We start from the raw sequence: 57,162 nt of genomic DNA, 5'->3' as shown, positions 1-57,162 counted from the left end.
GAGTGATTGATTTGACAATAAGCTTAAGGCCTATAACAAAGGAAAATTGGGAACAATGTATTGAACTACAATTACATAAGGACCAAGAGCCATTCATGGCATCCAATCTTTACTCGATTGCTGAAGTGCAGTTTCTAGAGGATTTTGAGGCTATGGGTATTTATTTTGAAGAAGCCATGGTGGGCTTTACGATGTATGGAGTAGACCCTGATGATGACAACTATTGGATATATCGATTGATGATTGATAAGGACCACCAAGGAAAAGGGTATGCGAAGCAAGCTCTATACCAGCTGATCCAAAGGTTAGGTACTGAAAGAAAAAGTAATCTTATTTATGTTGGGTATCATCCTTCAAACGAAGCTGCTCATCAATTGTATAGTCGAGTAGGTTTTGCACCTAAAGGAGAGGCACCTTGGGGCGAACTTTTAGCCTGCTATACACTATCACAATAATAAAGAAATAAAGCACTACGAAACGGTAGTGCTTTTCCCTTCTTAGCTATGATTTTGCTCATATTGAGGATCGTTTTTCTTAATATATGTTAGATCCTCCGCCATTTGAATGCTATTCTCAAACATTTTTTGTGCGATTATATACCTTGCAACTTTACTAGCTTCAAAATAAAGCTTATCATCCACCAGTCCAGTAACCGTATATTCGTATCCTTTAAAGCCAGAATTTAATGAAGTCATACCATACAATTGAAAAGGTTCAATAATTTGATTATCTTGGTCTTTTTTTAAGTAGTCTTGTAGTTGTTCATTTAGGTCTGTACATGTTAGCTCTAATACTTCAAATACTTGTTTTGGATCTTGCCGAAAGCTAACGGTGACTCTTTCGATAACCCTCATACGTTCAATATTATAGTTGTGAATTTGTTTCACTTCACCATTATTAATCGTTAGTAGTTTGCCACTCCATTCTCTTACCTTTAGAAAACGAAGTCCTAGGTCCTCAACCGTACCATTAAATGTGTTATTAATGGTAATAAAATCACCTTTATGCACCTGTTTTTCATAGGTTAGAAAAATTCCAGCTAATATATCCTTTATTAGACTTTGGGCACCAAAACCGACGATCACCCCGACAATTCCAGCTCCGGCCAGCACTCTTCCAAAGTCATCCACAAATTGGGATATGGCAAAAAAGAGAACACCGATTACGGCTGTTATTGAGTAAAAGAACGAAACATGCTTTCAATGGTTTGTTCCTTTCTTTCCTCTAGTAGACTCGTTCTTTCGAAGAAATTATGTAACAGTTTGTTAACAATAAACACAATTAACCAAGCAATTATGGCTACTATAATAATGCTTGTGATTTTATAATCATTAAGAAATCTAATAATTTCCATCATGTACTCCTAACTTAAACTTAAAAATATTAAGGAATAGACCTTATAAAACACCTTATTCTATTTTACACGAACACATGCCAATCAAGTCATTCTCAAATATGAACATAAACTTTGAAGATATTGCTCAAAATAAAGTGAAAAATTAAATGGAGATGATTGTGATGATTTTCTATGCTTGTGTGAAATATGATGAACATAACCCCGGAACTTATAAAGGAATAGAAGTAACAACATTAGGTAGCAACGATGTGGTGGCTTCATTTGAATCTTATGATCCGTTAGAAGATTACCGAAACTTTGTAAGTTGGTCCGAAGGTGTTGGAGAAGACAATGTTGGGATTTGTGATAGTTTCAAGCACTTTGCAAAGGACTACCAAACGGTTTCTGACGATGCATCTACAATGATGATATCGATGGTGTACGGTGACCACGGAGAATGCGGAACCCAATATTAAAAATGTGTAGTATGTAACAACCACTCTTGCTAATTCGTCTACTTCTATAGAGCGAATGGAAGGAGAGGGAGTACGCTTGAGATGGGTAGCTAACGTTGTTTTTATTTGTTTATATTTGCTTATTACTTTTTTCGGACTAGGCCCCGTTCTTTTAGCAGATGGAGTGTTGTCTGAAAGGATATTGACTGCAGCGGTTGTTCTATTTATGTATGTAGTGATTACGTACTTGTATGTCATGCTATTAAGGAAGCTTAAGATATAATTGAAGTTATTGAAGATAGGTGTTGATTATTAACTATGAATCATTTAGATGGCCATATTCTTTCAGGGGAATACGATGAAAACGGAAGAGAATTTTCTATTCAGCAAGTAAAAAGCTTTTCAACGCTTTCCGTTTTGACAGAAAACCAGTTGAATCAGCTACATAACTACTTACAGTTACACCAAGATGATCTCGAAGGACAAATCGTGACACTTTATGACCAAATGCCGGTTCGCCTATCCAAAGAGGAAGTACAGTTATTAATAAGTGACCTGGAGTTCATTAAGGACTTTTTTGAGTAAGTGAATAAAAAACCGTTTTATTATAACGACTTAGACTGGAGGCAAACTATACAAATTTAGTTTACCTTCAGTCTTTTTGTTAAGTTAATGATCTAAAAACCTTTAATTTATGCTACGGGGCGAACTAGAACATTATTTTGATTAACCGAGGAAAGAAAGAGTGCTATTCCAGCCGCGCCTGGTCCTATAACTGAGTAATCGCGGAAAGAAAGAGTGTTATTCCTACCGCGCCACGGTCAATAATTGAGTAATCGCGGAAAGAAAGAGTGTTATTCCTACCGCGACACAGTCAATAATTGAGTAATCGCGGAAAGAAAGAGAGTTATTCCTACCGCGCCACGGCCTATAATTGATTAAACGCGGGAAGAAAGAGTGTTATTCCTACCGCGCCACGGTCAATAATTGAGTAATCGCGGAAAGAAAGAGTGTTATTCCTACCGCGCCACGGTCAATAATTGAGTAAACGCGGAAAGAAAGAGTGTTATTCCTACCGCGCCACGGTCAATAATTGAGTAATCGCGGAAAGAAAGAGTGTTATTCCAGCCGCGTCACGGCCTATAATTGAGTAATCGCGGAAAGAAAGAGTGTTATTCCTATCGCGCCACGGCCTATAAATGATTAAACGCGGGAAGAAAGAGTGTTATTCCAGCCGCGCCACGGTCAATAATTGAGTAATCGCGGAAAGAAAGAGTGTTATTCCTACCGCGCCACGGTCTATTATTGAGTAAACGCGGGAAGAAAGAGTGTTATTCCAGCCGCGCCACGGTCTATTATTGAGTAAACGCGGAAAGAAAGAGAGTTATTCCTACCGAGCCACGGCCAATAATTGAGTAAACGCGAAAAGAAAGAGTGTTTCTGCGGGTGCGAGCTTTTACCCTTTTGGGCCGAATAGCTCCCTGAGGGGCTCAAGGTTTACACATTGCCCGTTGTAGTCGTCACGCTTCCTTCAATTAACAAGTATTCGTAAATAGTTTATAAAAAATCTAAATGGACCGTAAAATCTAGAAAAAGTTCAATCAAGACCTATTCGCGACCCTTATTTGAACGCATACATAAAAAGCCCATAATAAAGCGGGGCAATAATCAGTAATCCGAAAAACCTAAAGGGAAGAGGAAGTTCTTCCTCTTCTTCATACTCATGTAGAAAGAAGATTGTAAAAAGAATATCCCACAATAATCCGATCACGAAAACAATTTTCCAAAAGAAAGGTGAGAAGAAATTTAGGTCAGTTACGTAACCAAATAACCCAAACCAAGTAATAACGGAAATAATGAAATCCAATTTTGTTTTATACGTCGTATATTTTCGCTTTACCAAAAAACTAATGGCAGAAGTACCGAGAATCCCTAAATAGATCGTCCACAAAATGTCAGCTATCATACATCGTCCCCTCAAAAATCATTCCTTGTCTATAGTACATGAATTAAAGAACATTGAAAACTCTTAGCAGGTGAATTAAAAAATTTATATGGTATTAGCAAATCGTGTCATTTGTTACAGTTAAACATGTTATAATACAATATAATTTTAATACGACAGACTGTATGGCTTGGAATACACTTCTGGGGGAAAAGAGAAAAAATGAATATGTATGAGAAAATATTAACCATCATAGAAAAAAACGGACCGGTATCTTTTTCTTCTATTTGTAATGAAATAAATGATTCTCAAGGTTATGAAAATAACCAGGAGAAACCCATTAAAATAGCCCAGGTAAAATCAGCTGTATCGCGAAAAAAAGATTTGTTTTCAGTTGATGATAATATTGTATCAATTAGACAAGAAAAAGAACTCGTTTCATTAACGGCTAGTATTGGTGGATTTCCGGGGCCAACTCATTTAATAAGAGTTGATTTTATAAATGAAGTATTTTATTTCTTTGAATGGTGCATTGATTGTAAAGTCTCGGAGAAACAGAAAAGACTTGTCACGATGGGTTCGGTTGAACAATTTAAAAAAGAAATATATAAAATGAAAATTTGGGATTGGAAAAGGAATTATCAGTTAGACCATCTTGTTCTAGACGGGACGAGCTGGAACGTTAAATTAAAGACAAAAAGCAAAGTATATGAAAGTGAAGGGCTTGAATCTTTTCCATCTGAATGGACTAAATTTTCTCGCGCCATTAATAAATTGACGGGTATTTATTTCCATTAACAAATAATAATCTTACAGAAAAAACGACACTGCGTAGTGCCGTTTTTATTTTTTTACTATTACTTTATCGTAATTTTATTATGTAAACTAGATTCCTCAATCGTATCTGCATAGTAATTTTTTTGATAGGGGACGATATAAGTAACTTAATAATAGAAGGTGGAGACCATTATGGATAAAAAAGAACAGTTTATGTGTCAGGAAGATATGGATAAATTGCATCACCAATTAGTAGAGCAAATAGCTCGTATTAGTGTGGATGAAGAAGAGGAGAGAATGAGGGCTGAAATTGAATTAAATAATCAAGAGGGGTAGGCCCCTCCTTTTTCAATCATATCCACCCTCGGCTTGTGGGAGTTGCTTGTACTCTTCTTTTTCTTGTAATAGATCATGGATCTTATAAATTAGTGACTTGAATTTTTTACCATCGTCGGTTAATTCGCAGTACTCCTCTGAAAAGTGAAAATTTGTTGTATGATTCTCTACAGTTATCTCAATATAGAATTCATTGTAAGGGGTCTGGTTACAGGAATTACTCTGAGCCAAATATTTTGGGGAAAATGGTTCGGTTTGTCGGACCATTTCATATATGTTCTTCATTTCTTCTTCAGTAAAAACAATGTCCGTTGTTTTGTGTGTTCCTTTAGCAATAAGATCTTTCACTACTGCTCCCTCATAAGTATTAATCTCATTTTTCATCCCAATCCCATATTTTACGTGAAATCCAAATGATTCTGGCATTTCCTCAGGCATCGAATACAACTTTTCCTGCGGAACTGTATTGCAGCTTATTAGTAAGAATGAGCATAGCACGCAAAAAAGAAAAGAGTTCAATAACCTCATACAAGTTCAACTCCTAAGATTTTCTTACATTAAGTATAATGCCACTATAGAAATTGGTAAACTTTTCTTTAAGCACGAAGGGAAAGAAATCGAAAGGAAAGCTTGACAAGCACAGTGAATACACTATAATTAAACAATATCCGAGTAATTTAATATGAATTATATGAATAGGTGGGGAACCGTGTTTATTGAGATAAAGCAAGTAAATAAACAATATATGAATAAAGAGAACGAACCCGTAGACATTTTAAAAGATATTAATCTTTCTATAAATAAAGGCGAATTCATCTCCATTCTTGGACCTTCTGGATGTGGGAAATCAACGTTATTAAATATTGTTGCGGGTCTTACGAAAGCAACGAATGGGAATGTACTAGTAAGTGATAAGTTAATTGAAAAACCAGGTAAAGACCGCGGAATGGTGTTCCAGCAGGCAGCGCTTTTTCCATGGCTAAACGTAACAGAGAATGTGACTTTTCCTTTGAAAAAAGAGATGTCTAAAAAGGATGCACAAGACGTAGCGAAGAAGTACTTGAAAATGGTTCAGTTAGGAAAATACATGGATCATTATCCTCACGAGTTATCAGGTGGGATGCAGCAACGTGTTTCTATTGCAAGAGCGTTAGCCATGAATCCCGATATACTTCTAATGGATGAACCCTTTGGTGCATTAGACGAACAAACTAGATCTCGTCTGCACACACAGCTTGAATCCATCTGGACAGAGACTAAGAAGACGATTCTATTTGTAACACATAGTATCTCTGAATCTATTAAGCTCTCAGATAGAATCATTGTGATGGGAACAAAACCAGGTACAATCTTACAAGATATTAAGGTAGATATACCTCGACCACGAGATCAACATAAGCAGAAAATGCTTGAAATTGAAGACCATATTATGAGCTATCTGAAGAAAGAAATCGATAAAGTCGTAAGTGAGGAATTAGAGCAATGAAACCATGGATGAAACGAATAATCTTCTTTGCCGTCATTATTGGACTATGGGAATTAGGCTCTAGACTTGAACTGTGGCTTCCAACAATTTTACCCTCGCCAACAGGTGTATTTAATGCACTTGTAACCGGGTTTGAGGATAAAACGTTAATCTACGATTTAGTTGCGAGTTTTAAGCGATTATTAATCGGTCTCGGAATTTCATTAGTACTTGGGGGGGCATTAGGCGTTCTTTTAGCAAAATCTAAAACTGCTGATGAAACCATTGGAACGTTAATCTTAGCACTACAAAGTGTACCAAGTATCGTGTGGCTTCCATTAGCGATTATGTGGTTTGGGATGAATGAAGTCTCTGTTATTTTCGTTGTTATACTCGGTGGAACTTTTGTTATGACCTTGAATATGCGAATGGGGATTAAGAACGTTTCACCATTATATATAAGAGCTGCACAAACAATGGGCTCAACTGGTATAGATTTGTTTACACGAGTGATTTTCCCAGCATCCATTCCTTACGTTGTAACTGGAGCTAGACTTGCTTGGGCATTTGCTTGGCGTGCATTAATGGCAGGGGAGCTTTTAAGTACTGGTCCAGGGCTAGGATATACACTTCGTTATGCATCAGACTTTGGCGACATGGCTCTTGTTGTAGGAGTAATGATTATTATTGGAATTATTGGGGCGGTAGTAGACCAATTAATTTTCCAACGCATTGAAAAGTCAGTAATAGAAAGATGGGGACTAGAGTCCTAAAATTGGGGAGGAAGAAAGATGAAGAAAAAAGCTCTATTATTAATGGTATCTTTACTTGCATTTGTAGGAGTTCTTGCAGGTTGCGGTGGAGCAGAAAAATCAGCTTCAAAAGAAAAGGTCGTTATAGGGTATTTCCCAAATATTAACCACGTACCAGCTATGGTTGCTAAAGAAAAAGGTTACTTCCAACAACAACTTGGTGATGGAACAACAATTGAATACAAAACATTTGCAGATGGTAGTGCGTTCATGACTGCTCTTAAAACAGGAGACATTGATGCTGGTATTGTAGGACCTGGTCCTGCAATGAATAACTACTCAACGGGAGCGGATGTTCGAATTATTGCTGGTGCTTCAACTGGTGGTACGGTCGTTTTAGCAGCCAAAGACAGTGGGATTAAAAAGCCTGAAGATTTTGCTGGAAAAGTCTATATAACTCCAGCGGTAGGTTGTACACATGACGTGCAATATGAAACTTATTTAAATGAAATTGGTGTTACTTCTGAACGTATTGGTGGTACAATGAAACATCTAACAGGTAAACCAGCTCAATATTCTGCAATGTTACAATCTGGTAAGGTCGATGTTGTCGTAGCACCTGAACCATGGGCAGCACAAATTGAATTAGAAACTGGAGCAGAAGTTGTTATCCCTTGGAATGAAGTATCATGGGGAGAGACTCTTCCTGCAGCAGTCCTAGTTGCTTCTGGAAAAATGATCGACGAAAGCCCAGAAGTAATTGAAAGCATTGTATCTGCCCACAAAGAAGCCGTTGATTTTATAATCGAAAACCCTGAAGAATCAAAAGAAATTACGATTAAAGATATTAAAGCTGAAACTGGTCAAGAATTATCACGAGAAGTGGTTGACCTAGCTTGGGAACGTATTGGATTTACGTATGAAATTGATGAAAATGCAGTTCAAGAATTTGCTGACAGTTCATACGTTCTAAAGTTCTTAAAAGAACAACCAAACTTTACAGATTTAATTGATAAGCAATTCATCTCAAGTGAAACGGCTCGTCGCTAAGTAAAGTTCATCACTAAAAAAGGGTGTCAAAGAAGAGAATCTTTGATACCCTTTTATTGTGTCATTTATATTTTTACCTCTGTATAAAATTAAGGAGCATTGAACATCATGGCATATTTATCACGTCTAACATCAAGTTTGCCCAATTGGACTAGTGGTGTTGCACTTGCCGCTATTATAGCCATCATATCAAAACAACTGGGAGAACTTTTTCCACTGTTTGGGAGCATCCTATTTGCGATTACCATTGGGATATTTCTTAATAATACGGTGGGGATCCGTAGTAGTTACCATATTGGAATACAAATAGTCCTAAAGAAGATACTAAAGCTTGCCATTATCCTTCTAGGGTTGGGTCTAAATCTACAAATGATCATTAAAGTAGGTCAGCAATCATTATTAATCATCTTAACTTCTGTCATCCTTGGTATTTTATTAACGGTTTGGTTTGGTAGACTATTAAAGCTCGATCGGACGTTAACGCTCATGATTGGGGTTGGCACAAGCATTTGTGGAGCAACTGCCATATCGTGTGTAAAGGGGATATTGGATGCGAAAGATGACGAAACAGCATACGCCATTTCAACAATTGTCGTTTTTAACTTAATTGCGTTTTTTTCATATCCGCTTATTGGACACTTGTTCCAATTTAATGCTACTGCATTTGGTATATGGGCTGGGACTGCAGTTCATGATACCTCAACTGCTGTTGCCGTAGGTTATGCATATGGAAACGAAGCGGGTGAAGTATCAACTACGGTGAAGCTTGCTCGGACATTGTTTATCCTTCCGATTATGTTAGTCTTACCATTACTTATGAGGGGAAAGACTCAACCAACCTCAATGAAAGGCTCTTTAAAACAAGCATTTCCTTGGTTTATCCTTTGGTTTTTGTTAATGAGTGTATTAAATACAGTTGGAATCATTCCTGAATCGATTGCTCAATTATCTAATGATATTGCAAAGTTTCTTATCATTATGGTGATGGCTGCGGTAGGTTTGCAAGTAAATGTTAAGCAGTTTGCAAGCCTAGGGTTAAAGCCATTTATCGTTGGGCTTTTTGCTTCTATATCGGTATCAGTCATAAGTTTATTGATGATATTTTATTTATTATAAAATGAAAAAAAGATGGTTCTCTTCTGACAGAGTTCCATCTTTTTTATGTATGCTCGGTTTAATTTATATACAACTATGAGTAATCCCGATTCTTCACCCTACTTATAAGCAGTCAGGACCACTTCCTTACTAGTCAGTGTTTCTGTAATTTTCTTTGCAAATTTTACTGCATGTTGTCCGTCTCCGTGTAGACAAATGGTATCTGCATGGAGGGGCACTTCAACTTGATCGATAGATGTGACTTTTTTTTCAAAAATCATTTGAAGAACTTGGTTGATCGAAGCTTCATCACTCTCAATCAGTGCCTGAGGATGGCTCCTAGGAGTTAATGTTCCATCTGACTGATAAGTACGATCGGCAAATACCTCGTTAGCCGTTTTAAGGCCAACCTTTTCGCCTTCATAAATTAACGTACTATTATTTAACCCAAATAGAATCAAATCAGGGTTTACATGGTAAACTGCCTTGGCAACGGATTCAGCTAGATCCTGATTGACTGCGCACATATTATACAAAGCTCCGTGTGGTTTCACATGATTCATTTTCCCGCCTTCAGAAGTAACAAAGGCCTGTAGGGCACCGATTTGATACACGACTAAATCATACACTTCATCAGCGGTAACTGAAATCTCTCTTCGACCAAATCCATATAAATCTGGTAGGCCAGGATGAGCTCCTATAGACACTCCATGGTTTAGGGCCAACCTCACTGTTCTCCTCATAATAGAAGGGTCTCCAGCATGGAACCCACAAGCAATATTTGCAGAGGTAATGTACTTCATCATTTCTTCGTCGTTTCCTATTTTATAGGCACCGAAGCTTTCTCCCAAATCACAATTTAAATCAATTTTCATTATCAATCACATCCATCAGCTTTTCTTTTATCATCCGTTTAATTACACGTAATTCTCTCTCTTTCGTTACATATAAGCGTTGAGCTTCCTCTAAAGAAACAAGTTTGAATAGAATAGATTCACCAGGTTTCTTTTGGGCGAGTAGGGGGAGGTCAATTGAAGCTATTTGTGCAATCTTTGGGTATCCACCTGTCGTTTGTTTGTCAGCCATCAGAATGATTGGTTGACCATTAGAAGGGACCTGAACCGATCCAAATGTTACACCTTCTGTTATTAACTCCTTCTTTTCTTTTAGAAACAAAGGTTTTCCATTTAGTCTAAAACCCATTCGATCTGAGTTAGATTGAATGGTGAAAGTCTCTTCCATAAACGTTCGTTTGCTGTCGTCCGTAAACCAATCAAATTGTTTTCCTTCTAAGAAACGAATGACTGAATGATCGTATGTAAACCAGTGCGAAGAAAGGTTCCATTTAATAGGATTATTTAACCGGCTCTCAGCAATCGGAACCTGGTCATTTACTTTCAAGGGGGTCCCGCGGAGTCCTCCTATACCCCCTTTATCATATGTACTTTTACTTCCCAACACATCAGGGACTTTAATTCCACCATGAACAGCTAGGTAACCTCTACAACCGGAGGAGAGCCTACCAAAGGAAAGAGTTTGCCCCTTCCTAACCCAAAGAGGTCTCCCAATGGGCACGCTTTGATTATTAATACGAGGGTTCATGTCTGCTCCACACACACTGATCACTGCATCTTTTTCAAAACAAAGAATAGGACCAATCATCGTCATTTCAATGACAGCTTCATTAGAATTATTTCCAACCAACCAATTCGCAAGCCGGTATGAGTGGAAGTCCATTACACCTGTTGTTACAATTCCAAACTGCTGATACCCAAATCTACCAGAATCCTGAATGGTCGTATAAAGACCAGGTTTAATGACTTTTATTCCCACAGTGTATCCTCCCAACCTTTAAAATCATTTTTAGTAATCTCGAAAAATTGCACTTGATCACCAGCTACAATTCGGGAGGGTGGAGATAGTTTAGCATCGAATAGTGTTACGGGGGTTCTCCCAATTATTTGCCAACCACCAGGCGTTTCAATAGGGTATATCCCGGTTTGCATACCTGCAATTCCAACGGAACCAGCAGGAATCTTTAGGCGAGGCGAATCCTTTCTAGGCGTTGATAGGTTTTTATCCATCCCTCCTAAAAAAGGGAATCCAGGAGAGAATCCGAGGAAATAAACATCGTATATGTTTTTAGTATGTAAATGAATAACTTCTTTTTTAGTTAATCCATTATGTTTGGCTACAATATCAATGTCAGGAGCAAACTCATGCTCATAGCATACAGGAATTTTTACCATTTTACCGTTTCTCTTTAGATTATCTATTTTTCCTTCAAGTCTCTTTTTTATTTCTTGGATAACATACAGATAGGGCATATTAGACTGGACAAGCACAGGGTCATAATGAACCGTTAATGTGTGAAAAGCGGGGACTAGCTCTATATATCCTTGAAAAGGATTTAATTGAATACGTTTTGCAGCATCATGAACAAAGTAATTTGCTTCTTTTGTAATTTCTTCACCAAATTGGATGATGATAGCTCGATCCCCGAGAGGACTAATTCTGTAGTTCAAACTGATCACACCTCTTTAATTATTATACTTCCATATTAACGGAAGAAAGAACGAATGAACAGAATTGTGATCTACCATTCTAGTAGGTAAAGTTGCTACAGTCCTATAAATCTTGGAAAAGTGACCAATTTCCTGGTTTTTTCCCTAAAAACAGACATTTTCCCTTTAATTATATAGTTATAATATGGTTTACTTATATTAATAGAAGATTAGTTTAATACATTATGAAAATGAGGTGCTTGAACAACAGAACAATTTCTTAATCATTTCCTACAAAATTGAAAACAGAAAGGATGTCTACTGATGAGATTTAACACAAGACTCTATGTAGGATTTGGATTAATTATCATGTTGATGACCATTTTATTAGCCATCATCGTCAGTATGCTAAATAATCAAAATCAAGATATCAATCACTTGATTGATGACCGTTATGAGAAAATCAAGCTGATTAACCAAGCTCGTATGGAGATGAGAAAGGTTGATCGATTCTTTAATAGCTTTACCATTGATCTAAATGAAAATAATGATATTTCGTATATACAGTCGATTCGAGAATCAAACAAACTTATAAATGAAAATCTAGCTATCCTTACTTCTATTATTAAAGTGGAAGAAGCAAAGAAGGAACTCACCACTTTAAAAAAGCAGTTCCACCAATATGAAACCACTATGGACATCGTTATCTCTCGTATGATTAGTGGAGAATCGGAAGGTGTTGCCGCATCAATAAGTGGTCTGCAAAACCAACATATATATTTAATGAACACGACTGAGTCGTTGATCAGCATTCAAGAAGACATCATGGATCAAACACTTTTGGAGACTGACGAAACATATAAGAATGCCATAGCTATAAGTATTCTAGCCATTATAATTGTCTTAATCATTGGTGTTGGATTGTCTTATTGGACGATTAATACACTTTCAAAACAAATGAAAAAAGTAAAAAATGTAATGAGTAGTATCCAATATGGTTCTGAAAATTTACCCAGAATTCCAGTTATTAGTCATGATGAGATAGGTGAGATATCTAACGCCTATAACGAAATGGCAGCTGCATTAGAGAAGCACGAGGCAAACGAAAGAAAATATAAGGAAGAGATGGAAGAACAAAACTGGTTAAAAACAAAAGTCGCAGAACTTTCCACTCTATCTCAAGGGTTATTAGACCTTCATAACTTGGGTCAGGAATACATCCAAACAATCGTTCCCATGGTAGAAGGAGGATATGGTGTCCTCTATATAAAAGAAGAGAATAAAGAAAAAGAATACTTAAAGAAACTATCAGCTTTTGCTGAGAATAAGGTAGGAGATTTAGAACCCCTTTCAAATATGGTGGAGATAGGGGAAGGTCTAGTAGGTCAATGTGCAAAGGATAAGAAAATCAAATTTCTAAAGGATGTCCCAGAAGACTATATAAAAATAGCATCTGGTCTCGGACAAACTTCTCCTGCTAGTATCATCATTGTTCCAGTACAACAAGAGGGAGAGGTAATTGGTGTCATTGAAATAGCATCTATAACTGCTTTTTCTCCACTACATATTAAACTATTAGAACAATCCGTTGAACAACTTGGTATAACAATTCATCGAATTCAAAGACAGATGCAAGTAAGACAGTTGCTTGAAGAAGCTCAAACTCTAAATGAGGAACTTCAAAGTCAGTCAGAAGAACTACAGTTACAACAAGAGGAACTTCGCACAATGAATGAGGAGCTAGAAGCTCAATACAAACATTCTGAACAGAAGACAACAGATCTGCAAGAAGCGAAGACGGCTTTAGAAGAAAAAACAAGACAAGTTCTATTAAGCTCCCAATACAAATCAGAATTTTTAGCGAATATGTCACATGAACTAAGAACGCCTTTAAATAGCTTGCTGATTTTAGCTCAAATTCTTGTAGAAAATAAAGAAGGCAATTTAACGGAGAAACAAACGGAGTACGCCCAAACGATTCATTCAGCAGGAAAGGACTTGCTTCAACTTATTAACGATATTCTAGACCTATCCAAAATTGAATCAGGTAAAGCCGAAGTTCACATTGGAGAAACGGACATTCGAGATGTACTTACTTTTACAGAGAAACAATTCTCTCCATTAGCTGAACAAAAGAACTTAACTTTTAAAATTGATATATCTGAGGCAGTTCCAGGTGTTCTTTATACGGATGAGCAAAAGGTTTATCAAATCATTAAGAACCTCCTATCAAATGCTTTAAAATTCACGGAAAAAGGGTCTGTTGAATTAGAGGTAACCACCGAGGTAACATCATTAAATCAAGGCGATGAACCTTACGTACGATTCCGCGTAATAGATAGTGGGATTGGAATTTCAAAAGACAAACAAGAGCTTATTTTTGAAGCGTTCCAACAAGAAGATGGAACGACCAGCCGTAAGTTTGGGGGAACTGGATTAGGATTATCCATTTGTCGAGAGCTAGCAGATTTACTTGGTGGTTACATTACGGTTGAGAGTATGGTTGGCAAAGGTAGTATTTTCACATTCTATCTCCCAGAAAAAAACGAACCAACAGAAGAATTTCTTGAAGCCTATGAAGAGGTAGCAGTTAGCCTATCTAATCATGAAGAATCACAAGCTTCTAAGAAAGAATCGGAATTAGTTAATCCTCCAATCCATGCTTTAGAACATAATCGAGTTAGTGAGGAAATGTTAGAAGGGAAAAGAGTGTTGGTCGTAGATGATGATATGAGAAATATCTTTGCTTTGACTACTTCATTAGAAGCGGAAGGAATGATTGTTTCCTTTGCTGAAAACGGCAGAGAAGCACTCCAATCCCTGAATGATGACCCAAATGTGGATGTAGTGTTAATGGATATTATGATGCCTGAAATGGATGGATATGAGGCTATCCGTAGGCTGCGCTCTATCCCAAAATTTGAGGCATTACCAATTATTGCGTTAACTGCAAAAGCGATGAAAAATGACCGTCAGAAGTGTATCGATGCAGGTGCATCAGATTATATAAGCAAGCCTGTGAATCTAGAACAGCTTTTCTCTTTACTTAAAGTGTGGCTTTATAAGTAGGAGAACATAGGTTAGGTTTAGAGAAAAACCTTAGATAAAGGGTGAATGTATGGTTTTAAAAATTACAGAAGACTCCAATAAGGAGTATGATGCACAGGAGTGTAGCGAACTAGAACGATTAGAAATCAATTTATTATTAAGGGCCATTTACCTTCACTATGGTTTTGACTTTCAAAATTATGCTTTCTCCTCCATTAGAAGACGAATTTGGTACCGAATGAAAGCGGAGAAAATTGAAACAGTTACCGGCCTTCTAGATCGTGTTCTTCACGATTCAAGTATGATGGAAAAATTGTATTTTGATTTTTCCATCAATGTAACTGAAATGTTTAGAGATCCTAGTTTCTTTAAAAAACTAAGGACTAGCGTTATACCTCATCTAAGATCCTTAGAAAAAATTAGAATTTGGCATGCTGGCTGCTCAACGGGGGAAGAAGCTTATTCTATGGCAATTCTTCTACATGAAGAGGGGTTATATCAAAAGTCAAGAATATACGCTACCGACATGAACGAAAAAGTAATTGCACAAGCAAAAACTGGTCGTTTCCCTTTGAAAAAAATGAAGGGGTATACTAGTAACTATGTCCAGTCTGGGGGCGTCAACGACTTTTCAGAATACTATACAGTGTCAAACGATTATGCTGTATTTAGAAAAGAACTATCTGAGAATATCTTTTTTGCCCAGCATAATCTTGTAACCGATGGTTCATTTAATGAATTTCATGTGATTATCTGTCGCAATGTATTAATCTATTTTGATAGAGAACTTCAGGGAAGAGTTCATAAATTATTTTTTAATAGTTTAAGCCCCTTTGGGTATCTTGGTTTAGGAAATAGAGAAAGTCTATTGTTTAATAGCCAAGACCAACCTTTTAGTGTCATTGATGAAAAGGATAAGATATATAGAAAAAATTAAATATGAGAGTGAGGAAATATGGAAAATCAAACAGTAAATATTTTGATGGTAGATGATCGCCAAGAAAATTTATTGGCACTAGAGGCAGTTCTCACTTCTCCCCAATATCGGCTAATTAAGGCACATTCCGGAGAAGAAGCATTAAAGTGGGTATTAAAGGAAGAATTCTCTGTCATCCTTATGGACGTCCAGATGCCCGGCTTAAATGGTTTTGATACCGTAAAACTAATTAGGGAGCGAAAAAAGTCACAAGATGTGCCTATTATTTTTATCACCGCCCTAAGTCAAACTGTTGAAAATGTCCTTCGGGGGTATTCAGTTGGAGCCATTGACTATATCCTTAAGCCTCTAGATCCAATTATACTAAAATGTAAAGTAGAAGGATTTGTTTCCATCTATTTAAACCGTAAAAAAGTGGAACAGCAGAAGGAGATCATTGCTGAACGGACGAAAGAACTTGAACTTGCGTATGGACAATTAAAGAAAAATGAATCTATGTTAAGAGCGATTGGTGAAACCTCCATTGATTCTATTATTACTTTTAGTGAAAAAGGTGATATTGTTTCAGTGAATCCAGCGGTTAAGTCCATGTTTGGTTATACAACCGATCTCTTAATTGGAAAAAAGATCGATTTATTATTACCAGACCTCACGGAACAATATATTCACGATGTTAAAAGACAGACCATCATTGAAATGCAAGCAAGTAGAATTGACGATAGTCAATTCTATGTAGATATACAATTACAGGAAGTACAAACAGAGGATGGAATTTTGTTCGTGTGCTCAATCAGAGATATAACAGAGAAGAAGAATCAATACGTTCTTCTAGAACAACTCGTAAGAGAAAGAACGCATGAATTGATTAGCACAAATGAAAGACTTGAGGAAGAAATTCATGAAAAACAAGCTGCACTTTGGAAATTGGAAGAAAGCAGAGAGCGTTATAAATCGTTATTTGAATACCATCCAGATGCTGTTTTTTCTGCCGATTTACAAGGAAATTATATATCGTTTAATGACCGGATAATTAGTTTGACTGGGAGATCAACAGAAGAACTTACGAATATGTCTTTGACCTCAATTTTGAGGGAGGAAGATAGAGCAAAGGCAATCAATCATTTTAGAGAATGCAAAAAAGGCGTCACACAGGACTTTGAAGTAAATATTTTACATAATGATGGAAGATTAATTGAAACACACGTGAAGAACATACCTATTATTGTAAATAACCAAGTCATTGGGGTTTACGGAATTATAAAAGACGTGTCCATGGAAAAAAGGCTATGGCAGCAACTATATGAAAGTGAAGAAAAATATCGACAGCTTGTAGAGGAGTCTCCAGAAGCAATCATTGTTCGAAAATTGGATGGAGGCAACTGGTCATTTATTAATAAAACGGGTGTTAAGCTTTTGAAAGGAACCACTAGAGAAGATTTTATCGATCAAAATTTCAAAAAGTTTATTCATCCAGATGACCATGAAAAGGTTATGAATAACCTAAAAGTTGTAAAAGAGCGAGGAAAGCTGGAATCGACAGAAGTAAAGTTCTTAACACTCGATGGGGAAGTCATTGACGTAGAAATAAAGATGATTCCTTTTATTTATCAAGGTGAACCTTCTTTACATATTGTTTTAAGAGATATTACAGAACTCAAGAAGAGTCGGGAATTCATTCAGCAGTCTGAAAAGTTAACGGTGGCAGGTGAGCTAGCTGCAGGAATTGCTCACGAGATTCGTAATCCGTTAACGAGTCTAAAAGGATTTACACAATTGCTAGAATTTAATATCGGAAACGATAACGATTATGTGGATATTATGATTTCAGAAATTGACCGAATAAACACCATCGTAAGTGAGCTTTTATTATTGGCCAAGCCTAATAAAGTGGATTTCCAGGAAATTAGACTAGATACATTATTTAATAGCATCATAACGTTAATGAGTGCACAAGCAAATTTGCACAACGTTACGATAAACTTATCTTCAGTGATAGGGGAAGATTTCCCTGCCATTTATGGAATAGAAAATAAAATAAAGCAAGTCTTTATTAATCTTCTGAAAAATGGAATTGAAGCAATGCCTAGTGGTGGCTCCATTTCTATTAGAGTCCAGTCTGATGAGAATCATGTATTTATACAGTTTATAGATGAAGGTACAGGCATACCTGAAGATATTTTACATAAGATTGGAAAACCGTTTTATACGACAAAAGAATCAGGTACAGGTCTAGGGTTAATGGTTTGTTTTAGTATTATTGAAAGTCACCAAGGGGTTATGAAAATCTTGAGCAAAGAAGGGAAAGGCACAACAGTTGAAGTTCAACTCCCTATCTCTATGCCTAGTCTTTATGCTGTTCATTGAGGAGCGACAAAATGTCGTTCCTTTTTTATATGTGAACTTTCTAAAATTAGGCGGTTTAATTTGAATAGCTGTCCAAACGAACTTATCATTTTGGCGTATTTTATTGTATACCACCTGAAAGGAGTGAAGGAAGTGGAAAGAAGAAAAACTAGATTAGTGATAAATGCTGATCGTGTAGTAATTAATGCTGACGAAGTTGTTGTTTTAGACAACAGGGATAGAAGACGCTACCCGTTTGGCGATGTTGCCGGAGTCCAAGATCAAAGAAGACATCGAGATAATGATGGAGTGTTAGGAGCTGAAGACCGTCGCAGAAAACACCGAGATTACGATGACGTGTTTGGGGCTGAAGACCGTCGCAGAAAACATCGCGATTATGATGATGTGTTAGGGGCTGAAGACCGTCGCAGAAAACATCGCGATTATGATGATGTGTTAGGAGCTGAAGACCGTCGCAGAAAACATCGCGATTATGATGATGTGTTAGGAGCTGAAGACCGTCGCAGAAAACATCGCGATTATGATGATGTGTTAGGGGCTGAAGACCGTCGCAGAAAACATCGCGATCACGATGGTGTGTTAGGGGCGGAGGATAACAAGAGAAGATATTTCCCTTGGTAATTCAAGAAACGGAACGGAAAAAACCGTTCTGTTTTTCTGTTTTTTTTGGACAAGCTCTTTACGTTAGTACATTCCTATTACATAATAGAACTTAACAAACAACACCATGTATCAAGGAAAGGAATAAAAATGATTTATCTAATTACGTTAATTTTCTTTTTTCTTATTCACTTAATGGTTAGTAAGTTTCTTAAAATTCCTTATATTAAGAGAAAAGGTTTTGTCCAATCTTTAAAAGAACGAAATAAAATATTTGCCTTTATTATTTTGCTATTATATGGATTAGCTCTTTTTATAGGGATTACAGAAGTCTTGATGAAGCCAGCCGAAAAACAAGTTTTTGTTCTGTTATTCTCCATAGGCGCAATTGTTTTTGTTGTTGAAGGGATTGAAGAAGTAATTTTTAAAAAGTCTGAAAAGCGCTACATGGAATCTTTTATTAGTGCAATCTTCTTCTTAACCATCGCATTTTTAGCGTACTTAGGTTACTAATTTAGAGCTTTTAAAAATAATTTGCTGTCTGATTGACTCGGGCAATCAAGATGAAAGAAGCTATTCCCAAGGGATAGCTTCTTTCATTTACACTTCTTCAATTAAATTTAATACAGGAACATCTCTTTCGTCCTCTGGATTTGTTTTAGAATAAATCCTAGCCATTTTCGTATTTTCGTCAACATTTTGAATAATAACAGGAGTTCCGTCATATGTTACATTATGAATTTCTGCACTCTCTAAGATTTCTTTCGCACGACCAATATTCATCTTCAAGCCTCCCATATATTTAACATAATTACATTTTGTCAACTTTTCATATAAACTATCCCCATAAAAATGAATGAAAATTCGCTAAGATTAAATATAGTTAAAAGTTAAGGTAGAAAAATTCAAGAAATTTACATATTAACTTTCAGAATATTTAGTATATAATTAAATAGGAGGAAGCTTAGAGGAAACCGGTATCGGTTTTCTTAAGTAAACATTGGAGGGAATAGGAATGCAAGAGCATAGTCGCTGTCATCACCGTTTAAATAGTGAAGAAAATGTAGCTTTTACAACAGAAGATGGAATTGAAGTATATGTTGCAGGAGCAGCCTTCGAGAAATGCGTTACTTGTGGCCATGTAGATTTCCCATTAGAAAGTAAGGAAATGATTGATTCCTCATTAAAAGAAAAAAGAAGCTATCCGAATTCTCCTAGACAACTATATATAAATTTAATGAATTTATTGTAAAATTGTATACTATAAGTAAAAAGCCAGTTATTTTATCTGGCTTTTTTATTTTGATTCCTAATATAAATGTTCTTATGACAAGACTCTTTTGATCTTTCACTTTCACACTTTACAGTACTTATTAGAAATGATTGATACTCTTTTAACATTTTACTTTTGTAATATAGGTTTTAATTTACCAAATTAAGATAGGTTTTCACTATATATATAGTCAAAACCTTTGTAGAACTCTGTTTAACATGTTAAAATGCTATTGAAAACGTTTTATTCTCTTCAAAATGTATTTTTCAACTATTTCTTGTTATTTCGTTGAAACATAGGGTATAAGATAGAGGATGAAAAGATTTTACAATAATGTTTTTATATACGTTGGGGGTATTTTCCATGAAAAATCGATCCGATGGTCGACGACCTAATTGGGCAGATTTCTACGGTCCGAATCTCGGCTATGTTATTGAACTTTACGAAAAATTTAAAGAAGACCCTCTGTCAGTAGAAGAAGATATGAGGGATTACTTCGAAAGATATGGTAATCCTGCTGAACAAGAGGACACATATACAGCTCCAGTATCTTACGTTGAAACTTCGCTGCTTCCAATGGAAAAGATTATTGCGGCTGCGAACCTAGCCGATAAGATTAGAGGGTATGGTCACTTAGCAGCAGATATTTATCCTTTAAAGGACAGAGAACCTAACAAGGAATTAATTGAATTAGATTTTTATGATTTGACGAAAAAGGATCTAGAAAGTATTCCTGCAAACCTAATTTCTAAAGATATTCCAGGCCACATCCAAAATGGTTATGAGGCTATTGAATATTTGAAAAAGGTTTACACAGGAAGTATTGCATTCGAAATTCGTCATGTTAACAATATAAATGAAAAGAATTGGCTTCGTCACAAAATAGAAAGTGGTACTCTTCAACTGAACCTAACGAAGGACAGAAAAATTAGTTTATTGACTCGTCTAACAGAAGTGGAAGAATTTGAAAAGTTTCTCCATAAAACATTTGTTGGGCAAAAGCGTTTTTCCATTGAAGGACTAGATTCAATGGTACCAATGATAGATGAAATTATTGCAGAATCTGTACAAGACGGGGCAAAAACGATCAATATTGGAATGGCCCATCGCGGCCGTTTGAATGTGTTAGCGCATAATCTTGGTAAGCCTTATGAGATGATCTTCGCAGAATTCCAGCACGCGCCAAATAAAGAGCTAGTGCCTTCAGAAGGTTCGATTGGAATAAACTTTGGTTGGACCGGAGATGTAAAATACCACCTGGGTATTGATCGCCAAATTAAAGACGAAAACACTACGAAGGCCCGTCTAACACTCGCAAATAATCCAAGTCATCTTGAATTTGTTGGAGCAGTGGTGGAAGGTTTTACTCGTGCTGCACAAGATGAACGTACATCAAAAGGGTTTCCGAAAGAAGACTTAAAATCAGCGTTAGCTATTTTAATCCATGGAGATGCCGCCTTCCCTGGTCAAGGAATTGTTGCAGAGACTTTAAACTTAAGTCAATTAGAAGGCTATAAAACAGGTGGAACCGTCCATATTATCGCAAACAACACGATTGGTTTCACAACTGAATCTACTGACTCACGTTCTACGAGATATGCTAGTGACTTGGCTAAGGGATACGAAATGCCTATTATCCATGTCAATGCTGATGATCCAGAAGCTGTTATTGCAGCTGCAAGACTAGCATGTGAGTATAGAGAAACGTTCCAAAAAGATTTTTTAATCGATTTAATTGGGTATCGTCGATTCGGTCATAATGAGATGGATGAGCCGATGACTACAAACCCATTAATGTATAACATTATTCATAAGCACCCAACTGTTAAGGAACTTTATGGGAAAACCCTTCTAGAAACTGGTGTTCTTTCTGAAGAAGCTAGAAAAAACCTAAATGATCAAGTCTTACAAAAGCTCATAGAAGCACATAACAAGGTACCTGATAAGAAAAAAGAAGTTACAGATGCAAGTCCACCCGAAGTCGTTGAAAAAGGGTTACCTGTCATAGACACATCTGTTCCTTTAGAACAACTTAAGCAAATCAATGGTGAATTATTAAATAGACCAAAATCATTTAAAGTATTCGGTAAGCTAGATAGAATATTACAACGTAGAACAGAAGCACTAGAGACAAATGGAAAAGTGGACTGGGGATTAGCGGAGACGCTTGCTTTTGCTTCCATAATCTCAGATGGAACTCCAGTGCGAATTACGGGTCAGGATTCCGAACGTGGTACGTTTGCTCAAAGAAATATCATGTTACACGATCATGAAACAGGGGAGAAATTCTCTCCGTTACACACACTTTCAACAGCAAAAGCATCATTTGCTGTACACAATAGTCCATTATCTGAGGGTTCTGTTTTAGGATTTGAATATGGTTACAATGTGTTTGCCCCAGAAACGTTAGTATTATGGGAAGCACAGTACGGTGATTTCTCCAATGCTGCACAGGTTATTTTTGATCAATTCATTTCTGCAGGAAGAGCAAAATGGGGTCAAAAGTCTGGTCTTGTTATGCTTCTACCACACGGATATGAAGGTCAAGGACCGGAGCACTCAAGTGGTCGTATGGAAAGATTTTTAACTTTGGCTGCAGAGAATAACTGGACTGTAGCTAACTTAACGTCAGCGGCACAATACTTCCATATTTTGAGAAGACAGGCTGCGATTTTAAAACGAGAAGAAGTTAGACCATTAGTTCTGTTAAGTCCAAAGAGTTTGTTAAGACATCCACTTGTTTCATCCGAAGGAATGGAGTTTAGTGAAGGTGAATTCCGATCTGTTTTGGAACAATCTAATCTTGGAACTCATTCCGAAAAAGTAGAAAGAGTTGTATTTGGGACTGGTAAAGTGATGATTGATTTGGCAGAACATTTACAATCTGATGAGAATTATGATTGGCTTCATATCGTTCGAATTGAAGAAATATATCCGTTCCCAATGGCAAAAATTAAAGAGATACTAGAAAAATATCCAAATGTTAAAGAGATAGTATGGATACAAGAAGAACCGAAAAATATGGGAGCATGGAACTTTATTGAGCCAAGATTAAAAGAAGTAGCTCCGACAGGGGTTAACGTTTCTTATATAGGAAGACGAAGAAGATCAAGTCCTGCAGAAGGGGACCCAAATCTTCACAAAAAAGATCAAGCTCGTATTTTAAACGCAGCATTAACTCGCAAGGAAGAAGGGGGATTATAAGGTGGCTGATATCAAGGTACCTGAATTAGCTGAATCTATAACGGAAGGCACAATAGCTCAATGGTTGAAAAAGCCTGGTGATCATGTAGAAAAAGGTGACTACATTGTAGAGTTGGAAACGGATAAAGTAAACGTTGAAATTATCTCTGAACAAAGCGGTGTGCTAAAGGAAATTAAATATGAAGAAGGTGACACCGTTCGCGTAGGCGAGACGATTGCTATAGTTGAGGAAGGAGCAGGAGGCGCTCAGCCAACTCAGGAAACGAAAGCAGAAGAAGCACCAAAAGCTGAAGCAAAGAATGAAGTTGAGACAACTCAGTCTCAACAAACAACTTCAGAAAGTGACACTAACTCCAATAAACAACGTCCAATAGCATCGCCTGCTGCGAGAAAACTAGCAAGAGAAAAAGGCATTGACCTAAGCCAAGTTCCTACTAATGATCCACTAGGCCGAGTACGTGCTCAGGACGTAACTAGTTATAATCCAAATACTAAGCAACCTGAACCAGCACCTAATCCTCAAAGCAAACCTGCATCTACTGAGGATGTAACGAAACCTGTTGAGAGAGTCCGCATGTCAAGACGTCGCCAAACAATTGCAAACCGTCTTGTAGAGGTTCAGCAAACAGCTGCGATGTTAACAACATTCAATGAAGTGGACATGACAAATATTCTATATTTACGTAAACGAAGAAAAGATAAGTTCTTTGAAGAAAATGATGTTAAGCTCGGGTTCATGTCTTTCTTTACAAAAGCTGTTGTAGCAGCACTTAAGAAAAACCCACTTCTTAACGCTGAAATCCAAGGAGACGAAATTGTTATCAAAAAGTTTTATGATATCGGGATTGCAGTTTCTGCTCCAGAAGGATTAGTAGTTCCAGTTGTTAGAGATGCTGATCGCAAAAACTTTGCAGAAATTGAAGGCGATATCCTAGATCTTGCACAAAAAGCTCGCTCAAATAAATTATCAATCAGCGACCTACAAGGTGGTACATTCACGATCACCAATGGTGGAATATTCGGTTCACTACTATCGACTCCGATTCTAAATGGTCCTCAAGTTGGAATTTTAGGTATGCATAAAATTCAACTACGTCCAGTTGCGATTGATGAAACAACAATGGAAAATAGACCGATGATGTATATCGCATTATCGTATGACCACCGAATTGTTGATGGCAAAGAGGCCGTAACATTCTTAGCTAGAGTAAAAGACCTATTAGAAGATCCAGAATCCTTGCTGTTTGAAGCTTAGTATAAAAAACAGAGTCAAATGGCTCTGTTTTTTACTTTTGGAGCTAGATAAATACCTAGTAGCTACAATTGGTTCATTTTCATTATAAAACCACCGACACTTTAAGTGATCGGTGGTTGTTTTTACATTAACGATTTTTAAATGGCTTTAATCCACGCTTTTCAATTTCATCCTTCAAAATTCTAGCCCAGTCCTTATCCTTACCTGACTTCAATGCATCACGATACGAGACGACCAACTGTTCATTACTCATAATCTTCACTGTGCATACCTCCTGGTAAAAAGGATTGAATATTCTAACTTATTAATTTATTGTAAAGGTTTTTTTAGCTTTTGAAAACCCAAATTACGAAATTTACTAAATTTATTTAAGGTAAATTTAAAGCCTGATATCTAATCCTAAGAGATCTAAGTACTTAAACATATTTACAACTTAATTAAAAATGAAAGTATTCAAAAAGTTGAATCAGAACCTATATGTAAATCGTCTAAATTCATGGAAAGTTTGTATAAGTGGAAGAGTTATCTATATATGTCTTATAAAAATTTCCACATAAGTATTAATTTGTTATTATTATTAGGTATATTTGTAGAATTGAAGGTGATTAAATGAAGAAATCGCTAAAGATACTAGTTAGAGCGATTACCATCATAGTAGGGATTTGCTTTTTTATTTCCTTGCCATACTTTGTAAGTGTGGAACCGGGTGTGTATGAAGGAGAAGGGAAGTTAAGTTTATCCATTGAAAATGCAAAGTTACGCTTTGAAGCATTACTAATCGAAGGAAAACTAAGTGTTACAGATACTGACTTTTTAAAGTATATCTTAGATACGGATGTAAAGGAGCGATACTCTTATACATTAACCATCTTGGGTGTCTCAGTTATAGTCGTTAGTCTAGTTGGTCTAATCATAACGTTTATGATTGTCAGTTTGCCTTTAAAAATACGTGAGATGGTTAAACCCATAATCAATATGACAGAAGCCATTCCTGATTTATTAATTATCTTCTTGTTTCAAATAGGAGTTATTACTTTGTATAAAAGTACAGGAATAAAATTCTTAAAATTATATGGAATTGGTGAAAATCCCTATTTCATTCCGATTGTTACCATATCGTTTTTACCGATTTTCTTTCTAATTCAATTTATGATGAAAGTATATGAAGATGAAGAAAATCAACATTATGTTCTCCTAGCAAAAGCAAAGGGGTTAAATCGTGTAGCAATTAATTTGAAATATATTTTTGCAAACACAATTTCTTTTTTCGTGCTTAATCTCCGCACCATTGTGTGGATTATTCTATCAAATATTATTTTAGTAGAATTTATTTTTAACATTAAAGGGTTTTCAGAAGATTTATTTAGAATGATATTCTTTGGCTTTGATCCCATTACTACAATTCTGTATTTATTCTTATTTACTGCACCAATTTTATTAATAGATTTCCTTGCTATGATCATTACAAGGAAGCAGCGTATAAGAAAAGGTGAACTCAGTGCTTAAATGGCCAGATGAAAGGAGCTTTATATGTTTCACAAATATAGAAAGACAACCATTCTCACTATCATGCTTCTCCTATTTCTAGGTTTAAGCTTCGTCTATCCATTTATAGGACCTGAGGATTACGGTAAAGTATATTATGAACTTGATGAAAAAGCCAATGTAATAAGTAAAGCCCCTTATCCACCATCTTTTAAAAATCTTTTAGGTACTGATTTAGAGGGTCGAGATATGCTGTTACTTCTAGTTGATGGGGCAAAGTTTACGATTATAACTGCATTATTAATTGCGGTCCTACGCGTAATTTTAGGAGGAATTGTTGGAATACTTCTATCTATGTGGATACCGAAATCTTTAACTTATTTTAAAGATTTTTTCCTTACATTTAGATATATACCAACATTAATTTTAGCCATTGCTTTAATGATGCCCGTAACAGGTAGATTTACAGGCCTTCCATATAATGAAATTCTTCCTTACCAGATTGCCGTTCTTGTTATAGTTGCTTTTCCATCGGCAGTTATTTTTATGAGTGATGTTATTGAAGAACTAAAAACAAGACAATTTATAGAAGTTTCTTATTTAATGGGGGCTTCACGTCTTCATATCCTAATTAAACACTTATTGCCTTATGTAAAAACATATAGTCTACTACACTTGGTACAACAATTTTTTTCTACTCTAGTATTATTAATGCATCTTGGAATATTTGGACTCTTTCTTGGTGGAAGAACTAAATCCGGTGGAATAGGTACCGATCCTGATGCCCCACCACCTCCAGAATCATTATCTAATGAATGGGCGGGATTAATTGGTCAAAGTTTTAACAACCTTTTACAAGCTCCTTGGATGGTCATTAGTCCCATGCTAGCTTTTTTTGTATTATTATTTATTACGAATGTCATAAAAAAAGAAATTGAAGAATCTCTATCGAGTACAACAGTAAAAAAGAAAAAACGTGAAAAAAGCCGTACAAATGACATAAATTCTGACTTGCAGCAAACAAGTTCTTTCGTATTTATTGAAAAATAGGAGGATATAATGAACCTACAACTCGATCACATCGTACACTTTATTAATCGCCATCCCAATGAAGTTGTAGAGAGGTTACAACAGATAAATGTCCATGCTGTAATGGGTGGACAACATGAACAATGGGGAACTTTTAATAGTCTTCTATATTTAGAGAAAACGTATATTGAGTTCTTAGCGATTGAAGACAAAGAAAAAGCAAAGGAATCCAATAACCCTCTCATTAAACAACTTGTGAGAGAAGCAGAAAGAGGGGAAGGGGTATTCCAGGTATGTTTTAGAACAGACAATATTTCAGCTTTAAAACAAATGTTAGAAGATAAAGGATTTGTTGCTTCTTCAATCTTTGAAGGAAGTCGTAAAAGAAGTGATGGAAAAATCATTCAATGGAAGATGCTTTTTGTAGAAGATGAGTGTCCAGTAAGTTTTCCATTCTTTATTGAATGGAATCAGTCCGATCATGAGCGATTGAAGGACCTTAAAGAGCTAGGTTTCATTTCTGAAACTCATTCAAAAACCAATATCAATTCCATAGAATTCGTAGTTCCAGAACTAGAAGAAATCTACTCATGGGCAAAAATGTTTGATTCAGAAGTGACAACTACAGTAGAAACATTTTCGATTAAATCAGCAAGCATTACAATAAGTGATTGTAAGATCATCTTTACACAACCGACATCCACCGAGGGGACACACTTTAAGATACTGAAAGAGAAAGGAGCTCGTCCGTTCGAGATTTCTTTATCACCAAACTTAGTAGGAGAACCAGTGAATTTACTTGGTAGTTCATATTTATAGAGGACGCGGTAGCGTTCTTTTTTTGATTCCTAAATAAACATTATGTTAAAAGTGTTATATTACGAAAATATTGAATATTCTGTTTTATATGTTAACATAAATTGTAAGCGTTTTTATTGTTGTTAGGAGGTTGAATTGGATGTCACATTTATTAGAAATTACAGTAGGAAAGCTATTAGAAGAGAAAGCAAAACTACATCCTAATCACGAGGCTCTGGTTTATGCGGACCGAAATTTAAGAATGACATATGAGCAATTCGATTTGCATTGTAGACAAGTAGCTAAAGGGTTAATGAAACTTGGACTAGAAAAGGGCGACCATGTTGCAGTATGGTCTACAAATGCTCCTGAATGGCTATCTTGTCAGTTTGCAACAGGAAAAATGGGAGCTGTATTGGTTACAGTTAATACAAATTATCAGAAAGCAGAACTAGAATATTTATTGAAGCAATCCGATTCTACAACGATTATATTAATGGAGCAATATCGAGATACTACTTACATAAACATGCTTTACGAAATTGTACCTGAATTACAGTATTGCGAGGCAGGTAAACTACAATCTAAAACACTTCCGAATCTTAGAAATGTTGTGGTATTGGGTGAAAATCATTACCCTGGTACTTTCCAGTGGAATGATATTATAAAGATGGCTGATAGTGTTTCAGAAGATACTCTTGAGGAACGTATGAATTCACTCCATTTTGATGATGTCATTAATATGCAATATACGTCTGGTACAACAGGATTTCCTAAAGGAGTTATGCTCACTCACTACAATATCGTCAATAATGCCTTTAATATAGCTAATTGTATGAAACTATCAAAAGATGACCGTCTTTGCATCCCAGTTCCATTCTTCCATTGCTTCGGATGTGTACTGGGTACGTTAGCGTGTGTATCAGTCGGGGCAACTATGGTTCCCGTACAAGAGTTTAATCCTAAAGTAGTTCTTCAAACGGTCCAAGATGAAAAGTGTACAGGACTCCATGGGGTTCCAACCATGTTTATTGCTGAACTGAATGACCCTGACTTCAGTAAGTATGACTTGTCATCACTAAGAACTGGTATTATGGCAGGAAGCAATTGTCCAATTGAAGTCATGAAAGACGTTATTGGGAAAATGGGAGCTTCTGAAATTACAATTGCATACGGACAAACTGAATCTTCACCTGTTATAACTCAAACAAGAACGGATGATCCAATTGAGATTCGTGTTGAAACCGTTGGTAAAGCACTTCCTAATGTTGAAGCGAAGGTCGTTGAACCAGGAACAAACAAAGAGGTCCCAAGAGGAGTACAAGGAGAGCTATGCACGCGTGGCTACCATGTAATGAAAGGATACTACAATAATCCCGACGCAACAAAGGATGCTATCGATGAGGATGGATGGCTGCATACCGGAGATTTAGCCGTTATGGATGAGAATGGCTATTGTAAGATCACTGGTAGACTGAAGGATATGGTTATTAGGGGAGGAGAAAACATCTATCCTCGAGAAATTGAAGAGTTCTTGTACACTCATCCTAAGGTGTTAGACGTTCAGGTAGTTGGCGTTCCAGATGTAGTATACGGGGAGGAAGTTGTTGCATGGGTTATTTTAAAAGAGGGTCAAAGTGCTACAGCAGAGGAAATGAAGGAGTTCTGTAAAGGTAAGATTTCTCGACATAAAATCCCTAGGTATATTGAGTTTACAGATGCGTATCCAATGACCGCATCAGGTAAAATTCAAAAGTTCCGCCTAAGAGAGCAATCCATTGAAATGATTGAGAATTCAAGTAAACTTAACTAATATTATTCATGTTTCTCCATCTTTTCTCATCCAAAAGGAGGAAATGACTTCCTCCCTAATTCCAATGTGTGGAAAAAGATTTCAGCTTACAATCTAATTGAAGGTTGAAGTTGAAAGGAGAAGATCGAGATTTATGATCAATTATACGCTTTAGAAGTGATAAATAGAGAAAGACAAAAGGAGCTAAATAAGTTACCCTTCTATCTCTATAGAAAAGGAATTGAAATAAAATCAAATAAGAAACAACAATCTATTTGTAAAGTGCCTGTAATGGCTAAGTTACCTCAATGTCAGTGTCAATAATTAAAGAAGACCACTGTAACTAAAATAAATAATACAATATATAAGACCTTCAAAACGGGCCGTATATGACGGCCTTTTTTGATAGGTTTCTTTTAGTTTATTTATAAAATTTACTGATTTATAATAAAGGAAGAATAAGGGAGTCCTAAAGGAAGGATGTATGAGTTTGAAGAATACGTTTAAATTATTTGTTTATGGAACTTTAAGGAAGCATGGAAAATACCACGAATTACTTAAAGATGCCCGATGTTTAGTAGAACAAGCATGGATATACGGCGAACTCTATGATACTGGACTAGGATATCCAACGATGATGCCTTCTGAGGATAAAGTGGTTTATGGTGAAATGTATGAAATTAATAATGAGCAATTATGGCAGATAGATAAACTAGAAGACTATGTTGCCGGAAGAAGTAACAATCTGTATGAAAGAGTTACCTATAACGTATTTACGGATCAGGATTCTCTTGAAGCTTACATATATGTGTCGAATAGAAAGGACTTACATGTAACGCCTATTCCTCATGGAGATTGGAAGCTATATACCTTTTTAAAAGAAAAACCTGAAACATTTTATTACTTTGCGTATGGTTCATGCATGGATACCGAACGATTTAGACTAGCAAATGTTGATCACTATTTTAGTAATGTAATAGGCGTTGGTATGTTAGAACAATACTCTATGAAGTATTTATATTCAGTGTCTGACGGAGGCCGTGCAGACATTGTGGAGGACGGGGGATTAACAGAAGGTATTGTTTATGAGGCTCCATATGATGCTGTTCAATATTTGTTTAAGAGAGAAGGGTTCTATACAAGAGCCTACAGACCAATTTTTGTAGACATTAAGATGAAAGATACGATTTTAAAGGATGTTTTAACCTTTCATGTGTATGACAAAAGAGAAGAAACGGTCCCACCCCATCATTATGCTACGGAAATCTTAAGAGGAGCAAAAGGTCGAGTGAGTTCTAAATATTTTGAGTATTTAAGGAATGAACTAGTACGTCTTGGTATTGAGGATATTGAAAAAGTTGGAGGTTAATATGAAGGTAACAATTAGTAGATTAAAAGATGACCCTCCTTATCATTTATTACTTGATGCAGACCCCTCTAAAAGTTTAGTGGATTCTTATCTGGAGAGGGGTCATTGCTACGTATGTACTCTAGATGACAAAATGGTTGGTGTCTATGTACTTTTGCCAACAAGGCCGAAAACCATTGAGATTGTGAATATTGCTGTGGATCCTTCCTACCAAGGAAAAGGGATTGGAAAACTGCTTGTACATGATGCAATTGAAAAGGGATCAGAACTAGGCTTTACAACTATCGAAATTGGAACAGGTAACTCAAGCTTGTCACAGCTTGGCTTATATCAAAAATGCGGTTTTAGAATAATTGGAATTGATCGCGATTATTTTATTCGACATTATGAGGATGAGATATTCGAAAATGGGATCCAATGTACGGATATGGTCCGTTTAGCCAGATATCTGTAATGAGAATAATTTGTTTAGCTATCATTCTACTCGCATTTCTAACAGGTTGTAAGCCAGAGACTGTTACGGTCCATCCGGATTCTTATATACAATGGTATTATGATGAAAATAAGTTACAGTTCCACGTTCATCTTATAAACGAAGAAAATGAAGAAATAAAACTGGAACACTTAAAAATAATCATTAAAGATAAAAACATTGTTAAAGCATTAAAGCAGGATGATGGGAAAATCTCATTAGGTAACACTTATACACTTGGTCCGAATGAAAGTAGAATGGTCGAGAGCGAGTTAATTGATTTTGATCCAAAAGGGATAAACGAACAAATGTTAAATCAGGCTTTTTATATACAGTTATATGTCAAAGAGACATTAATCGAGTATGAACTAGACTCCCTTAATGTGGTAAGAGAAAAGTAGTCGTTTTTTCACACGACTACTTTTTATGTTTCTACATCAATAAAAAAAGTATGAATTAGAATTAGACTCTTTTACGATTTAGAAAGCTTCATTCTTATATACACTTAATATACAACGAATGGAGGAAGTATATCATGCAAACAGCTAAATTATATGAAACACACCTAAAAACGAATCATTTAGAAAAGGCCATTGAGTTCTACAAAAGCTTAGGCTTTACGCTGGCATACGTAATTGAAGAACGTAGGGTAGCCTTTTTCTATCTAGGGGATGTTTCACAAAAAGAGAATATGCTTGGAATTTGGGAAACTGAGGGAGATGTTCCAAAAAGACACATAGCTTTTACCATTACAACCGATGAATTAAAATCGTCCATACAATGGTTAAGTGAGAGAGGAATCGCTGCTGAAGAGGACTTTGGCTTACCACCGATTGAGCCTATTGTGCACAGCTGGATGCCGGCAGCATCTGTTTATTTTAGAGATCCTGATGGCAACTCTCTTGAGTATATTGCATTACTTGATGGACCTCCGCACCCAGAGCTTGGAGTGATATATTTAAGCAAATGGGAAAGTCTCAATAAATAAAATCAACATGATGTTTCATACGAGCCCATTTGGTGGTAAATAGACACTACCACCATCTCAGAAAGAAGGGGAATCGTATGGAACTATTTATAAGTTCATCCTATTACGAAGTGGTGTATGAGAACCATTGTTATAAAAACCTTGAATTTATTCGCTTAGATACCATTTGCGAAAAAACATATGTCACTCTAAAAAATGTTATTACGGGTGAAATGTTAACTTTCGAGCAAGCTTGTATTAGAAAAATTAGAAAGAAGATGTTTCATTTTCCTTTAAAACAGAAAAGTAGAGTTAGCTAAATTAATGCTTTTGAATAGCGATTAATCATATGTAGTTGCAAGACCCAATGCTTTTTCCATATAATAAGTGATATAGATCATTAGAGGAGTGTCCAAACATGATTCACTTAAAATGGAATGAGCGAGAAACGGTAAAAAAGGTTAAATGTGTACACACAGATGCTAAAAAGTATATCGTAAATCAAAAACTTACAGCAGGTAGCGTTTACGAAGTGAAAAATGAGACTGAGGAATTTTATTTCATCGTAGATAATAGCGGCAGAGTAGGCGGCTTTTATAAAGACTACTTTGTTGACGCGTAATCATTATACTTAACTTCGTTAAAAGGACTGTTACTTACGTAGCAGTTCTTTTTTTATCAATCCTATTGACTAATTACTTATTTAGTGTAAAATTCCACTATAAGAATAAAAATGGATTTTTTAACAATAGGAGGCTTCTATGTCAAAAAAAGTAAAGATCATTCTTTCTAGTTTCCTAGTAATAATCATTGGAATTGTAGCTACTATCTATGTAGAGTTTGCAGGCTTACCGTGGAAAAAACAGACTGTAGGAAATGAAATATTACATTATCTTGAAAACAAATATAACGAAGAATTTGTGATCGACAAGCGTTTTTATAATTTCAAAGACTCGTCTTACAATATTAAAGTTCATCCGAAAAATAACCCTTCTGTCCAATTTAATGCCGGAGAAGGTTACGGTGAATATCATTTTGTCGATTATTATGCAGAGGCACTCTGGGAAAAGCAGGCTACTGAAGATTTTAAAAGTATCATTGAAAAGCATTTTCCAGAGAAGCAGCATTTTAGAGCAAATGCCGTATATGGAGACGGGATGGACTTAGTTAAGAGGCCTCCAATCCCACACTATAGTAAAACAAAGGCTTTTATTATGTTAGGAATCAATATCCCGACAAATTTTTCTAAGTCAGAAGGAGACTTTAAGAAGATGCTGGCTGTAGTAAAGTCCATGCAAGAGGTCGGTGGGAATATTGAGTTATTTATATCTTATGGTCCTGAGGATGATAGTAAAAACATGACTTATGCAACATTTACTCCAGAGGAAGTTAAGAAAATCAAATCAATAGAAGATATTAAACGCTATTATAATAATGTACAATAGAAGGATAGAATACCATCTATCCTTTTTATTTTTGCGTTGAGTAGGTGTTTATGTGGCAGTTTATTTCTGGATTGGTATCGGAGGAGTCGTTGGCAGTCTTTTGCGCTATGGAGTTTCAATTTTAACTTTAGAATTATTGAATCGAGGATTTCCTTATGGAACACTTATAGTAAATCTCATCGGGTCATTTTTACTGGGTTGGTTTACAACAAACATCCTACAAAAGAACAAAATAAGTAGACACTTTAGTTTGGCTATTGGCACAGGTTTAATAGGCTCGTTTACAACTTTTTCTACATTAAGTAACGAAGTATTAACTCTTATACAGAACGGTTTAATTACGGAAATGGTTATATATATATTGGTAAGTCTTATCGGAGGATTATTTCTTGCTTTTATAGGATTATCTTTAGGAAACCACAAAGAAGGTAAACCCATATGATAGATATATTGTGTATTGCATTTGGTGGCTTCTTTGGTGCTATTTCACGATACTTTGTTGGAAGTCTACCAAAGAAACTTGGGATACAATCCTCTATACCAATCGGAACTTTAAGTGTCAACCTGATAGGTTCTTTTTTTCTAGGTTTTCTAATTGGGAGTGGAATAGAAGGCAGTCTATACTCCTTACTTGGGATCGCATTTTTAGGTGCATTCACAACGTTTTCAACTTTAAATGTAGAAGCAGCAAGATTATTCTTAGAAAAAAAATATACGACTGCCTCACTTTATTTACTATTTTCTTACCTATTTGGTGTTATTCTTGCCTTGGCAGGTGTGTATTTAGGATTAAATTAACCCGTTAGCTAATGCTAACGGGTTAATTTAGTCCATTGTTAGAATGTTTGATTTACATTTGGTTTTGCAGAGAATAGTAGGTTAGCCGTGATTAATCGATTTCTAACTGCAATTCCAATCCAAGAAGCAAGAGCGGCTTTAATAAGCCCAACAATAATAAATGGTGTGAACCCACCAGTCATAGCTGCAGTCCAAGATAAGTCTGCCGCAATCTTTAACCATGCAGTTCCAAAGCTTAATGTAATAAACATACCAATTACATTTGCCATTAAAGCATTTTTAATAGTAAATCCTTGCTTCTCCATAAACCAACCGATGAAAAATGCAGTTGGAACGAAACCAACTAAATAACCTCCAGTTGGGCCAACAAGCTTTGAAATACCACCAGAGAATTCAGCAAAAACTGGTACACCCGCGGAGCCAATAATTAAATATAAAATAACGGAAATAGTGCCGTAACGTGCTCCTAGAATAGTTGCAGCCAAACCAATGGCTAACGTTTGCCCAGTGATTGGAACAAGAGGAAGCGGGATCGTAACCTGTGCTAATACACCAATAATAGCGGCAAATAAAGCGGTTACAATCATGGACCTAAGTTTTAGTTGTTCTTTACTCATCTGTTATCTCCTCCACTTAATGTTAACTTATGTATGATTATCGTTGACAATTAAACTATAAATATAACAGAAAAATTTGTCAACAGGCTAAAATGGTTTTCAATGATAATTTAAACATATTTATCACTGATATTAATAAACTCCTTACAAAAACCTTGCCTTGTTATTACTAAGACATACATAGATATTCATGTTTAATATACAAACTTATAAAAAACTTTTGAAATTGGTAGGACTTGGAGTACAATATAATGCAAATGATCATGCATAGAAACGGAACTCTTTTAAATTGTTGTAATTGAATATATGACACTAGTAAGTAAAATCATTAATAATTATGGGGGAGAGAGAATGAAAGCACTTATTAATATTGATTATACGTTTGATTTTGTAGTAGGAGCTCTACCTTGTGGTGAGCCGGCCATTAAGATTGAAGAGGAAATCTCAGTCTTAACGAAAGATTTCATTACAAGAGGGGACTTTGTAGTGTTTGCCATTGACCTTCATCACAGGAATGATCCTTACCACCCTGAGACAAAATTGTATCCACCCCATAACCTTGCAGGTACCGATGGAAGAAAGCTGTATGGAAAGTTGAATAACGTTTACGAACAGCATAGATTGGACGAAAATGTTTATTGGATGGATAAAACCAGATATAGTGCCTTTGCCGGTACAGATTTAGAGTTACAATTACGAACAAGGAATATTTCAGAAATTCATTTGACTGGTGTTTGCACCGATATTTGTGTGTTGCACACTGCTGTAGATGCTTACAATAAGGGATTCACTATAGTCGTACATGAAAATGCGGTCGCGAGCTTTAATGAACATGGTCATACGTGGGCGTTAGAACACTTTAAGGGCTGTCTAAATGCAAACGTCATTTAGAGAATTGTTTTAAAAGAGGAGGGTCAACATGACTAGATTATACGAAGATGATAGTTTGGTTTTACACACCGATTTATACCAAATAAATATGGCAGAAACCTATTGGGAGGACGGCGTTCATAACCGCAAAGCTGTTTTTGAAATGTATTTTCGAAAACTTCCATTCGGGAATGGATACGCTGTATTTGCAGGACTTGAACGAGCAATTGAATACATCCAACAGTTCCGATTTACAGAAAGTGATATAGACTATTTGAAAAATGAAGTTGGTTACCAGGATGATTTTCTGCAGTATTTAAGTACCCTTCGTTTTACGGGTAATATTCGCTCCATGATTGAAGGCGAATTGGTCTTTGGAAATGAACCGATGCTTAGAGTGGAGGCTCCTCTTGCAGAAGCCCAACTTGTAGAAACAGCTTTGCTTAATATCATGAACTATCAAACGCTAATCGCAACCAAAGCATCTCGTATTAAACAAGTGGTCGGAGAAGAGACTGCCATGGAATTCGGAACCCGCCGAGCACAAGAACTTGATGCTGCAATTTGGGGAACTAGAGCTGCTTTTATCGGTGGCTTTAATGCCACCTCAAATGTTCGCGCTGGAAAAATGTTCGGAATTCCTGTAGCAGGAACACATGCTCACTCACTTGTTCAGGCATATAAGGATGAATATACAGCCTTTCACAAGTATGCTCGTCGTCACAAGGATTGTGTTTTCTTAGTCGACACATATGATACGCTAAAATCCGGAGTTCCAACAGCTATTAAGGTGGCAAAAGAACTCGGGGACAAAATTAACTTTAGAGGAATCCGTTTAGACAGTGGAGACTTAGCCTATCTTTCAAAGAAAGCAAGGAAGATGCTAGATGATGCCGGATTTACAGAAACCAAAATTATTGCGTCAAATGATCTTGATGAATATACGATTATGAACTTAAAGGCACAAGGAGCCCAGATTGATGTATGGGGAATTGGTACGAAACTCATTACTGCTTATGATCAAGCTGCTTTAGGTGCTGTTTATAAACTCGTATCCATAGAAAATGAAAACGGAGAAATGGTCGATACCATCAAAATAAGTGGGAATCCAGAAAAAGTATCAACACCAGGATTGAAAAGAGTTTATCGAATTATTAATAAAAATAGCAAAAAATCAGAAGGGGACTACATTACGTTGGAGGATGAGGAACCTGAAAAAGAAGAACGCATTAAGATGTTCCATCCGGTCCATACGTATGTAAGTAAATTCGTAACAAATTTTGAGGCTAGAGAACTTCATCAAGATATCTTTACGAACGGGAAACTTGTGTATGAAAACCCTTCTTTATTAGAAATGCAAAAGTATGCAAAAGAAAATCTTCAATTGCTATGGGAAGAATACACTCGTTCACTAAATCCTGAAGAATATCCAGTTGATCTAAGTCAGAAGTGTTGGGACAATAAAATGAGAAACATTCAAGAAGTGAAAGAAAGTATAAAAGCAAATAGAGCCAAATAATACCACTCAAGTTATTATTATGTTACTATAGCTTACAAAGCTGGAGGAGGCGTGATATGGAGAATCTACAAAAGCGAATTATGTCAGAATTAAATGTAAAGTCAGAGATTAATCCAAAAGAAGAAATAAAAGAACGAATCCATTTTTTAAAAGAGTATGTAATAAAAACAAAAGCAAATGGCTTTGTTCTAGGGATTAGTGGAGGACAAGATTCCTCTTTAGCCGGGAGATTAGCCCAACTCTCTGTAGAAGAACTAAGAAAAGAAGGCTATGATGCGAAGTTTATTGCTGTTCGCCTACCTTATGGTACGCAACAAGATGAAGATGATGCTCAAAAAGCTCTAAAATTTATCAAACCAGATGAAGAATATACCTTTAATATAAAGGAACCAGTGGATGCTGTTCAACATGAATATGATCATATTACAAAAGGTGAAATTCTAAGAGACTACCACAAAGGCAATGTTAAAGCACGTATGAGAATGGTCGCCCAATATGCGATTGGTGGTCAAGAGAACTTACTAGTAATTGGTACAGATCACGCTGCTGAAGCAGTTACGGGATTCTTCACAAAATATGGAGATGGTGGGGCAGACCTACTTCCCTTAACTGGACTATCAAAAAGACAAGGTAGAGCATTACTAGCTGAACTTGGAGCAGAGGAGAGCCTCTACTTAAAAGTTCCCACAGCTGATCTGTTAGACCAAAAGCCTGGTCAAGCGGACGAAACCGAATTAGGAATTTCTTACGAGGAGTTAGATGATTACTTAGAGGGGAAAGAGGTTTCTGCCGAGGTAGCTCAAAAGATTGAACAACGTTACATAGTTACTGAACATAAACGAAGACCACCGGCTTCTATGTTTGATGAATGGTGGAAATAAAGCTTGAGATATAATGTCTCAAGCTTTTTGAATTTCATATAAACACTTCTTCAAAACTGGTTTAAAGTTAGATAAGGGTTCTATTTACGACTAAAATAAGGACCACACCATCCGGTCTCATGTGTTTTTACATAAGTCCAATTAAAGTGTTTGTCTACAATATACACATCACTCTCATCGTGTAAATCATCTGCTGTGAAACCTGAAGCATTCTCAATGATAAAGGCAGTATCACTATGCTGATAAAATAGGAAACAGCTTTTCTTATGTGCTTGATTAAAAGCCTCATTGGCTAATTCTTCTGTTAGACAATTCCGTTTTCCGTAGCTAAACAGATGCCAAAGATACCCGCACGCTCCATCCTGATCGAATAAATAAATAGACTTTTTATCCGATTGACTCAAATGGTTAGCAAACTGCTTTTCCCATTCATTTCTTAAATAACCTCCCCAATTTCCTATTTCTATTACCCTGATTTTCTTTTGCTTTAATAAATCAACTATATCCATCGGGTCCTCCAGCCTTACGACCAATACGTAATTGTATCCAATAATCCTATTAAGATCATCAATGTACCAGCAAACTTTTGAACAATCCATCCGATTTTGCGACTTTTCTTCATTAGTAATCCGTCAAAGCCAAATAACCAAATGATACTAAGAACAACCAATACAGGTAGAGCTGTTCCTATTGCAAAGACGGATGGAAGGACAGCGCCGTATTCTGTACTTATTACAATCGGCATTAAGGTTAAGAAGAAAAGGGAAAACATCGTTGGACAAAAAGCCAAAGAGAAGCTTGCTCCCATGAGAAATGAGCCTATAATTCCATCTCCTTTAATGGTTGGAAAAGTAAATTTCTCAAAAATTCTAAGTTTAAGAAAACCAAGTAAAACAAGACCAATCACAATTAAAAGTGGTCCCATTAATTTTCTGATAACCGAAAAGTATTCAGGAAGGGCATATTGAAGTTCTTTACCTATTAACCAGACTGCAAGTCCAAGAATTGAAAAAACAACAACTTTACCAAAAATAAAGGAAGTAACTTCCACCCACTGCTTTTTGTACTGTAGACTTTTGGAACCATATAAAGTAATAGCTCCGATATTTGCCGTAAGCTGGCACGGTGCTACAGCACCAATTAGTCCTAGAACAAAAGCAGCTAGCAATGGGACTTGTTCCGTGGAATTAACTAGAGTAAAAAACGGTTGACTAAGCAAATGACTAATATCATTTAACCACTGATACATAATAATACCTCCATCTATTCACGAGCTTGAAGGTTATCCCAACCAAAACGGTCAATAAACCTAGAGAAATGCTCTCGTTTTTTTCCGTTGGAACGGTATAAATCGATTAACTGATCGACAGTCTCATATAATTCCTCAGGTGTTAATCCACTCTTAAATACACGTCCAATCTTGGCATCTATGCCTTTTGCCTTTCCGCCAATATAAAGGTCATAACCATCCTGTTTCTTAATTACGCCTATATCGTTAATAAGCGGTTCACCACAAGCATTCGGACATCCTGTATAAGCAGGGCGGAGAGGGAACGGAACAGGCTGACCAGCAATCCTTTTATTTAATTGTATAGCTACAGGCATCCCTTCCTCTTCTGCACCTTTACAAAAATTACAGGTACGGAGTGATTTTACATAAAAACCGACTGGGTAGCATTCAAGACCTGCATCATTAAAATCACTTTTCATCTGCTCGTATTTTTCTTCATTTATTTCAATATATAATTGTTGAAATACAGTCAATTCAACTTCTGAATCTTCGGGAAGATAATGAAGTAAAACGTTCAACTGTTTTGTATTTAATTTTGAACCAAACCCTATACCGGGATGTACAGCTACCTTGATGTTATTTTCCATGTTATAAACTCCTCAAGAAAGATAGTATTATAAACTAGTTTACTATAATAGTATCAAAATTTTATGCAGAAGATGTGATAATAAACAAGAAAACATCGACAAATTTTAGTCGATGTTTTTTTGTACTAATCGTTTATTTAATTCTTCATAAAATTGGTTTGGTTCGTCTACATTTAGGACGATTCGATCCACTTTTCTTTCGATTCCGTACATAAGGTTCATGGTTTGAGGTTCGTTAAGTAAAATTTCAAAAGTAGGTTTCTCACTGATGAAATCGGCCACCCTTGCATCAAATAGAGTGTCTAGCTCTTTTCTTGTAAATTTTTCTGGACCATCATAGTATTTAAATTCTTTAATCTGTTGGAGTGGAAGGTCCATACTTTTTGCTAATCCTGTTTGAAGATACAATTGCTTATCTGTTAATAAGAATGGTGTTAACCTTGTAGCATGGATTTCACCTAAGAAGTAAAGAACACCATAAACATTTAAAAACAGTAAAATATAAGCTACTATTTCATTCCATTGATGAAGAAGATAGTGTAAACCAACTGATTCTATAATCGTTGCATGAATAAGCATAATATAGACTGCTGTAGAACTTGTTTTCTTATGATACGTAAATGGTGTACCATGAGACACTTTTACTTTCTTTTTCCAACTAAACAGTGAATAATAAAAAACCGCAAACTCTGAAAGGAATATTTGTAAGACCTTTTGATTAGGAAGGTATTTGTCTAAAGCCAATCTTAGATTATACAGAAAAAAAGAATTCTCTAGGCTTAATTTCTTATATTCTTTTATTAGCTTCGGAAGCTTTGTTACGACCTTATATAGAATATAAAGCTCAAGCAAAATTAGTAATCCTTCAGATCCTAAAATAATGTAAGGAAGGAAAGAATATTGCTCCATTTCAGCATTCGGAATAATTAAATACGCAGCGCCATAACCAGCTAAAATTACGACACCTAAATACTTTAATGAATATCGTTTTCTTATAATAAGAAAATAAGTCAACAAAGGAATCACAATTAGGAAATCCAGAATGGATCCTAAAACAGCACCATCAGGGATGGTTTTATAGATTGGAAAGTGGTATAGAGAATAGTTCGCTAATACTACTAAACTAGTTAAAACTAAATATAAAAGAAGATTCCGTTTCTTAGAAATTGCCATATGTATCACCTCATACTTCCATTATATAGTAATAATGAATAATAAAAAAGTACTAAACCACATGGGAATAGTACTTTTGAATTAGTTTAATTTTTCTGTTAATAGGCGCTGAGCCATCTCAACAATTTCATCACTTGGTGGTTCAATATCCTTTAAAGGATATGTTAAACCAAGGGCTTCCCACTTATAAACACCAAGCTTATGGTAGGGGAGGACCTCTACTTTTTCAACATTGGACAGGGTTCCAATAAAATCACCTAATTTACGTAAATCTTCCTCGTCATCCGTAATAGATGGTACAAGAACATGACGGACCCAAATGGGTACGTGGTGATCGGAGAGAAAATGCGCAAATTCAAGGATATGGTCATTCGCCATTCCAGTTAAATTAATATGCTTTTTTCGATCGATATGTTTTAAATCTAGGAGAACAAGATCTGTATACTTTAACAATTCCTCCAGGTTATTTTGGAAATGTTCCGCATGCGAGAAGCATCCACCTGATGAATCAATAGTTGTATGAATTCCAAGGTCTTTACATTTTTTAAACAATTCAATTAAGAAGGGAACTTGAAGAAGTGGTTCGCCGCCACTTACTGTAATCCCGCCGCCTGAAGCATCAATAAAAGGAAGATACGATTTCAAATCATCAATGATATCAGAAACAGACACTTCCTTGCCAGTCCCAATTTCCCATGTATCTGCGTTATGGCAAAATTGACAGCGCAAAAGGCACCCTTGGGTAAAAACGACGTAGCGAATCCCTGGACCATCAACTGTTCCGAATGTTTCGATAGAATGTATGTTTCCGTTCATGATGAAATCTCCTCCTGTTTTAAGAAAAGGGGGAGCGCATTTGTTCATACGCTCCTTACACTTGTATTATTATTGTTACATCGATCCGTGGAATGTTCTGTTAATGACATCAAGCTGTTGTTCTCTAGTTAGTTTAATAAAGTTAACAGCATATCCAGACACACGAATCGTTAGTTGCGGATATTCTTCCGGATGTTCCATAGCATTAAGCAATGTTTCTCTGTTAAACACGTTAACATTTAAGTGGTGTCCTTGTTTAATGGAGTATCCATCAAGAATGCTTACAAGGTTCTTAACTCTGCTCTCATCATCTTTCCCTAAAGCTTTTGGCACGATTGAGAACGTGTTAGATATTCCGTCCAGGGCATAGTTATAAGGTAATTTTGCAACAGAAGAGAGGGAAGCGAGTGTTCCTTTTGTATCTCTTCCATGCATCGGATTTGCACCAGGAGCGAAAGGCTCACCAGCACGACGGCCATCAGGAGTATTACCTGTTTTCTTACCGTAAACAACGTTTGAAGTAATGGTTAAGATCGACATCGTTGTAAGAGAATCACGGTACGTTTTGTGTTTGCGAAGTTTACTCATAAAGCGTTCAACCAAATCTACTGCGATAAGGTCTACACGATCATCATTGTTACCGTATTTAGGGAAATCGCCTTCAATTTCAAAATCAACGGCAATTCCATTTTCGTCACGAATTGGTCTTACTTGAGCATACTTAATCGCACTTAAGGAATCAGCGACAACACTTAGACCTGCGATACCTGTTGCCATTGTACGAAGAATTTGTGAATCGTGTAGTGCCATCTCAATTCTTTCGTAGCTATATTTATCGTGCATGTAATGAATGATATTTAATGTGTTAATATATAATCCAGCTAACCAATCCATTGTTTGATCAAATTTCGCCATCACTTCTTCGTAATCTAATACTTCAGAAGTAATAGGGGAGAACTCAGGTGCAACTTGAATTTTATGCTTTTCATCTTTTCCGCCATTAATAGAATAAAGCAGGGCTTTTGCTAAGTTCGCACGAGCGCCGAAGAATTGCATTTGTTTCCCAATTTCCATTGCAGAAACACAGCACGCAATTCCGTAATCGTCACCCCATTCAGGTCGCATAATATCATCATTTTCATATTGGATGGAACTTGTCTCAATTGACATTTTTGCACAATATTCCTTGAACCCTTCAGGTAATTTGGTTGACCAAAGAACCGTTAAATTTGGTTCCGGTGCAGGCCCAAGGTTTGATAAAGTGTGTAAGAATCGGAATGAGCTCTTTGTGACTAATGAACGACCATCTGTAGCCATCCCACCGATAGATTCCGTTACCCAAGTAGGGTCTCCGCTAAATAATTCATTATAATCTGGTGTACGAGCAAATTTTACTAAACGTAGTTTCATGACGAAGTGATCAACTAAAGCTTGAGCTTCCTCTTCATTCATTAATCCGCTTTGAAGATCTCTATCGATATAAATGTCTAGGAAAGTTGAAACACGACCCAAGCTCATAGCTGCACCGTTTTGTTCCTTAATCGCTGCAAGGTAAGCTAGGTATAACCATTGGAATGCTTCCGTTGCATTGCTTGCTGGTTGCGAGAGATCAAACCCATACATCTCGCCAAGTTGTTTTAATTCTTGTAAAGCACGAATTTGCTCAGAGATTTCTTCGCGTAAACGGATGATTTCTTCACTCATCACTGGTGTAGTACCTGCTAAATCCTTTTTCTTTTCTTCTATTAAAAAGTCCACTCCGTATAGAGCTACACGGCGATAGTCACCGATAATACGACCACGTCCGTATGCATCTGGTAACCCAGTGATAATTCCGACTTTACGAGCCAGCTTCATTTCATCTGTATATGCGTCAAAAACACCTTGGTTATGAGTTTTTCTAAAGTCAGTAAAGATTCTTTCTATTTCTTTGTTTAACTCGAAACCATATGATTCACAAGCTTGTTGAGCCATTCTAATGCCGCCATAAGGTTGAAGGGAACGCTTAAATGGTTGATCCGTTTGAACTCCAACTACCTTTTCAAGATCTTTATTTAAATAACCAGGACCATGAGAGACAATGGATGACACAACCTCAGTGTCCATATCAAGAACTCCACCGTTTTCACGTTCTTTTTTCGTTAATTCCATTACTTGTTTCCAAAGTTCAGTTGTTGCTTCTGTAGGACCTGCTAAAAAAGAGTCGTTCCCTGTATAAGGAGTAAAGTTTTTTAATATAAAGTCTCTTACGTTTACTTCTCTTTGCCAACTACCTGCTGAAAAACCTTTCCATTGGTCCATAATGGTCCACCTCTTAATTCATTTTTATATATTTTTGAATATAACAGTTGTTACAATTACATCTTACTTAAAGTATAACAGTTTTAGTGTGAAGAACATCACATAATTAAACTTGTATTTTGACATTATTATGAACATTGACTTAAAACAAATAATAACGAGGAGAAAAGCACTAGGTATTTTCTTTGAATTTGATTTTGTGTACTATAATGAAATATCATTTTTTAAAAACTGTTATACAAAACACTATCGAATTTGATAACACTATTGTAACGTCATTAATAGTGTAAAAGTAGAGGGGAAAAGCCGTTTCATTTGGAGATATTTTGACAATTGATAATGATTATAAAGAAGGGGAAATATGTTTACATATATGGAAAAATATGTATTAGATTTTGTTGCAGAGGGGGGTGAAAGCTAGTAGATTTTATTTCTGTTCTAAGGAAGCAAAGCCAAAGGAGGATAAAGTCGCAACCTTATCCTCCTTTTAAAATGGTTATGAATGATTAGTCTACCACGATATAAGCAATCATCGGACCGTTACTATCTTTATCAGGGTGTGTTAGACAAATTAATCGATAAACTCCTTCATCTTTTAGCTGTAAATCAACAACGGTTTCTTGTCCTTTTTTGACAGTCCCTTTAATATCAGTTCCTTCAATTATGAAAGGATGCTCAGCTCCGTTTACACCCCAAATTTTCAATTTAACTTTTTCGCCTTTCTCAACGAAAATTGTCCCAGGGTCCCAACGGTAAGCTTCAATTTCCTTTCCATCATCCGTCTTGGATTTAAATTCTCCCGTAACCATATGAATTTCTCTAACTTTACTCTCTTTTGCCTCCTGATTAAAGGCTGTCACAGAATCTGAATTTAGGTAAAACCATAGCGTCGCTGTCGCTGCTGTAAGAAAAATAAGAAAGACAAATACCAATGAACTTCTTTTTAACACTAAAAAACGCATAACTACACCTCCATAGATTGTCCACTACTAACATATGCCAGGTAGGAGTAAAAACTTGTCTATATATTTTAGATTTTTTTAAGAGTTGAAATAGACTTCAATTGATATAAAACGCTCCTGTTATTAATAGATTTAACCATAAGCTATTTTTTAAAGGAGCGATTTCGAGATGGTACAAAAAAGGAAGATAGAAAATTTTAAAGGAAGCAATCTCCATGCAAAGGGATGGGTTCAAGAAGCCGCTTTAAGAATGCTGATGAATAATTTAGATGAAGAGGTAGCTGAAAGACCTGAAGACCTAGTTGTATATGGTGGAATCGGAAAAGCAGCCCGCAACTGGGAGTGTTACGATTCGATAAAAAAATCTCTTCTCGATCTAGAAGAGGATGAAACTTTACTTGTACAATCAGGGAAACCTGTTGGCATTTTCAAAACACATGCAAATGCCCCTAAAGTGCTAATCGCAAATTCCAACTTAGTTCCTGCTTGGGCGAATTGGAACACCTTTCACGAGTTAGATCAAAAAGGTTTAATGATGTATGGTCAGATGACAGCTGGAAGCTGGATTTACATTGGAAGCCAAGGAATCGTCCAGGGAACTTATGAGACGTTTGCAGAATTAGCGAGGCAGCGATTTAATTCATCATTGAGAGGCACCATTACATTAACTGCAGGTTTAGGTGGCATGGGTGGTGCACAACCTCTTGCTGTAACGATGAACGACGGAGTATGTATCGCAATTGAGGTTGATGAATCAAGGATTGAGCGGAGGATCCAGACAAAGTATTTGGATGTAAAAGCAGAAAGTCTAGAAGAGGCTATCCGACTAGCTACTAAGGCAAAGGATGAAGGAAAACCTTTGTCTATCGGCTTGCTAGGAAATGCTGCTGAACTACTTCCGCAAATGCTGGTTCTTAATTTCATCCCAGATGTTTTAACAGACCAAACATCTGCCCACGACCCACTGAATGGATACATTCCTAAAGGATATAGTCTGCAACAGGCTGAAGAATTACGAAAACAAAGCCCTGAAACGTACATCTCGTTATCGAAAGAAAGTATGGCTACTCATGTTAGAGCCATGCTCAGCATGCAGGAAAATGGAGCAATAACGTTTGATTATGGAAACAACATCCGTCAAGTTGCTAAAGACGAAGGAGTTGAACATGCATTTGACTTTCCTGGGTTTGTTCCGGCTTATATTAGACCATTATTTTGTGAAGGAAAAGGCCCGTTCCGTTGGGTAGCATTGTCGGGGGATCCTTCAGATATCTTTAAAACCGATGAGGTAATACTTCGCGAATTTAAGGATAATGAGAGACTTTGCAAGTGGATTCGAATGGCTCAACAAAAGATTCAATTTCAAGGATTGCCTTCTAGAATTTGCTGGCTCGGCTATGGAGAAAGAGCAAGGTTTGGGAAAATCATCAATGACATGGTAGCAAACGGGGAATTAAAAGCACCTATTGTCATTGGGCGTGACCATCTTGATTCAGGTTCCGTTGCTTCTCCAAACCGGGAAACAGAAGGAATGAAGGATGGCAGCGATGCAGTTGCGGACTGGCCAATCTTAAACGCATTAATTAATGCAGTTGGAGGGGCAAGTTGGGTTTCCGTTCATCATGGAGGTGGCGTCGGGATGGGGTACTCCATCCATGCTGGTATGGTAATCGTCGCTGATGGCACAAAAGAGGCTGAAAAGAGATTAGAGCGAGTACTAACAACTGATCCGGGAATGGGAATTGTTCGACATGCAGATGCTGGCTATGAAAAAGCTATTGAAAAAGCAAAAGAACATGGCATCCGTATTCCGATGATGGACTAAGGAGGGAGGATCAATGTCAAAATCTATTTTTATCGAACATGCCAATCAATTAATAACGTTGAAGGGGAAGTCAAATTCACCTCGTGTAGGAAAACAAATGAGCGATTTGCAAATCATTGAAGATGGGGCAGTCTATATTGAATCTGGAAAAATAGTAGAAGTAGGCAAAACGGAAGAGATAAAGAAGAAGCTCGGAGGTAAGCTAGAAGGGATAAAGCACATAGATGCTACGGGCAAAATCGTAACTCCGGGCTTTGTGGATCCACACACGCATCTCGTCTATGCAGGCAGTCGAGAAGAAGAGTTTAACATGCGGTTAAACGGTGCGAGTTATATGGACATTATGAACAATGGTGGAGGGATCCATGCAACGACGTTCATGACTCGAAACGCTTCATCCAAGCAGCTATTCAATGAAAGTAAACGGAGACTTGACCAATTCTTATTGCATGGGGTTACAACCTTAGAGGCAAAAAGTGGCTACGGGCTAGAATGGGACTCAGAGATGAAACAACTAACGGTAGCGAAGGAACTTAACGCTGTGCACCCAATTGATATTGTTTCAACGTTCATGGGAGCACATGCTGTTCCAAAAGAATATAAAGGTTGTCCTGATGCTTATATTGATTTAATCATTGAGGAAATGCTACCACACGTAGCTAAAAATGAGCTTGCAGAATTCAATGATGTGTTTTGTGAACGAGGCGTTTTTACCCCTGAGCAGTCTAGAAGAGTTTTGGAAGCAGGGAAAAGACTTGGGTTAACTCCAAAGATTCATGCAGATGAGATTGAACCGTATGAGGGTGCTGAACTAGCTGTAGAAGTAGGCGCAATATCCGCTGATCATTTATTGAAAATCTCACAAAAAGGGATCCAATTAATGGCGGATAAAGGAGTAATTGGAGTATTACTACCTGGTACCGCATTTTTTCTGATGACAGAAGCTGCCGATGGGCGAAAAATGATTGATCAAGGTGTGCCCATCGCTTTGTCAACAGACTGTAATCCAGGCTCCTCTCCAACCTGTTCAACTCCATTGATTATGAATCTAGCCTGTATCCACATGGGAATGACACCTGCTGAAGTGTTAACTGCGACAACAATAAATGCTGCATATGGCATCAATCGTGGCAACGAAATTGGTAGCATAGAAATCGGGAAAAAGGGCGATCTAGCTATCCTGAATGTGCCTAATTTTATGCAACTTCTATACCACTTTGGTATGAATCACACTCACACCGTCATTAAAGATGGCGAAATTGTTGTTCAAGGAGGAAAGCTATGCTATCCATCCCGCTAAATCCTCCGCCGTTTTACTGGCCCGAGTCTAGCAAAGAGGAAGACATGAAAGTTCACGAATGGATCAAACAATCTAAATCAATCATTGACGACAGAGAACAACATTGGGATGTGGTCTTATTCGGTGCACCATTATCTAGATCTTCTATCAGTGTTTCTGGGGCATCAGAATTTCCCTATGTGTTTCGACAAGCATGGAAAGGTTTTTCTACTTACAACATTGATGATGATTTGGATCTAAAAGATTTACGTATCATTGATATTGGAGATGTAAAAATGCACGGAACAGTTATTTTACTTTCCCATGAAAATATAAAAAACGTGATGTGTCAGGTTCACCAATGGTTTTCTAACACCATTTCTGTAACTGTTGGTGGAGATCATTCGGTAACAGCTATGCTAGTAAAAGGGTTAAAGGAACAGAATTTCAAGAAAACTATTGGGATTTTGCAGTTTGATACTCATTTAGATGTTCGTGATCTGTCGGTGGACGGGCCAACAAATGGAACCCCTATCCGAAATTTAATTGAAAGTAATACGATAATAGGGGACCACGTTTATAACATTGGTCTCCACGGGTTTTTTAACAGTTCATCACTCGTCAAATATGCGAAAGATAACGATATTCATTATATAACGCTAAAGCAAGCTAGATTAAAAGGTCTCCAAAAGACAGTAAGGGACGCTATTTGCGAGCTAGAAACAAAGGTCGACCAAATCCATGTAACAGTTGACATGGATGTATTAGATATTAGTTTTGCACCAGGGGTCCCTGCATCTACACCTGGGGGAATGACAACAGAAGAATTATTTGATGCGGTTCGTCTGTCAGGGATGAGCAACAAGGTAAAAAGTATGGACATTGTTTGTTTAGATCCAACAAAAGATACTCCATCACTGCCAACCGTTAAAGCGGGGATTTCAACATTTTTATCGTTTTTAACAGGGGTTATGAAAAGAAGTCCAATATGAATCTCCGACATTTCGGAGATTTTTTTCCGTATAAGTCACCCTCTATATAACAAACTAACTTCAGTAGGTTTTTTAAAATTAGGCTCAATACGTAACTTTGTTACTTTGGACACTGTATCTTTCGATTAGGCAGTTAAAAGAAAAACGTTTAAAAGCAAGATATAGTAGGAACATAGGCAACAGAAACCTAAGAATATAACGGTAGGTGAAAGGATGTATCATCTTTATACGCATAATGATCTGGATGGTGTAGGCTGCGGGATTGTTGCTAAGATAGCCTTTGGAGAGCAAGTTGAGGTTCGTTATAACTCTGTTATGGGCCTCGATCATCAAGTTGCCCGATTCCTAGATCGAATCAAACAAAAAAAGAATACGGATGCAAAGTTTTTTATCACTGACCTTTCCGTGAGCGATGAGAATGCAAAGGAAATTGAATCTTTTGTCAAAGGTGGAGGAAAGGCTAAATTAATCGATCATCACAAAACAGCCCTTCGTTTCAATGATTATAGTTGGGGGAAGGTTAGGGTTAATTATGATGATGGTCGACTTGCATCTGCTACCTCCTTATTTTACGAGTATCTAATGGAACATCGTTTAATTGAACCATCAACTGCCTTACATGAATTCGTCGAGCTTGTTCGTCAGTATGACACGTGGGAATGGGAAGAAAACGATAATATGAAAGCGAAGCAGCTAAATGATTTATTCTTTATGGGCTCCATTGATGAATTTGAAGAAAAAATGGTATTGCGAATCAAAAAGAATAAGCATTTTGAATTTGACGAGTTTGAGCAAAAGCTTCTTGAAATAGAGGAAGAAAAAATTGAGCGGTATACAAGGAGGAAGAAACGTGAGCTCGTCCAGTCCTTTATAGGAGATTATTGTGCTGGTATCGTTCATGCCGAATCCTACCACTCAGAGCTCGGAAATGAACTTGGCAAAGAAAATGAACATATTGACTATATTGCAATATTAAATTTAGGTGGAAAAAAGATCAGTTTTAGAACGATTCATGATCACGTCGATGTATCAGCAATTGCTGACCAGTTTGGTGGTGGAGGGCATGCGAAAGCAGCAGGCTGTTCAATGAATGAAAAAGCATACGAACTCTATGTAAAGACAGCTTTTGAGGTGGAACCTATGAGGCCCGATGCATTTCGAAATCAATTTAACTTAAAAAACACACCCCAAGGATGCTTGTTTGAAAACCGTAAAGAAGAGAAATTCTTTATTTTTAAAAGTGGAGAAGAGTGGCTTGTTGAGAATTTAGAAGGGGAAAGATTGAAATCCTTCCCTGATTTTAAAGAGGCTGAGAAGTATATTAAACGAAATTATTCCGTTTGGTTAGCCAGAGATGAAGCACTAGTAGAATTTTTAAGAGACTATATCATTAAAACGAAAAACAAGACAATACATCCTGAAACCGTCACTACTTAAGTGACGGTTTTTTCATATATGCACGCGGAAAAACTGGGATTTAATTGGTATTTCTATTTCAATATGTTAACAATTCGGTGATATTGGCGAAAATAAATAAAGAATCTGATAAAATCAGAAAGTATCTATCACTTGAACAAGGTGTGTATAAATGAAAAAATTTCTCTTTATTATACTAGTGTATACTCTTACAATTTCAAATACATTCATTGCCTCTGCTGAACATGGTGACGAAGTACAGATTGTCAGTGAGGCTGCTATATTAGTCGATTCACAATCAGGTGCAGTGCTATTTGATAAAAATGGTCATCACCAAATGTATCCTGCAAGCTTAACAAAAATTGCAACAGCCTCTACGCCATTGAGAATGGGGATTTGAACGATCCTGTAACCGTTAGTAAGCAGGCTACAGAAGCAGATGGAACTCGCGTTTACTTGAATGAAGGGGAAATTGTTCCTTTAAGAAAACTTATTCAAGGGATGCTAATTAATTCAGGCAACGATGCTGCGATAGCAATTGCCGAACATTTGGATGGAAGTATAGAGAGTTTCTCGAAGTCTATAAATACATTTTTAAAAGAAAAAGTAGGGGTGGAGAACACCCATTTTACAAATCCACACGGCCTATTCGACGATTCACATGTTTCTACCGCCTATGACTTAGCCATCATTACGAATTACGCCATGCAAAACCCTTATTTTGTAGAAATCTTTGGGACAAAGGAATTAACGTGGGATGGCCAATCATGGGACACGACGATATACTCTCACCATCGTTTATTAAAGGGAGAAATTCCGTTTGAAGGTATTACGGGTGGAAAAACAGGCTTTGTAAATGAATCAAAACAAACATTAGCTACAACAGCCAAAAATAAAAATATACATTTAACAGCGATCACGTTAAAAGCAGATTATAAAAGAGATATTTACAATGATACGATATCGTTATTAGATTTTGGGTTCGGGCATTTTAAAACAACCTTTCTTGCTAAAAATAGCGAATATAAAAATGGGGAAGAAACCTTCCATTTAGCGAAAGATACATTTATTACAGAACCGCTAAAAGGGTCAAAAATGAACGTAACCGAACAAGGAAAGTTAACTGTACAAAATGAAAGCAACGAGACGGTACAGACAGTAGCATTAGCTGTTAAACAAGACGAACCTATTATACAAGAGGAAAAGAAAGCTGTCGAAAAAGAAGTACAGAGAGATTATATGAATGGAATCTATGTTTTAATCGTATTTGGTTTAGTTGTAGGTTTCGTAACGATTCGAAAGAGAAGACTTTTCAGATAGAACTAAACAGGATAGGGACTTCTAAGTAAAACGAGCGATGGACATTTAAAATCCAACGCTCGTTTTATTGTGGCTTGAGGTTTGATGCGATGAGCAACATGATGAAAGATATTACGATGATCATGATTACCCATAGAGAGGCCAATGCCGTGTTTCCCGATTCTAATGCTACATAAATCGCTGTAGGCAATGTTTGTGTTTTCCCCGGAAGGTTACCAGCAAACATTAGGGTTGCACCGAATTCACCAATTGCCCGTGCAAAGCTTAAAATCGCGCCAGAAATAATGGCTTTATACGACAATGGTAGAGTAATGAAAAAGAACACTCTCCATTCATTGGCACCATCTACTCTTGCAGCATGCTCAATTTCTTGGTCAACGGAACTAAATCCTGTCTTACAAGATTGATACATTAGAGGAAAAGCTACAACTGTTGAAGCGATTACAGCTGCCCACCAGGTGAACATTACCGTTTGATTAAACAAAGACTCGATAAACTGACCAATTGGACTACCTAATCCAAAAATCATGATTAATAAAAAGCCAACAACCGTAGGAGGGAGAACAAGAGGTAACAAAAGAATCGTTTCGACGACTACTCTACCTTTAAACTTTTTATTTTTCATGAATTTCGCTATCAAGACACCAGATATGATAACTACCAACAATGCTACCGATGAAACTTTTAAAGAAAGGACAACGGGTGACCAAAAATTATCTATCATAAAATCATTCCAATACTATAAAACCGAATTTTTCAAAAACCTGTTGCGCCTGTTCCGATTGAAGGTACTCATAAAACAGTTGCGCTTCTTCCGGATGCTTTGATGAACCTACAACTCCCATTGGATAGATAATAGAATCGTGAAGTGACTGGTCATCTTGAGAAATCATCTCTACTTTAGTAGACTGCCTTGCATCAGTTACATATACTATTCCCGCGTCAACATTTCCTGTCTCAACATATGTTAACACTTGTCTAACATCTTTAGCCATAACTAGTTTCGGCTGTACTTTTTCCCAAAGATTTAATGATTGAAAGGTTTGTTTTGTATAGTATCCAGCAGGAACCGTTTCTGGAATGCCTATGGCAATTTTTTTAACCTCATTTTGAGCAAGGTCTTTAAAACTAGTTATTGAAGATGTTTTTGGAAAAATTAGCACAAGCTGATTGCCTACTAGATCTGTGTTCAGTTCTGCGTCTATCAATTTCTCTTTTACTAGCTGATCGAAATGTTCTTCTGAAGCAGAAATAAAGATATCTACTGGCGCACCTTGTCTTATTTGTTGTTGTAAAGAACCTGATCCAGCAAAATTAAAGATTATCTCTATGTTTTGATGCTGCTCTTCAAACATCGTTTTAATTTCGGTTAATGTGCTGTTTAAACTAGCAGCAGCTGATACTGTAAGAGTTACCTTTTTCGGTTGCGATTGATCTGGTGCGCATGCCGTTATGAGTAAAATAAGTGCTGCTAAACATATGTACTGAAGCTGTCGTGTCATTGAAGGTGAACCTCCACAAATAAAATCAACTTGAATTATATCACCATTTTCATGATTTTAATAATAAAATTCTGCGGCAGGGGGGGTAGTTCAAGAAGAGTTCTGAAGAAAAAAATAACACCGTTCAGCTAAAGAACGGTGCACTTGATGTATATGAAAACAGACTTAGGTACGTATTACTGATTAACTTTATCCTCAACTTGACGACAAACTTCTTCCGCGCTAAGTCCATTCGCTTCAATGACAGAACCTTGTGTAGACACATCGCTCATGCCCATCACATTCGAGTCAAGGCCTGTGACTACGCAGCAATCACAACCTTCTGCATCAGTGTTTTGACGTAGTTCAATTACATCGTGACCCTGCTCTCTTAAAGCTTGTTGGATATTCGTAAGAGATTGTTCAACTCCAATTTTCGCCATAACTAACACCTCCTCCCATATAGTAGGATGCCAAAAGGGATTTAAATTATTCCTGCTGAATAAAAAAGTCTCAACAATGAAAACTAAGCAGGGAGGTGGCATTACAATGGCAAAACGCAAAGCAGATCCATCAACAATCGGGTTGGGTTCTTCGCAAGTTGAAGGGCAAGGGACCACCAATCGCGAATTTGACGGGACTAGCAAAGACTCAGCTAGAAGAAAGACTAAGAAGAGGGACGTGTAATATTTAGTGTGGCTCGCCAGGTATGTTGTGTGGCGGGCTTTTTTTGGGGCTGTTTTCGTGATTTCGCGGAAATATTTTGTTTTTCGCGATTATATCAGTAAAATCGCGATTATATTAAAATTTTCGCGATTATATTAAAAAAAATCGCGATTATCCTAACAAACTTCGCGTAAATAATTTCAGGTAACATATTTTCAGTAAATGAAAAAGGGATTTTAGCCAATTATATAGAAATATTGGGGTATGAAAGGGGAGGTGAAGCATCATTGATCGTTAAAAAACTTGAGTTACCTATAAGAATAAGAAAATTGGAAGCATTGTTGAGGAGATTAAGTTCAACACATCATAAAAGAGAGTTAATTGAAGCTGATTTAGCAAAAATCTACGCAGGTTATAAAGGTGAAAATTCCATTCAATATTTCCTAGACTTACTTCCTAAACAAGAGTTCTTCATATTCCACGATTTGCGAATTCCAAATGAAAACCACTTCTTTCAAATTGATATACTAATCCTTTCAAATTCATTTATCCTTATATTAGAAGTTAAAAATATATATGGTACCTTATATTTTGATCAGAACTTTAATCAGTTAATCCGAACTGCCAACAATAAAGAAGAAGGTTTTCCAGACCCTATAATCCAAGCAAAGAGACATCAACTTCAATTAGAAAATTGGTTGAAATATAGGGCTAAAACGAACCTCCCAATTGAATCATTTGTTGTCATTAGTAATCCCGCATCTATACTAAAAACAGATAACAACAATAAGAATATTGGAAAAAAAGTGATACATGCTCATGTATTATTAGATAAAGTTGAAGAACTTATAAGGAGATATGCTAACCAAACTTTAGATAGTAAATCGAAGCAAAGGATTACAAAGCTATTGTTAAAAGATCATAAACTTGAAACCTTTTCAGTCCTAGAAAAGTATCAAATATGTAAAGAGGAAGTAATAACTGGAGTGATATGTCCAAAATGCAATAATCACAAAATGACTCGAAGTCATGGCACATGGTACTGCGAAAATTGCCAAACCAAAGACAAACTAGCTCATATCCAAGCGATTTATGATTATTTTTTACTTTTAAGTTCCTCTATAACTAACCAACAGGCTAGGGATTTTCTTCTTTTAGCATCAGAAGATACTGTAGCAAGATTGCTACAACAAATGAAACTCCCACAAACAGGGGCTAAAAAGGGCAGAGTCTATTACCCACCAACGACTTATTTATAAAACAAAAAAATGCCACAGCTAGCAATGCAACACAAAAAAAGAGCCCCCACACAAACCCTGCAGGGGACCCTCTACACATCATCCTTACTTATACATTTCCTCAACCTGCTTCTGAATATCAGCATTCTCTAAATACTCATCATACGTCATTTGTTTATCGACAATTCCGTTTGGTGTAATTTCAATAATACGGTTTGCTATTGTTTGAATAAATTGGTGGTCATGAGATGAGAAGACCATTGACCCTTTAAAGTTAATTAAACCATTATTCAAAGCTGTGATGGATTCTAAGTCTAAGTGGTTCGTAGGCTCATCTAAAAGCAATACGTTTGATCCACTTAGCATCATTTTTGAAAGCATACAACGAACTTTTTCTCCTCCAGATAATACGCTAGCTTTCTTCAATACTTCCTCACCGGAGAAAAGCATTCTTCCAAGGAAACCACGAAGGAAGCTTTCGCTTTCGTCAGCAGGGGAGAATTGACGTAACCAATCAACTAGGTTAACATCACTGTTCTCAAAGTACTTTGAGTTATCTTTAGGGAAGTAAGCTTGTGATGTCGTGATACCCCATTTGAACGTACCACTATCCGCTTCCATTTCGCCCATTAAAATTTTAAATAAAGTTGTTTTTGCGATTTCATCTGTACCAACAAGAGCAATTTTATCGTCTTTGTTCATAACAAAGCTGATATTGTTAAGAACTTTTACGCCGTCAATCGTTTTTGTTAATCCTTCAACACGTAAAAGGTCATTCCCAATTTCACGTTCAGGTGTAAAACCAACATAAGGATACTTACGCGAAGAGGGCTTAATGTCATCCAATTGAATTTTATCAAGCAATTTTTTACGAGAAGTTGCTTGTTTAGATTTAGAGGCATTCGCGCTAAATCGAGCAATAAACGCTTGAAGCTCTTTAATCTTTTCTTCTTTTTTCTTATTTTGATCTGAAGCCATTCTTGATGCTAACTGGCTTGACTCATACCAAAAGTCATAGTTCCCAACATAGATCTGGATTTTTCCAAAGTCTAAGTCAGCGATGTGCGTACATACTTTATTTAAGAAGTGACGGTCATGGGAAACCACGATAACTGTGTTCTCAAAGTTGATTAAGAACTCTTCTAACCATTGAATCGCCTTGATGTCCAAGTGGTTGGTAGGCTCATCCAGAAGTAATACGTCTGGTTGACCAAATAACGCTTGAGCTAAAAGAACCTTAACTTTATCAGAACCAGTTAAATCGGCCATTAACTTCGTATGAAGTTCTTCACCAATTCCAAGACCTTTTAAAAGGATAGCTGCTTCAGATTCAGCTTCCCAACCGTTTAACTCTGCGAACTCACCTTCAAGCTCAGC

General features: G+C 36.6%; 60 protein-coding genes and 1 pseudogene (1 of these 61 running past the window's edge). 41 read left to right on the top strand and 20 right to left on the bottom strand.

Features of this window, described 5'->3' with window-relative positions; translation table 11 throughout:
- Nucleotides 1-11: 11 nt before the first annotated feature.
- Entirely contained in the window at nucleotides 12-455 is a 444-nt protein-coding gene (locus ACFYKX_RS02780) for a GNAT family N-acetyltransferase (RefSeq protein WP_389357829.1), read from the top strand.
- Between the two features lie 42 nt (nucleotides 456-497).
- Here the strand turns inward: ACFYKX_RS02780 and ACFYKX_RS02775 are convergent.
- Nucleotides 498-1,357 (bottom strand): annotated as a pseudogene (locus tag ACFYKX_RS02775) (mechanosensitive ion channel family protein).
- Between the two features lie 161 nt (nucleotides 1,358-1,518).
- Here ACFYKX_RS02775 and ACFYKX_RS02770 point away from each other — a divergent pair.
- From ACFYKX_RS02770 to ACFYKX_RS02760, 3 genes are all read left to right on the top strand, one after another.
- Nucleotides 1,519-1,812 (top strand): hypothetical protein, encoded by a 294-nt coding sequence (locus ACFYKX_RS02770; RefSeq protein WP_389357827.1) that lies wholly within the window; start codon nucleotides 1,519-1,521, stop codon nucleotides 1,810-1,812.
- Nucleotides 1,813-1,888: 76 nt separating this feature from the next.
- The gene (locus tag ACFYKX_RS02765; RefSeq protein ID WP_389357825.1) at nucleotides 1,889-2,074 is read left to right on the top strand and encodes a DUF6954 family protein; all 186 of its coding nucleotides are present in this window, start codon (nucleotides 1,889-1,891) and stop codon (nucleotides 2,072-2,074) included.
- A gap of 35 nt (nucleotides 2,075-2,109) precedes the next feature.
- Nucleotides 2,110-2,376, top strand: a complete 267-nt coding sequence (locus tag ACFYKX_RS02760; RefSeq protein WP_389357823.1) for a hypothetical protein — start codon at nucleotides 2,110-2,112, stop codon at nucleotides 2,374-2,376.
- A gap of 1,036 nt (nucleotides 2,377-3,412) precedes the next feature.
- Here ACFYKX_RS02760 and ACFYKX_RS02755 read toward each other — a convergent pair.
- On the bottom strand, nucleotides 3,413-3,757 hold the full coding sequence (locus ACFYKX_RS02755) for a hypothetical protein (RefSeq protein WP_389357821.1): 345 nt from the start codon (nucleotides 3,755-3,757) through the stop codon (nucleotides 3,413-3,415).
- Between the two features lie 201 nt (nucleotides 3,758-3,958).
- Between ACFYKX_RS02755 and ACFYKX_RS02750 the strand changes: the two genes are divergently transcribed.
- Both ACFYKX_RS02750 and ACFYKX_RS02745 read left to right on the top strand, forming a co-directional pair.
- A complete protein-coding gene (locus tag ACFYKX_RS02750; RefSeq protein WP_389357820.1) occupies nucleotides 3,959-4,534 on the top strand; it encodes a hypothetical protein in 576 nt (191 codons plus the stop codon).
- 171 nt (nucleotides 4,535-4,705) lie between these two features.
- Nucleotides 4,706-4,849 carry a hypothetical protein gene (locus ACFYKX_RS02745; RefSeq protein ID WP_389357818.1) on the top strand — a complete coding sequence of 48 codons (144 nt, stop codon included), beginning with the start codon at nucleotides 4,706-4,708 and terminating at the stop codon, nucleotides 4,847-4,849.
- Nucleotides 4,850-4,861: 12 nt separating this feature from the next.
- Here ACFYKX_RS02745 and ACFYKX_RS02740 read toward each other — a convergent pair whose 3' ends face one another.
- On the bottom strand, nucleotides 4,862-5,377 hold the full coding sequence (locus ACFYKX_RS02740) for a hypothetical protein (protein ID WP_389357816.1): 516 nt from the start codon (nucleotides 5,375-5,377) through the stop codon (nucleotides 4,862-4,864).
- 181 nt (nucleotides 5,378-5,558) lie between these two features.
- Between ACFYKX_RS02740 and ACFYKX_RS02735 the strand changes: the two genes are divergently transcribed.
- The 4 genes from ACFYKX_RS02735 to ACFYKX_RS02720 all read left to right on the top strand — a co-directional run bounded on the left by ACFYKX_RS02735 (nucleotide 5,559) and on the right by ACFYKX_RS02720 (nucleotide 9,232).
- Nucleotides 5,559-6,335, top strand: a complete 777-nt coding sequence (locus ACFYKX_RS02735) for an ABC transporter ATP-binding protein (protein WP_389357814.1) — start codon at nucleotides 5,559-5,561, stop codon at nucleotides 6,333-6,335.
- The gene (locus tag ACFYKX_RS02730; protein WP_389357812.1) at nucleotides 6,332-7,087 is read left to right on the top strand and encodes an ABC transporter permease; all 756 of its coding nucleotides are present in this window, start codon (nucleotides 6,332-6,334) and stop codon (nucleotides 7,085-7,087) included. The genes ACFYKX_RS02735 and ACFYKX_RS02730 overlap by 4 nt, the downstream gene beginning before the upstream one ends.
- 18 nt (nucleotides 7,088-7,105) lie before the next feature.
- The gene (locus tag ACFYKX_RS02725; RefSeq protein WP_389357810.1) at nucleotides 7,106-8,116 is read left to right on the top strand and encodes an ABC transporter substrate-binding protein; all 1,011 of its coding nucleotides are present in this window, start codon (nucleotides 7,106-7,108) and stop codon (nucleotides 8,114-8,116) included.
- Between the two features lie 108 nt (nucleotides 8,117-8,224).
- A complete protein-coding gene (locus ACFYKX_RS02720) occupies nucleotides 8,225-9,232 on the top strand; it encodes a YeiH family protein (protein ID WP_389357808.1) in 1,008 nt (335 codons plus the stop codon).
- A gap of 98 nt (nucleotides 9,233-9,330) precedes the next feature.
- On the opposite strand, the gene pxpA is transcribed toward ACFYKX_RS02720, so the two are convergent.
- Genes pxpA through pxpB form a run of 3 tightly spaced genes read right to left on the bottom strand, consistent with a single transcriptional unit; the run spans nucleotide 9,331 to nucleotide 11,745 of the window.
- Nucleotides 9,331-10,089 (bottom strand): 5-oxoprolinase subunit PxpA, encoded by a 759-nt coding sequence (pxpA, locus tag ACFYKX_RS02715; protein ID WP_389359017.1) that lies wholly within the window; start codon nucleotides 10,087-10,089, stop codon nucleotides 9,331-9,333.
- Nucleotides 10,076-11,044 carry a 5-oxoprolinase subunit C family protein gene (locus tag ACFYKX_RS02710; protein WP_389357806.1) on the bottom strand — a complete coding sequence of 323 codons (969 nt, stop codon included), beginning with the start codon at nucleotides 11,042-11,044 and terminating at the stop codon, nucleotides 10,076-10,078. Before ACFYKX_RS02710 ends, pxpA begins: the two co-directional genes overlap by 14 nt.
- Nucleotides 11,035-11,745, bottom strand: coding sequence for a 5-oxoprolinase subunit PxpB (pxpB, locus tag ACFYKX_RS02705; protein WP_389357804.1), 711 nt, complete (start codon nucleotides 11,743-11,745; stop codon nucleotides 11,035-11,037). The genes ACFYKX_RS02710 and pxpB overlap by 10 nt, the downstream gene beginning before the upstream one ends.
- A gap of 294 nt (nucleotides 11,746-12,039) precedes the next feature.
- Here pxpB and ACFYKX_RS02700 point away from each other — a divergent pair, with 294 nt between their 5' ends.
- The 5 genes from ACFYKX_RS02700 (at nucleotide 12,040) to ACFYKX_RS02680 (ending at nucleotide 19,177) form a co-directional block, all read left to right on the top strand.
- Entirely contained in the window at nucleotides 12,040-14,784 is a 2,745-nt protein-coding gene (locus ACFYKX_RS02700) for an ATP-binding protein (protein ID WP_389357802.1), read from the top strand.
- A 49-nt stretch (nucleotides 14,785-14,833) separates the two neighbouring features.
- Nucleotides 14,834-15,700: a CheR family methyltransferase gene (locus ACFYKX_RS02695; protein WP_389357800.1), complete on the top strand. Its 867-nt coding sequence runs from the start codon at nucleotides 14,834-14,836 to the stop codon at nucleotides 15,698-15,700.
- Nucleotides 15,701-15,718: 18 nt separating this feature from the next.
- Nucleotides 15,719-18,064 (top strand): PAS domain S-box protein, encoded by a 2,346-nt coding sequence (locus tag ACFYKX_RS02690; RefSeq protein ID WP_389357798.1) that lies wholly within the window; start codon nucleotides 15,719-15,721, stop codon nucleotides 18,062-18,064.
- A 132-nt stretch (nucleotides 18,065-18,196) separates the two neighbouring features.
- Nucleotides 18,197-18,685: a hypothetical protein gene (locus ACFYKX_RS02685; protein WP_389357796.1), complete on the top strand. Its 489-nt coding sequence runs from the start codon at nucleotides 18,197-18,199 to the stop codon at nucleotides 18,683-18,685.
- Nucleotides 18,686-18,814: 129 nt separating this feature from the next.
- A complete protein-coding gene (locus tag ACFYKX_RS02680; protein WP_389357794.1) occupies nucleotides 18,815-19,177 on the top strand; it encodes a hypothetical protein in 363 nt (120 codons plus the stop codon).
- A gap of 87 nt (nucleotides 19,178-19,264) precedes the next feature.
- Here ACFYKX_RS02680 and ACFYKX_RS02675 read toward each other — a convergent pair whose 3' ends face one another.
- Nucleotides 19,265-19,447, bottom strand: coding sequence for an H-type small acid-soluble spore protein (locus ACFYKX_RS02675; protein WP_389357792.1), 183 nt, complete (start codon nucleotides 19,445-19,447; stop codon nucleotides 19,265-19,267).
- Nucleotides 19,448-19,679: 232 nt separating this feature from the next.
- On the opposite strand from ACFYKX_RS02675, the gene ACFYKX_RS02670 reads away from it, so the two are divergent.
- From ACFYKX_RS02670 to odhB, 3 genes are all read left to right on the top strand, one after another.
- Nucleotides 19,680-19,916: a hypothetical protein gene (locus ACFYKX_RS02670; protein WP_389357790.1), complete on the top strand. Its 237-nt coding sequence runs from the start codon at nucleotides 19,680-19,682 to the stop codon at nucleotides 19,914-19,916.
- A 384-nt stretch (nucleotides 19,917-20,300) separates the two neighbouring features.
- Nucleotides 20,301-23,141 carry a 2-oxoglutarate dehydrogenase E1 component gene (gene sucA, locus ACFYKX_RS02665; RefSeq protein WP_389357788.1) on the top strand — a complete coding sequence of 947 codons (2,841 nt, stop codon included), beginning with the start codon at nucleotides 20,301-20,303 and terminating at the stop codon, nucleotides 23,139-23,141.
- Nucleotide 23,142: 1 nt separating this feature from the next.
- Nucleotides 23,143-24,396 carry a 2-oxoglutarate dehydrogenase complex dihydrolipoyllysine-residue succinyltransferase gene (gene odhB, locus ACFYKX_RS02660; RefSeq protein ID WP_389357786.1) on the top strand — a complete coding sequence of 418 codons (1,254 nt, stop codon included), beginning with the start codon at nucleotides 23,143-23,145 and terminating at the stop codon, nucleotides 24,394-24,396.
- A 127-nt stretch (nucleotides 24,397-24,523) separates the two neighbouring features.
- Here the strand turns inward: odhB and sda are convergent, their stop codons facing one another.
- Entirely contained in the window at nucleotides 24,524-24,649 is a 126-nt protein-coding gene (gene sda / locus ACFYKX_RS02655; RefSeq protein ID WP_389359015.1) for a sporulation histidine kinase inhibitor Sda, read from the bottom strand.
- 356 nt (nucleotides 24,650-25,005) lie between these two features.
- Between sda and ACFYKX_RS02650 the strand changes: the two genes are divergently transcribed.
- The 12 genes from ACFYKX_RS02650 to ACFYKX_RS02595 all read left to right on the top strand — a co-directional run bounded on the left by ACFYKX_RS02650 (nucleotide 25,006) and on the right by ACFYKX_RS02595 (nucleotide 34,551).
- Nucleotides 25,006-25,902 carry an ABC transporter permease subunit gene (locus ACFYKX_RS02650; RefSeq protein WP_389357785.1) on the top strand — a complete coding sequence of 299 codons (897 nt, stop codon included), beginning with the start codon at nucleotides 25,006-25,008 and terminating at the stop codon, nucleotides 25,900-25,902.
- A gap of 24 nt (nucleotides 25,903-25,926) precedes the next feature.
- Complete coding sequence (locus ACFYKX_RS02645; protein ID WP_389357783.1) at nucleotides 25,927-26,931, top strand: ABC transporter permease; 1,005 nt, start codon at nucleotides 25,927-25,929, stop codon at nucleotides 26,929-26,931.
- Nucleotides 26,932-26,940: 9 nt separating this feature from the next.
- Nucleotides 26,941-27,729 (top strand): VOC family protein, encoded by a 789-nt coding sequence (locus ACFYKX_RS02640; RefSeq protein WP_389357781.1) that lies wholly within the window; start codon nucleotides 26,941-26,943, stop codon nucleotides 27,727-27,729.
- A gap of 139 nt (nucleotides 27,730-27,868) precedes the next feature.
- Complete coding sequence (locus ACFYKX_RS02635) at nucleotides 27,869-29,521, top strand: AMP-binding protein (protein ID WP_389357779.1); 1,653 nt, start codon at nucleotides 27,869-27,871, stop codon at nucleotides 29,519-29,521.
- A 469-nt stretch (nucleotides 29,522-29,990) separates the two neighbouring features.
- Nucleotides 29,991-30,869, top strand: a complete 879-nt coding sequence (locus ACFYKX_RS02630) for a gamma-glutamylcyclotransferase (protein WP_389357777.1) — start codon at nucleotides 29,991-29,993, stop codon at nucleotides 30,867-30,869.
- A gap of 1 nt (nucleotide 30,870) precedes the next feature.
- On the top strand, nucleotides 30,871-31,323 hold the full coding sequence (locus ACFYKX_RS02625; protein ID WP_389357775.1) for a GNAT family N-acetyltransferase: 453 nt from the start codon (nucleotides 30,871-30,873) through the stop codon (nucleotides 31,321-31,323).
- On the top strand, nucleotides 31,287-31,742 hold the full coding sequence (locus tag ACFYKX_RS02620) for a hypothetical protein (RefSeq protein WP_389357773.1): 456 nt from the start codon (nucleotides 31,287-31,289) through the stop codon (nucleotides 31,740-31,742). The genes ACFYKX_RS02625 and ACFYKX_RS02620 overlap by 37 nt, the downstream gene beginning before the upstream one ends.
- Before the next feature lie 134 nt (nucleotides 31,743-31,876).
- On the top strand, nucleotides 31,877-32,329 hold the full coding sequence (locus ACFYKX_RS02615) for a VOC family protein (RefSeq protein ID WP_389357771.1): 453 nt from the start codon (nucleotides 31,877-31,879) through the stop codon (nucleotides 32,327-32,329).
- 397 nt (nucleotides 32,330-32,726) lie between these two features.
- Nucleotides 32,727-32,930, top strand: coding sequence for a DUF6501 family protein (locus tag ACFYKX_RS02610; protein ID WP_389357769.1), 204 nt, complete (start codon nucleotides 32,727-32,729; stop codon nucleotides 32,928-32,930).
- 139 nt (nucleotides 32,931-33,069) lie between these two features.
- Nucleotides 33,070-33,753, top strand: a complete 684-nt coding sequence (locus ACFYKX_RS02605) for a YfjL-like protein (RefSeq protein ID WP_389357767.1) — start codon at nucleotides 33,070-33,072, stop codon at nucleotides 33,751-33,753.
- A gap of 52 nt (nucleotides 33,754-33,805) precedes the next feature.
- A complete protein-coding gene (crcB, locus tag ACFYKX_RS02600; RefSeq protein ID WP_389357765.1) occupies nucleotides 33,806-34,195 on the top strand; it encodes a fluoride efflux transporter CrcB in 390 nt (129 codons plus the stop codon).
- Nucleotides 34,192-34,551: a fluoride efflux transporter FluC gene (locus ACFYKX_RS02595; protein ID WP_389357763.1), complete on the top strand. Its 360-nt coding sequence runs from the start codon at nucleotides 34,192-34,194 to the stop codon at nucleotides 34,549-34,551. The genes crcB and ACFYKX_RS02595 overlap by 4 nt, the downstream gene beginning before the upstream one ends.
- A gap of 38 nt (nucleotides 34,552-34,589) precedes the next feature.
- On the opposite strand, the gene ACFYKX_RS02590 is transcribed toward ACFYKX_RS02595, so the two are convergent.
- Nucleotides 34,590-35,168, bottom strand: coding sequence for a biotin transporter BioY (locus ACFYKX_RS02590; RefSeq protein WP_389357761.1), 579 nt, complete (start codon nucleotides 35,166-35,168; stop codon nucleotides 34,590-34,592).
- A 351-nt stretch (nucleotides 35,169-35,519) separates the two neighbouring features.
- On the opposite strand from ACFYKX_RS02590, the gene ACFYKX_RS02585 reads away from it, so the two are divergent.
- From ACFYKX_RS02585 to nadE, 3 genes are read left to right on the top strand one after another with little or no spacing between them, the layout of a single operon-like run.
- The gene (locus ACFYKX_RS02585) at nucleotides 35,520-36,059 is read left to right on the top strand and encodes a cysteine hydrolase family protein (RefSeq protein ID WP_389357759.1); all 540 of its coding nucleotides are present in this window, start codon (nucleotides 35,520-35,522) and stop codon (nucleotides 36,057-36,059) included.
- A gap of 28 nt (nucleotides 36,060-36,087) precedes the next feature.
- Nucleotides 36,088-37,557 carry a nicotinate phosphoribosyltransferase gene (locus tag ACFYKX_RS02580; protein WP_389357757.1) on the top strand — a complete coding sequence of 490 codons (1,470 nt, stop codon included), beginning with the start codon at nucleotides 36,088-36,090 and terminating at the stop codon, nucleotides 37,555-37,557.
- 56 nt (nucleotides 37,558-37,613) lie between these two features.
- A complete protein-coding gene (gene nadE / locus ACFYKX_RS02575; protein ID WP_389357755.1) occupies nucleotides 37,614-38,438 on the top strand; it encodes an ammonia-dependent NAD(+) synthetase in 825 nt (274 codons plus the stop codon).
- A gap of 80 nt (nucleotides 38,439-38,518) precedes the next feature.
- Here nadE and ACFYKX_RS02570 read toward each other — a convergent pair whose 3' ends face one another.
- The 7 genes from ACFYKX_RS02570 to ACFYKX_RS02540 all read right to left on the bottom strand — a co-directional run bounded on the left by ACFYKX_RS02570 (nucleotide 38,519) and on the right by ACFYKX_RS02540 (nucleotide 45,568).
- Nucleotides 38,519-38,947 carry a DUF4275 family protein gene (locus ACFYKX_RS02570; protein WP_389357753.1) on the bottom strand — a complete coding sequence of 143 codons (429 nt, stop codon included), beginning with the start codon at nucleotides 38,945-38,947 and terminating at the stop codon, nucleotides 38,519-38,521.
- A 14-nt stretch (nucleotides 38,948-38,961) separates the two neighbouring features.
- Complete coding sequence (locus tag ACFYKX_RS02565; protein WP_389357751.1) at nucleotides 38,962-39,687, bottom strand: urease accessory protein UreH domain-containing protein; 726 nt, start codon at nucleotides 39,685-39,687, stop codon at nucleotides 38,962-38,964.
- A 14-nt stretch (nucleotides 39,688-39,701) separates the two neighbouring features.
- Nucleotides 39,702-40,316 (bottom strand): nitrite reductase, encoded by a 615-nt coding sequence (locus ACFYKX_RS02560; protein ID WP_389357749.1) that lies wholly within the window; start codon nucleotides 40,314-40,316, stop codon nucleotides 39,702-39,704.
- 105 nt (nucleotides 40,317-40,421) lie between these two features.
- Nucleotides 40,422-41,489 carry a hypothetical protein gene (locus tag ACFYKX_RS02555; RefSeq protein WP_389357747.1) on the bottom strand — a complete coding sequence of 356 codons (1,068 nt, stop codon included), beginning with the start codon at nucleotides 41,487-41,489 and terminating at the stop codon, nucleotides 40,422-40,424.
- 81 nt (nucleotides 41,490-41,570) lie between these two features.
- Nucleotides 41,571-42,305 (bottom strand): pyruvate formate-lyase-activating protein, encoded by a 735-nt coding sequence (pflA, locus tag ACFYKX_RS02550; protein WP_389357745.1) that lies wholly within the window; start codon nucleotides 42,303-42,305, stop codon nucleotides 41,571-41,573.
- 75 nt (nucleotides 42,306-42,380) lie between these two features.
- The gene (gene pflB, locus ACFYKX_RS02545; RefSeq protein WP_389357743.1) at nucleotides 42,381-44,606 is read right to left on the bottom strand and encodes a formate C-acetyltransferase; all 2,226 of its coding nucleotides are present in this window, start codon (nucleotides 44,604-44,606) and stop codon (nucleotides 42,381-42,383) included.
- A 506-nt stretch (nucleotides 44,607-45,112) separates the two neighbouring features.
- The gene (locus ACFYKX_RS02540) at nucleotides 45,113-45,568 is read right to left on the bottom strand and encodes a cupredoxin domain-containing protein (protein ID WP_389357741.1); all 456 of its coding nucleotides are present in this window, start codon (nucleotides 45,566-45,568) and stop codon (nucleotides 45,113-45,115) included.
- 169 nt (nucleotides 45,569-45,737) lie between these two features.
- Between ACFYKX_RS02540 and hutU the strand changes: the two genes are divergently transcribed.
- From hutU to ACFYKX_RS02510, 6 genes are all read left to right on the top strand, one after another.
- Nucleotides 45,738-47,393: a urocanate hydratase gene (gene hutU, locus ACFYKX_RS02535; protein WP_389357739.1), complete on the top strand. Its 1,656-nt coding sequence runs from the start codon at nucleotides 45,738-45,740 to the stop codon at nucleotides 47,391-47,393.
- Nucleotides 47,394-47,406: 13 nt separating this feature from the next.
- On the top strand, nucleotides 47,407-48,693 hold the full coding sequence (gene hutI / locus ACFYKX_RS02530; RefSeq protein ID WP_389357737.1) for an imidazolonepropionase: 1,287 nt from the start codon (nucleotides 47,407-47,409) through the stop codon (nucleotides 48,691-48,693).
- Entirely contained in the window at nucleotides 48,675-49,664 is a 990-nt protein-coding gene (locus ACFYKX_RS02525; RefSeq protein ID WP_389357735.1) for an agmatinase family protein, read from the top strand. The genes hutI and ACFYKX_RS02525 overlap by 19 nt, the downstream gene beginning before the upstream one ends.
- 213 nt (nucleotides 49,665-49,877) lie before the next feature.
- Nucleotides 49,878-51,101 (top strand): DHH family phosphoesterase, encoded by a 1,224-nt coding sequence (locus ACFYKX_RS02520; protein ID WP_389357733.1) that lies wholly within the window; start codon nucleotides 49,878-49,880, stop codon nucleotides 51,099-51,101.
- Nucleotides 51,102-51,252: 151 nt separating this feature from the next.
- Nucleotides 51,253-51,480 carry a hypothetical protein gene (locus ACFYKX_RS02515; RefSeq protein WP_389357731.1) on the top strand — a complete coding sequence of 76 codons (228 nt, stop codon included), beginning with the start codon at nucleotides 51,253-51,255 and terminating at the stop codon, nucleotides 51,478-51,480.
- Complete coding sequence (locus ACFYKX_RS02510; protein ID WP_389357729.1) at nucleotides 51,477-52,400, top strand: D-alanyl-D-alanine carboxypeptidase family protein; 924 nt, start codon at nucleotides 51,477-51,479, stop codon at nucleotides 52,398-52,400. Before ACFYKX_RS02515 ends, ACFYKX_RS02510 begins: the two co-directional genes overlap by 4 nt.
- Before the next feature lie 64 nt (nucleotides 52,401-52,464).
- On the opposite strand, the gene modB is transcribed toward ACFYKX_RS02510, so the two are convergent.
- The 3 genes from modB to ACFYKX_RS02495 all read right to left on the bottom strand — a co-directional run bounded on the left by modB (nucleotide 52,465) and on the right by ACFYKX_RS02495 (nucleotide 54,324).
- Nucleotides 52,465-53,124 carry a molybdate ABC transporter permease subunit gene (gene modB / locus ACFYKX_RS02505; protein WP_389357727.1) on the bottom strand — a complete coding sequence of 220 codons (660 nt, stop codon included), beginning with the start codon at nucleotides 53,122-53,124 and terminating at the stop codon, nucleotides 52,465-52,467.
- A gap of 4 nt (nucleotides 53,125-53,128) precedes the next feature.
- Nucleotides 53,129-53,902 carry a molybdate ABC transporter substrate-binding protein gene (gene modA, locus ACFYKX_RS02500; RefSeq protein WP_389357725.1) on the bottom strand — a complete coding sequence of 258 codons (774 nt, stop codon included), beginning with the start codon at nucleotides 53,900-53,902 and terminating at the stop codon, nucleotides 53,129-53,131.
- A 176-nt stretch (nucleotides 53,903-54,078) separates the two neighbouring features.
- The gene (locus ACFYKX_RS02495) at nucleotides 54,079-54,324 is read right to left on the bottom strand and encodes a YkuS family protein (protein WP_389357723.1); all 246 of its coding nucleotides are present in this window, start codon (nucleotides 54,322-54,324) and stop codon (nucleotides 54,079-54,081) included.
- 106 nt (nucleotides 54,325-54,430) lie between these two features.
- On the opposite strand from ACFYKX_RS02495, the gene ACFYKX_RS02490 reads away from it, so the two are divergent.
- Complete coding sequence (locus tag ACFYKX_RS02490; RefSeq protein WP_389359013.1) at nucleotides 54,431-54,568, top strand: YuzL family protein; 138 nt, start codon at nucleotides 54,431-54,433, stop codon at nucleotides 54,566-54,568.
- Between the two features lie 266 nt (nucleotides 54,569-54,834).
- Nucleotides 54,835-55,806 carry an NERD domain-containing protein gene (locus ACFYKX_RS02485; RefSeq protein WP_389357721.1) on the top strand — a complete coding sequence of 324 codons (972 nt, stop codon included), beginning with the start codon at nucleotides 54,835-54,837 and terminating at the stop codon, nucleotides 55,804-55,806.
- Nucleotides 55,807-55,890: 84 nt separating this feature from the next.
- On the opposite strand, the gene ACFYKX_RS02480 is transcribed toward ACFYKX_RS02485, so the two are convergent.
- Nucleotides 55,891-57,162: the 3' portion of an ABC-F family ATP-binding cassette domain-containing protein gene (locus ACFYKX_RS02480; RefSeq protein ID WP_389357719.1), read on the bottom strand. 348 nt of this gene lie beyond the right edge of the window; the window shows 1,272 of its 1,620 coding nt (coding positions 349-1,620); its start codon lies off the right edge, out of view; the stop codon is at nucleotides 55,891-55,893.

The sequence above is a fragment of the Cytobacillus spartinae genome, from assembly GCF_042865285.1.
Taxonomy (GTDB): domain Bacteria; phylum Bacillota; class Bacilli; order Bacillales; family Cytobacillaceae; genus Robertmurraya_A; species Robertmurraya_A spartinae.
The sequence above is the reverse complement of the archived record's forward strand: the minus strand, read 5'-3'. Positions and strand labels throughout refer to the sequence as shown.

What these genes read in the sequence shown, in the direction of transcription:
- ACFYKX_RS02770 (WP_389357827.1), top strand. Translation starts at nt 1,519, where the DNA reads ATGATTTTCTATGCTTGTGTGAAATATGATGAACATAACCCCGGAACT.
- ACFYKX_RS02760 (WP_389357823.1), top strand. Translation starts at nt 2,110, where the DNA reads ATGAATCATTTAGATGGCCATATTCTTTCAGGGGAATACGATGAAAAC.
- ACFYKX_RS02755 (WP_389357821.1), bottom strand. Translation starts at nt 3,757, where the DNA reads ATGATAGCTGACATTTTGTGGACGATCTATTTAGGGATTCTCGGTACT.
- ACFYKX_RS02750 (WP_389357820.1), top strand. Translation starts at nt 3,959, where the DNA reads ATGAATATGTATGAGAAAATATTAACCATCATAGAAAAAAACGGACCG.
- ACFYKX_RS02745 (WP_389357818.1), top strand. Translation starts at nt 4,706, where the DNA reads ATGGATAAAAAAGAACAGTTTATGTGTCAGGAAGATATGGATAAATTG.
- ACFYKX_RS02740 (WP_389357816.1), bottom strand. Translation starts at nt 5,377, where the DNA reads ATGAGGTTATTGAACTCTTTTCTTTTTTGCGTGCTATGCTCATTCTTA.
- ACFYKX_RS02730 (WP_389357812.1), top strand. Translation starts at nt 6,332, where the DNA reads ATGAAACCATGGATGAAACGAATAATCTTCTTTGCCGTCATTATTGGA.
- ACFYKX_RS02725 (WP_389357810.1), top strand. Translation starts at nt 7,106, where the DNA reads ATGAAGAAAAAAGCTCTATTATTAATGGTATCTTTACTTGCATTTGTA.
- ACFYKX_RS02720 (WP_389357808.1), top strand. Translation starts at nt 8,225, where the DNA reads ATGGCATATTTATCACGTCTAACATCAAGTTTGCCCAATTGGACTAGT.
- ACFYKX_RS02700 (WP_389357802.1), top strand. Translation starts at nt 12,040, where the DNA reads ATGAGATTTAACACAAGACTCTATGTAGGATTTGGATTAATTATCATG.
- ACFYKX_RS02695 (WP_389357800.1), top strand. Translation starts at nt 14,834, where the DNA reads ATGGTTTTAAAAATTACAGAAGACTCCAATAAGGAGTATGATGCACAG.
- ACFYKX_RS02690 (WP_389357798.1), top strand. Translation starts at nt 15,719, where the DNA reads ATGGAAAATCAAACAGTAAATATTTTGATGGTAGATGATCGCCAAGAA.
- ACFYKX_RS02680 (WP_389357794.1), top strand. Translation starts at nt 18,815, where the DNA reads ATGATTTATCTAATTACGTTAATTTTCTTTTTTCTTATTCACTTAATG.
- ACFYKX_RS02675 (WP_389357792.1), bottom strand. Translation starts at nt 19,447, where the DNA reads ATGAATATTGGTCGTGCGAAAGAAATCTTAGAGAGTGCAGAAATTCAT.
- ACFYKX_RS02670 (WP_389357790.1), top strand. Translation starts at nt 19,680, where the DNA reads ATGCAAGAGCATAGTCGCTGTCATCACCGTTTAAATAGTGAAGAAAAT.
- sucA (WP_389357788.1), top strand. Translation starts at nt 20,301, where the DNA reads ATGAAAAATCGATCCGATGGTCGACGACCTAATTGGGCAGATTTCTAC.
- sda (WP_389359015.1), bottom strand. Translation starts at nt 24,649, where the DNA reads ATGAGTAATGAACAGTTGGTCGTCTCGTATCGTGATGCATTGAAGTCA.
- ACFYKX_RS02650 (WP_389357785.1), top strand. Translation starts at nt 25,006, where the DNA reads ATGAAGAAATCGCTAAAGATACTAGTTAGAGCGATTACCATCATAGTA.
- ACFYKX_RS02645 (WP_389357783.1), top strand. Translation starts at nt 25,927, where the DNA reads ATGTTTCACAAATATAGAAAGACAACCATTCTCACTATCATGCTTCTC.
- ACFYKX_RS02640 (WP_389357781.1), top strand. Translation starts at nt 26,941, where the DNA reads ATGAACCTACAACTCGATCACATCGTACACTTTATTAATCGCCATCCC.
- ACFYKX_RS02635 (WP_389357779.1), top strand. Translation starts at nt 27,869, where the DNA reads ATGTCACATTTATTAGAAATTACAGTAGGAAAGCTATTAGAAGAGAAA.
- ACFYKX_RS02625 (WP_389357775.1), top strand. Translation starts at nt 30,871, where the DNA reads ATGAAGGTAACAATTAGTAGATTAAAAGATGACCCTCCTTATCATTTA.
- ACFYKX_RS02620 (WP_389357773.1), top strand. Translation starts at nt 31,287, where the DNA reads ATGTACGGATATGGTCCGTTTAGCCAGATATCTGTAATGAGAATAATT.
- ACFYKX_RS02615 (WP_389357771.1), top strand. Translation starts at nt 31,877, where the DNA reads ATGCAAACAGCTAAATTATATGAAACACACCTAAAAACGAATCATTTA.
- ACFYKX_RS02610 (WP_389357769.1), top strand. Translation starts at nt 32,727, where the DNA reads ATGATTCACTTAAAATGGAATGAGCGAGAAACGGTAAAAAAGGTTAAA.
- ACFYKX_RS02605 (WP_389357767.1), top strand. Translation starts at nt 33,070, where the DNA reads ATGTCAAAAAAAGTAAAGATCATTCTTTCTAGTTTCCTAGTAATAATC.
- ACFYKX_RS02595 (WP_389357763.1), top strand. Translation starts at nt 34,192, where the DNA reads ATGATAGATATATTGTGTATTGCATTTGGTGGCTTCTTTGGTGCTATT.
- ACFYKX_RS02590 (WP_389357761.1), bottom strand. Translation starts at nt 35,168, where the DNA reads ATGAGTAAAGAACAACTAAAACTTAGGTCCATGATTGTAACCGCTTTA.
- ACFYKX_RS02585 (WP_389357759.1), top strand. Translation starts at nt 35,520, where the DNA reads ATGAAAGCACTTATTAATATTGATTATACGTTTGATTTTGTAGTAGGA.
- ACFYKX_RS02580 (WP_389357757.1), top strand. Translation starts at nt 36,088, where the DNA reads ATGACTAGATTATACGAAGATGATAGTTTGGTTTTACACACCGATTTA.
- nadE (WP_389357755.1), top strand. Translation starts at nt 37,614, where the DNA reads ATGGAGAATCTACAAAAGCGAATTATGTCAGAATTAAATGTAAAGTCA.
- ACFYKX_RS02570 (WP_389357753.1), bottom strand. Translation starts at nt 38,947, where the DNA reads ATGGATATAGTTGATTTATTAAAGCAAAAGAAAATCAGGGTAATAGAA.
- ACFYKX_RS02565 (WP_389357751.1), bottom strand. Translation starts at nt 39,687, where the DNA reads ATGTATCAGTGGTTAAATGATATTAGTCATTTGCTTAGTCAACCGTTT.
- ACFYKX_RS02560 (WP_389357749.1), bottom strand. Translation starts at nt 40,316, where the DNA reads ATGGAAAATAACATCAAGGTAGCTGTACATCCCGGTATAGGGTTTGGT.
- ACFYKX_RS02555 (WP_389357747.1), bottom strand. Translation starts at nt 41,489, where the DNA reads ATGGCAATTTCTAAGAAACGGAATCTTCTTTTATATTTAGTTTTAACT.
- pflA (WP_389357745.1), bottom strand. Translation starts at nt 42,305, where the DNA reads ATGAACGGAAACATACATTCTATCGAAACATTCGGAACAGTTGATGGT.
- pflB (WP_389357743.1), bottom strand. Translation starts at nt 44,606, where the DNA reads ATGGACCAATGGAAAGGTTTTTCAGCAGGTAGTTGGCAAAGAGAAGTA.
- ACFYKX_RS02540 (WP_389357741.1), bottom strand. Translation starts at nt 45,568, where the DNA reads ATGCGTTTTTTAGTGTTAAAAAGAAGTTCATTGGTATTTGTCTTTCTT.
- hutU (WP_389357739.1), top strand. Translation starts at nt 45,738, where the DNA reads ATGGTACAAAAAAGGAAGATAGAAAATTTTAAAGGAAGCAATCTCCAT.
- hutI (WP_389357737.1), top strand. Translation starts at nt 47,407, where the DNA reads ATGTCAAAATCTATTTTTATCGAACATGCCAATCAATTAATAACGTTG.
- ACFYKX_RS02525 (WP_389357735.1), top strand. Translation starts at nt 48,675, where the DNA reads ATGCTATCCATCCCGCTAAATCCTCCGCCGTTTTACTGGCCCGAGTCT.
- ACFYKX_RS02520 (WP_389357733.1), top strand. Translation starts at nt 49,878, where the DNA reads ATGTATCATCTTTATACGCATAATGATCTGGATGGTGTAGGCTGCGGG.
- ACFYKX_RS02515 (WP_389357731.1), top strand. Translation starts at nt 51,253, where the DNA reads ATGAAAAAATTTCTCTTTATTATACTAGTGTATACTCTTACAATTTCA.
- modB (WP_389357727.1), bottom strand. Translation starts at nt 53,124, where the DNA reads ATGATAGATAATTTTTGGTCACCCGTTGTCCTTTCTTTAAAAGTTTCA.
- modA (WP_389357725.1), bottom strand. Translation starts at nt 53,902, where the DNA reads ATGACACGACAGCTTCAGTACATATGTTTAGCAGCACTTATTTTACTC.
- ACFYKX_RS02495 (WP_389357723.1), bottom strand. Translation starts at nt 54,324, where the DNA reads ATGGCGAAAATTGGAGTTGAACAATCTCTTACGAATATCCAACAAGCT.
- ACFYKX_RS02490 (WP_389359013.1), top strand. Translation starts at nt 54,431, where the DNA reads ATGGCAAAACGCAAAGCAGATCCATCAACAATCGGGTTGGGTTCTTCG.